59 protein-coding genes and 1 tRNA gene (2 of these 60 only partly in view) are annotated in these 54,717 nt (G+C 68.6%); 38 read left to right on the top strand and 22 right to left on the bottom strand.

Annotated elements, in window-relative coordinates:
• The 3 genes from C8P69_RS14690 to C8P69_RS14700 all read left to right on the top strand — a co-directional run.
• Positions 1-197 carry the end of a PA0069 family radical SAM protein gene (locus tag C8P69_RS14690; protein ID WP_425440762.1) on the top strand. 1,015 nt of this gene lie to the left of the window's left edge, so 197 of the gene's 1,212 nt are visible here — the last part of the coding sequence; its start codon lies off the left edge, out of view; the stop codon is at positions 195-197.
• Positions 198-233: 36 nt separating this feature from the next.
• Positions 234-677 carry a VOC family protein gene (locus C8P69_RS14695; RefSeq protein ID WP_108178185.1) on the top strand — a complete coding sequence of 148 codons (444 nt, stop codon included), beginning with the start codon at positions 234-236 and terminating at the stop codon, positions 675-677.
• A 158-nt stretch (positions 678-835) separates the two neighbouring features.
• Entirely contained in the window at positions 836-1,462 is a 627-nt protein-coding gene (locus C8P69_RS14700) for a ribonuclease HII (protein WP_108178186.1), read from the top strand.
• A gap of 217 nt (positions 1,463-1,679) precedes the next feature.
• On the opposite strand, the gene C8P69_RS14705 is transcribed toward C8P69_RS14700, so the two are convergent.
• A complete protein-coding gene (locus C8P69_RS14705) occupies positions 1,680-2,507 on the bottom strand; it encodes a uracil-DNA glycosylase (RefSeq protein WP_108178187.1) in 828 nt (275 codons plus the stop codon).
• A gap of 100 nt (positions 2,508-2,607) precedes the next feature.
• On the bottom strand, positions 2,608-3,240 hold the full coding sequence (locus C8P69_RS14710) for a transglutaminase-like cysteine peptidase (RefSeq protein ID WP_108178188.1): 633 nt from the start codon (positions 3,238-3,240) through the stop codon (positions 2,608-2,610).
• 277 nt (positions 3,241-3,517) lie between these two features.
• On the opposite strand from C8P69_RS14710, the gene C8P69_RS14715 reads away from it, so the two are divergent.
• Positions 3,518-5,194 (top strand): electron transfer flavoprotein-ubiquinone oxidoreductase, encoded by a 1,677-nt coding sequence (locus tag C8P69_RS14715; protein ID WP_245902059.1) that lies wholly within the window; start codon positions 3,518-3,520, stop codon positions 5,192-5,194.
• Positions 5,195-5,378: 184 nt separating this feature from the next.
• Here C8P69_RS14715 and C8P69_RS14725 read toward each other — a convergent pair whose 3' ends face one another.
• Positions 5,379-5,795, bottom strand: a complete 417-nt coding sequence (locus tag C8P69_RS14725; protein WP_108178190.1) for a hypothetical protein — start codon at positions 5,793-5,795, stop codon at positions 5,379-5,381.
• A gap of 133 nt (positions 5,796-5,928) precedes the next feature.
• Here C8P69_RS14725 and C8P69_RS14730 point away from each other — a divergent pair, with 133 nt between their 5' ends.
• The 6 genes from C8P69_RS14730 (at position 5,929) to glyS (ending at position 11,379) form a co-directional block, all read left to right on the top strand.
• Positions 5,929-6,657 carry a B3/B4 domain-containing protein gene (locus C8P69_RS14730; protein WP_108178191.1) on the top strand — a complete coding sequence of 243 codons (729 nt, stop codon included), beginning with the start codon at positions 5,929-5,931 and terminating at the stop codon, positions 6,655-6,657.
• A 130-nt stretch (positions 6,658-6,787) separates the two neighbouring features.
• Positions 6,788-7,540, top strand: a complete 753-nt coding sequence (locus C8P69_RS14735; protein WP_108178192.1) for a hypothetical protein — start codon at positions 6,788-6,790, stop codon at positions 7,538-7,540.
• Positions 7,541-7,621: 81 nt separating this feature from the next.
• Positions 7,622-7,783, top strand: a complete 162-nt coding sequence (locus C8P69_RS23910; RefSeq protein ID WP_170118253.1) for a hypothetical protein — start codon at positions 7,622-7,624, stop codon at positions 7,781-7,783.
• A 68-nt stretch (positions 7,784-7,851) separates the two neighbouring features.
• Positions 7,852-8,784 (top strand): glycine--tRNA ligase subunit alpha, encoded by a 933-nt coding sequence (locus C8P69_RS14740; protein ID WP_108178193.1) that lies wholly within the window; start codon positions 7,852-7,854, stop codon positions 8,782-8,784.
• Positions 8,781-9,272, top strand: a complete 492-nt coding sequence (locus C8P69_RS14745; RefSeq protein WP_108178194.1) for a DUF3828 domain-containing protein — start codon at positions 8,781-8,783, stop codon at positions 9,270-9,272. Before C8P69_RS14740 ends, C8P69_RS14745 begins: the two co-directional genes overlap by 4 nt.
• Position 9,273: 1 nt before the next feature.
• Complete coding sequence (gene glyS / locus C8P69_RS14750) at positions 9,274-11,379, top strand: glycine--tRNA ligase subunit beta (protein ID WP_108178195.1); 2,106 nt, start codon at positions 9,274-9,276, stop codon at positions 11,377-11,379.
• Positions 11,380-11,750: 371 nt separating this feature from the next.
• Here the strand turns inward: glyS and C8P69_RS14755 are convergent, their stop codons facing one another.
• Together C8P69_RS14755 and C8P69_RS14760 are read right to left on the bottom strand one after the other, a co-directional pair.
• Positions 11,751-12,518 carry a tRNA1(Val) (adenine(37)-N6)-methyltransferase gene (locus C8P69_RS14755; RefSeq protein WP_211353833.1) on the bottom strand — a complete coding sequence of 256 codons (768 nt, stop codon included), beginning with the start codon at positions 12,516-12,518 and terminating at the stop codon, positions 11,751-11,753.
• A 76-nt stretch (positions 12,519-12,594) separates the two neighbouring features.
• Positions 12,595-12,825: a putative signal transducing protein gene (locus tag C8P69_RS14760; protein WP_108178197.1), complete on the bottom strand. Its 231-nt coding sequence runs from the start codon at positions 12,823-12,825 to the stop codon at positions 12,595-12,597.
• Between the two features lie 194 nt (positions 12,826-13,019).
• On the opposite strand from C8P69_RS14760, the gene C8P69_RS14765 reads away from it, so the two are divergent.
• Together C8P69_RS14765 and queC are read left to right on the top strand one after the other, a co-directional pair.
• A complete protein-coding gene (locus tag C8P69_RS14765) occupies positions 13,020-14,027 on the top strand; it encodes a polyprenyl synthetase family protein (RefSeq protein ID WP_108178198.1) in 1,008 nt (335 codons plus the stop codon).
• 13 nt (positions 14,028-14,040) lie between these two features.
• On the top strand, positions 14,041-14,739 hold the full coding sequence (gene queC, locus C8P69_RS14770) for a 7-cyano-7-deazaguanine synthase QueC (protein WP_108178199.1): 699 nt from the start codon (positions 14,041-14,043) through the stop codon (positions 14,737-14,739).
• 246 nt (positions 14,740-14,985) lie between these two features.
• Here queC and C8P69_RS14775 read toward each other — a convergent pair whose 3' ends face one another.
• The gene (locus tag C8P69_RS14775; RefSeq protein WP_108178200.1) at positions 14,986-15,870 is read right to left on the bottom strand and encodes a 4-(cytidine 5'-diphospho)-2-C-methyl-D-erythritol kinase; all 885 of its coding nucleotides are present in this window, start codon (positions 15,868-15,870) and stop codon (positions 14,986-14,988) included.
• An 18-nt stretch (positions 15,871-15,888) separates the two neighbouring features.
• Entirely contained in the window at positions 15,889-17,679 is a 1,791-nt protein-coding gene (locus tag C8P69_RS14780) for a tetratricopeptide repeat protein (RefSeq protein ID WP_108178201.1), read from the bottom strand.
• 282 nt (positions 17,680-17,961) lie between these two features.
• On the opposite strand from C8P69_RS14780, the gene prmB reads away from it, so the two are divergent.
• Complete coding sequence (gene prmB / locus C8P69_RS14785) at positions 17,962-18,882, top strand: 50S ribosomal protein L3 N(5)-glutamine methyltransferase (protein ID WP_108178202.1); 921 nt, start codon at positions 17,962-17,964, stop codon at positions 18,880-18,882.
• A 199-nt stretch (positions 18,883-19,081) separates the two neighbouring features.
• On the opposite strand, the gene ettA is transcribed toward prmB, so the two are convergent.
• Positions 19,082-20,734, bottom strand: coding sequence for an energy-dependent translational throttle protein EttA (gene ettA, locus C8P69_RS14790; RefSeq protein ID WP_108178203.1), 1,653 nt, complete (start codon positions 20,732-20,734; stop codon positions 19,082-19,084).
• 212 nt (positions 20,735-20,946) lie between these two features.
• On the opposite strand from ettA, the gene C8P69_RS14795 reads away from it, so the two are divergent.
• Positions 20,947-21,321, top strand: a complete 375-nt coding sequence (locus C8P69_RS14795) for a hypothetical protein (RefSeq protein ID WP_108178204.1) — start codon at positions 20,947-20,949, stop codon at positions 21,319-21,321.
• Between the two features lie 187 nt (positions 21,322-21,508).
• Here C8P69_RS14795 and C8P69_RS14800 read toward each other — a convergent pair whose 3' ends face one another.
• The gene (locus C8P69_RS14800) at positions 21,509-22,489 is read right to left on the bottom strand and encodes an alpha/beta fold hydrolase (RefSeq protein ID WP_108178205.1); all 981 of its coding nucleotides are present in this window, start codon (positions 22,487-22,489) and stop codon (positions 21,509-21,511) included.
• Positions 22,490-22,573: 84 nt separating this feature from the next.
• Here C8P69_RS14800 and C8P69_RS14805 point away from each other — a divergent pair, with 84 nt between their 5' ends.
• The 16 genes from C8P69_RS14805 (at position 22,574) to C8P69_RS14880 (ending at position 38,037) form a co-directional block, all read left to right on the top strand.
• Complete coding sequence (locus tag C8P69_RS14805) at positions 22,574-22,894, top strand: plasmid stabilization protein (protein ID WP_108178206.1); 321 nt, start codon at positions 22,574-22,576, stop codon at positions 22,892-22,894.
• A gap of 82 nt (positions 22,895-22,976) precedes the next feature.
• Positions 22,977-23,648, top strand: a complete 672-nt coding sequence (locus C8P69_RS24460) for a TetR/AcrR family transcriptional regulator (protein WP_281260051.1) — start codon at positions 22,977-22,979, stop codon at positions 23,646-23,648.
• A gap of 10 nt (positions 23,649-23,658) precedes the next feature.
• Positions 23,659-24,435 (top strand): cyclase family protein, encoded by a 777-nt coding sequence (locus tag C8P69_RS14815; protein WP_108178207.1) that lies wholly within the window; start codon positions 23,659-23,661, stop codon positions 24,433-24,435.
• Between the two features lie 6 nt (positions 24,436-24,441).
• Complete coding sequence (locus C8P69_RS14820) at positions 24,442-25,434, top strand: fumarylacetoacetate hydrolase family protein (RefSeq protein WP_108178208.1); 993 nt, start codon at positions 24,442-24,444, stop codon at positions 25,432-25,434.
• Between the two features lie 371 nt (positions 25,435-25,805).
• Complete coding sequence (locus C8P69_RS14825; RefSeq protein WP_420541423.1) at positions 25,806-26,516, top strand: ABC transporter ATP-binding protein; 711 nt, start codon at positions 25,806-25,808, stop codon at positions 26,514-26,516.
• 2 nt (positions 26,517-26,518) lie between these two features.
• Positions 26,519-27,232 (top strand): ABC transporter ATP-binding protein, encoded by a 714-nt coding sequence (locus C8P69_RS14830; protein WP_108178210.1) that lies wholly within the window; start codon positions 26,519-26,521, stop codon positions 27,230-27,232.
• A gap of 18 nt (positions 27,233-27,250) precedes the next feature.
• On the top strand, positions 27,251-28,156 hold the full coding sequence (locus C8P69_RS14835; RefSeq protein ID WP_108178211.1) for a branched-chain amino acid ABC transporter permease: 906 nt from the start codon (positions 27,251-27,253) through the stop codon (positions 28,154-28,156).
• A 2-nt stretch (positions 28,157-28,158) separates the two neighbouring features.
• Positions 28,159-29,202: a branched-chain amino acid ABC transporter permease gene (locus C8P69_RS14840; protein ID WP_108178212.1), complete on the top strand. Its 1,044-nt coding sequence runs from the start codon at positions 28,159-28,161 to the stop codon at positions 29,200-29,202.
• A gap of 75 nt (positions 29,203-29,277) precedes the next feature.
• Complete coding sequence (locus C8P69_RS14845) at positions 29,278-30,507, top strand: ABC transporter substrate-binding protein (RefSeq protein WP_108178213.1); 1,230 nt, start codon at positions 29,278-29,280, stop codon at positions 30,505-30,507.
• 70 nt (positions 30,508-30,577) lie between these two features.
• A complete protein-coding gene (locus C8P69_RS14850) occupies positions 30,578-32,128 on the top strand; it encodes an AMP-binding protein (RefSeq protein WP_108178214.1) in 1,551 nt (516 codons plus the stop codon).
• A 73-nt stretch (positions 32,129-32,201) separates the two neighbouring features.
• Complete coding sequence (locus tag C8P69_RS14855) at positions 32,202-32,597, top strand: RidA family protein (RefSeq protein ID WP_108178215.1); 396 nt, start codon at positions 32,202-32,204, stop codon at positions 32,595-32,597.
• 271 nt (positions 32,598-32,868) lie between these two features.
• A complete protein-coding gene (locus tag C8P69_RS14860; protein ID WP_108178216.1) occupies positions 32,869-34,107 on the top strand; it encodes a metal-dependent hydrolase family protein in 1,239 nt (412 codons plus the stop codon).
• Positions 34,108-34,181: 74 nt separating this feature from the next.
• Positions 34,182-34,967, top strand: a complete 786-nt coding sequence (locus tag C8P69_RS14865; protein ID WP_245902060.1) for an ABC transporter permease — start codon at positions 34,182-34,184, stop codon at positions 34,965-34,967.
• 3 nt (positions 34,968-34,970) lie between these two features.
• Entirely contained in the window at positions 34,971-36,032 is a 1,062-nt protein-coding gene (locus tag C8P69_RS14870) for an ABC transporter ATP-binding protein (protein ID WP_108178218.1), read from the top strand.
• Positions 36,033-36,078: 46 nt separating this feature from the next.
• On the top strand, positions 36,079-37,143 hold the full coding sequence (locus C8P69_RS14875; RefSeq protein ID WP_170118254.1) for an ABC transporter substrate-binding protein: 1,065 nt from the start codon (positions 36,079-36,081) through the stop codon (positions 37,141-37,143).
• Positions 37,144-37,164: 21 nt separating this feature from the next.
• Positions 37,165-38,037, top strand: a complete 873-nt coding sequence (locus tag C8P69_RS14880; protein ID WP_108178220.1) for an ABC transporter permease — start codon at positions 37,165-37,167, stop codon at positions 38,035-38,037.
• Between the two features lie 15 nt (positions 38,038-38,052).
• On the opposite strand, the gene C8P69_RS14885 is transcribed toward C8P69_RS14880, so the two are convergent.
• The 7 genes from C8P69_RS14885 to C8P69_RS14915 all read right to left on the bottom strand — a co-directional run bounded on the left by C8P69_RS14885 (position 38,053) and on the right by C8P69_RS14915 (position 45,874).
• Positions 38,053-39,531, bottom strand: a complete 1,479-nt coding sequence (locus C8P69_RS14885) for a methyl-accepting chemotaxis protein (protein WP_108178221.1) — start codon at positions 39,529-39,531, stop codon at positions 38,053-38,055.
• A 219-nt stretch (positions 39,532-39,750) separates the two neighbouring features.
• A complete protein-coding gene (locus C8P69_RS14890; RefSeq protein ID WP_146167347.1) occupies positions 39,751-41,235 on the bottom strand; it encodes a bifunctional aminoglycoside phosphotransferase/ATP-binding protein in 1,485 nt (494 codons plus the stop codon).
• Between the two features lie 73 nt (positions 41,236-41,308).
• Positions 41,309-42,937, bottom strand: a complete 1,629-nt coding sequence (locus C8P69_RS14895; protein WP_146167348.1) for a hypothetical protein — start codon at positions 42,935-42,937, stop codon at positions 41,309-41,311.
• 25 nt (positions 42,938-42,962) lie between these two features.
• Positions 42,963-43,352 carry a GtrA family protein gene (locus tag C8P69_RS14900; protein ID WP_108178224.1) on the bottom strand — a complete coding sequence of 130 codons (390 nt, stop codon included), beginning with the start codon at positions 43,350-43,352 and terminating at the stop codon, positions 42,963-42,965.
• Positions 43,353-43,355: 3 nt separating this feature from the next.
• Complete coding sequence (locus C8P69_RS14905; RefSeq protein WP_108178225.1) at positions 43,356-44,396, bottom strand: glycosyltransferase family 2 protein; 1,041 nt, start codon at positions 44,394-44,396, stop codon at positions 43,356-43,358.
• A 169-nt stretch (positions 44,397-44,565) separates the two neighbouring features.
• Positions 44,566-45,729, bottom strand: a complete 1,164-nt coding sequence (locus C8P69_RS14910; protein WP_108178226.1) for a mandelate racemase/muconate lactonizing enzyme family protein — start codon at positions 45,727-45,729, stop codon at positions 44,566-44,568.
• 69 nt (positions 45,730-45,798) lie between these two features.
• Positions 45,799-45,874: transfer RNA gene (locus C8P69_RS14915), tRNA-Ile, on the bottom strand.
• Positions 45,875-46,003: 129 nt separating this feature from the next.
• Between C8P69_RS14915 and C8P69_RS14920 the strand changes: the two genes are divergently transcribed.
• Positions 46,004-46,759: an SIMPL domain-containing protein gene (locus C8P69_RS14920; protein ID WP_108178227.1), complete on the top strand. Its 756-nt coding sequence runs from the start codon at positions 46,004-46,006 to the stop codon at positions 46,757-46,759.
• Positions 46,760-46,763: 4 nt separating this feature from the next.
• On the opposite strand, the gene C8P69_RS14925 is transcribed toward C8P69_RS14920, so the two are convergent.
• Entirely contained in the window at positions 46,764-48,566 is a 1,803-nt protein-coding gene (locus C8P69_RS14925; protein WP_245902061.1) for an ABC transporter ATP-binding protein, read from the bottom strand.
• A gap of 138 nt (positions 48,567-48,704) precedes the next feature.
• On the opposite strand from C8P69_RS14925, the gene C8P69_RS14930 reads away from it, so the two are divergent.
• Positions 48,705-49,325, top strand: a complete 621-nt coding sequence (locus C8P69_RS14930) for a TIGR02466 family protein (protein ID WP_108178228.1) — start codon at positions 48,705-48,707, stop codon at positions 49,323-49,325.
• Here the strand turns inward: C8P69_RS14930 and C8P69_RS14935 are convergent.
• Positions 49,303-49,734: an acyl-CoA thioesterase gene (locus C8P69_RS14935; RefSeq protein WP_108178229.1), complete on the bottom strand. Its 432-nt coding sequence runs from the start codon at positions 49,732-49,734 to the stop codon at positions 49,303-49,305. The two genes, C8P69_RS14930 and C8P69_RS14935, sit on opposite strands and share 23 nt — an antisense overlap.
• 363 nt (positions 49,735-50,097) lie before the next feature.
• Between C8P69_RS14935 and C8P69_RS14940 the strand changes: the two genes are divergently transcribed.
• From C8P69_RS14940 to rpsU, 3 genes are all read left to right on the top strand, one after another.
• Positions 50,098-50,310 (top strand): cold-shock protein, encoded by a 213-nt coding sequence (locus C8P69_RS14940; RefSeq protein WP_108178230.1) that lies wholly within the window; start codon positions 50,098-50,100, stop codon positions 50,308-50,310.
• A 201-nt stretch (positions 50,311-50,511) separates the two neighbouring features.
• Positions 50,512-50,757, top strand: coding sequence for a hypothetical protein (locus C8P69_RS14945; protein ID WP_108178231.1), 246 nt, complete (start codon positions 50,512-50,514; stop codon positions 50,755-50,757).
• Between the two features lie 57 nt (positions 50,758-50,814).
• Positions 50,815-51,123: a 30S ribosomal protein S21 gene (rpsU, locus tag C8P69_RS14950; protein ID WP_108178232.1), complete on the top strand. Its 309-nt coding sequence runs from the start codon at positions 50,815-50,817 to the stop codon at positions 51,121-51,123.
• 77 nt (positions 51,124-51,200) lie between these two features.
• Here the strand turns inward: rpsU and C8P69_RS14955 are convergent, their stop codons facing one another.
• Complete coding sequence (locus C8P69_RS14955) at positions 51,201-51,494, bottom strand: HlyU family transcriptional regulator (RefSeq protein ID WP_108178233.1); 294 nt, start codon at positions 51,492-51,494, stop codon at positions 51,201-51,203.
• 208 nt (positions 51,495-51,702) lie between these two features.
• Here C8P69_RS14955 and C8P69_RS14960 point away from each other — a divergent pair, with 208 nt between their 5' ends.
• Positions 51,703-52,302, top strand: a complete 600-nt coding sequence (locus C8P69_RS14960; RefSeq protein ID WP_170118255.1) for an SH3 domain-containing protein — start codon at positions 51,703-51,705, stop codon at positions 52,300-52,302.
• Between the two features lie 80 nt (positions 52,303-52,382).
• Here the strand turns inward: C8P69_RS14960 and C8P69_RS14965 are convergent, their stop codons facing one another.
• Entirely contained in the window at positions 52,383-52,994 is a 612-nt protein-coding gene (locus C8P69_RS14965) for a LysE family translocator (protein WP_108178235.1), read from the bottom strand.
• Positions 52,995-53,111: 117 nt separating this feature from the next.
• Between C8P69_RS14965 and C8P69_RS14970 the strand changes: the two genes are divergently transcribed.
• Positions 53,112-53,507, top strand: coding sequence for an ArsR/SmtB family transcription factor (locus C8P69_RS14970; RefSeq protein WP_108178236.1), 396 nt, complete (start codon positions 53,112-53,114; stop codon positions 53,505-53,507).
• Positions 53,504-53,998 carry an SRPBCC family protein gene (locus tag C8P69_RS14975; RefSeq protein ID WP_108178237.1) on the top strand — a complete coding sequence of 165 codons (495 nt, stop codon included), beginning with the start codon at positions 53,504-53,506 and terminating at the stop codon, positions 53,996-53,998. Before C8P69_RS14970 ends, C8P69_RS14975 begins: the two co-directional genes overlap by 4 nt.
• A gap of 2 nt (positions 53,999-54,000) precedes the next feature.
• Here the strand turns inward: C8P69_RS14975 and C8P69_RS23555 are convergent, their stop codons facing one another.
• Positions 54,001-54,438, bottom strand: coding sequence for a hypothetical protein (locus C8P69_RS23555; protein WP_146167350.1), 438 nt, complete (start codon positions 54,436-54,438; stop codon positions 54,001-54,003).
• Between the two features lie 85 nt (positions 54,439-54,523).
• Positions 54,524-54,717, bottom strand: the 3' portion of a protein-coding gene (locus tag C8P69_RS14980) for a hypothetical protein (RefSeq protein ID WP_108178238.1). Its footprint extends 220 nt past the window's final position; only the last 194 of its 414 coding nucleotides appear in the window; its start codon lies off the right edge, out of view; its stop codon occupies positions 54,524-54,526.

The raw sequence follows: 54,717 nt of genomic DNA on the forward strand, positions 1-54,717 counted from the left end.
GCGGAAAGGACTATGACGCGACCTTCCACCTCCGGCAGAAGGGTACCGGCCCGTTCGCCTGGATGATCGGCCGGCGTTTCGAGATTGCCCGCGAGCGCCTCGGCTTCAACCGCCGCTCGCTGCGGCTGGAGACGCGCCACTTCACGCCGCCGCCGCGCAAGGGGCCGGCGGCTGCCGAGCAGCTCAGCCTGTTCTGACCATCGGGGCCGTCCCCGTCACTGCAAGGAGCCGTCATGGCCGCCATCGCCATCGTCACGCTGGGGGTCGCCGACGTCGCGCGGTCGACGGCCTTCTACGAGGCCATCGGCTTCCGGCGCTCAGTCGCACTGAGCCGCCCAAGCATCAGCTTCTTCGCCGCGGGCGGCACGGTGCTGGCGCTCTACGGGCATGGGGCGCTGGCCGAGGATGCGGGCCTTCCCGCCGAGCCCCGCGCGCCCTTCGGCGGTGTCACGCTGGCGCGCTGCCTCGCCTCCAAGGAGGCGGTGGACGCGGCTTTCGCCGCGGCACTCGCCGCTGGCGCGAGCACACTCAAGGCCCCGCATGACGCCTTCTGGGGCGGCTATTCCAGCTATGTCGCCGACCCCGACGGCCACCCGATCGAGATCGCCTGGAACCCCTTCATCCCCCTGCGACCCGACGGCTCGCTGGAGCTGCCGCCCGACCCGCCGGCCGCTTGAATCGCCACGTGAGCGGCTTGAATCGCCGCATCAACAGCCGGATTCTCGCTCTTCACGCCCGCCGCCAAGCCCCTGACTGGACTCATCTTTCACCCCGCCGGTTGAATCGGAACCGCAGCGGCGCTTGCCGGCTCGCAGGTCATCGGCGAGACAGGGGCATGGCCGTCCTGATTCCGACCTTCACCCTTGAGGCCCGTGCTCTCGCCCAGGGCTTCGCGCCGGTTGCCGGCGTTGACGAGGCGGGCCGCGGCCCGCTGGCCGGCCCGGTGGTCGCGGCGGCGGTGATCCTCGATCCACAGGCGATCCCCGAGGGCCTTGCCGATTCCAAGGTGCTGGACGAGCCGGCCCGCGAGGCGCTCTACGAGGCGGTAACGCGCTCGGCGCTGGCCTGCGCCATCGCCTCCTCCGGTCCCGCCCGGATCGATGCGACCGACATCCGCAAGGCGACCCTCCACGCCATGAGCCGGGCGGTGACGGCGCTGTCGATGCCGGCGCGCCATGTACTGGTCGATGGCCGTGACGTGCCGCCCCTGCCGCTCGGCGTGTCGGGCGAGGCCATCGTCGACGGCGACGCGCTGGTGCTCTCCATTGCCGCCGCCTCGATCCTCGCCAAGGTCCATCGCGACCGGCTGATGCGGCAGGTCCATGGCGCCTGTCCGCAATGGCGCTTCGACCAGCACAAGGGCTACGGCACCAAGGTCCACCGCGAGGCCCTGAAGGCCCACGGCCCCTCCCCGCACCACCGGATGACCTTCGGCTCGCTGAAGGCGATCAGGGAGGAGTGAGGAGCAACGGGGCCCCATCGATGGGCAGCGGACGGCCGTCGCTCTTGCGCAAACCTCTCGGCGTCATGCCCGGGCTCGGCCCGGGCATCCACGAATTCTCATGGGGCGGTGGTCAAGTCGTGGATACCCGGCACAAGGCCGGGCATGACGGAGGGGCGGCTATCGATCGGGGGGTTAAGGACAACCCTCGCCACGACGCGATGGGCGCCCCTTCCCCTCACATCCCCAGCGCCTTGCGGATGGTCAGCATGTCCCGCCAGGCCTGACGCTTGGCTATCGGGCTGCGCAGCAAATAGGCCGGGTGGAGCGTGGCGATGGCCTGGATCTCCCGCCCATCCTCCAGCGTGAAGGGCATGAGCCGCCCGCGCGCCTTCATGATGCCCTTGAGGCCGAGCAGCGTCTCCGTCGAGGGCGCGCCGACGCAGACCAAAAGGTCCGGCGCCTTGAGCGTGATCTGCCGGCGGATGAAGGGCTCGCAGATGGCGATCTCCTGCGGCGTCGGCGTGCGGTTGCCGGGCGGCCGCCAGGGAATGATGTTGGCGATATAGGCGTTGGTCGCGCGGTCGAGGCCGACGGAGGCCAGCATCCGGTCGAGCAACTGGCCCGAGCGCCCGACGAAGGGCTTGCCCTCGAGGTCCTCCTCGCGGCCGGGCGCCTCGCCGACGAACATGATGCGGGCATCGCGCGCGCCGTCCTCGAAGACGGTCTTCGAGGCGGTGGTCTTGAGGGCGCAGCCGTCGAAGGCCTCGACGATGGCCTTCAGCGCATCGAGGCTCATCGCGGCCCGTGCGGCATCGCGCGCGGCAGCCACCGCCGAATCGGGCGAGGGCGGCGCGCCCTCGGCGCTCACCGGACGCGGCCGGGCAACCGCCGGCGCCGCCATCTCCGCCGCGCGGGCGGCAGCCGCCTCGCGGCGGCGGGACAGCTCGGCATCGGCCTCGGCGAACCGGTCCACCGCCTCCTCGACAAGCGCCACGTCGATGCCCGCGTCGCGGTAGAAGACGAGCAGCGCCTCGATCTCATCAGGGGTAAGCGACAGGGTCATGGGGCCATCATAGGCGAAAGGCCGGAGCGCTGCGACCCGCTCCGGCCTTGCCTCTCCACCCGCTGCGACCGCCGGGGAGATGATGCTGGGCTGAAGAAACTCAGCGGCGCGGATTGGCGACCAGCTGCGGGCCGGCGGCGCCGCCATTCAGCGAAACCCACTGGTTCGGGTCGGTCTGCGATTGGCGCTTGATGAAGCGGTAGCCGGTCTCGTGCCAGAGCTTCACCTCGTTGGTGAAGTTGTCGAGGACGTAGTCGCCGCGATCGGTGACGACCGTCAGGATGGCATGGCCGTCGCCGTTGAGGTCGCGCACCACGGTGATGAGCATGGCCTCGCGCGGCACGCCGAGGGCGATGAGGCGGCGCTTCTTCTCCAGCACCAGGTCCTCGCAGTCGCCCTTCCCGTCCACCGGATAGGTCCAGTACTCCTCGACACCGAAGAGCTCGAGGTCGGTGACCTGCTGGATCTCGCGGTTCACCTGGACATTGATCCGGGCGAGCTGGGCGAAGGCGGCGGAGGTCAGCGTGACGCTGCGGGCGGCCGGCGAGCGCTGGGCGCAATCGACCGGATTCTCGTTGCAGAACTGCACCCAGCCGATGGGCGCCGAGGTGGCGGCGCCAGCGGCAAGCGAGGCGACGCGGCGCGGCTGTTGCGGCTGCTGAGCGGCAGCCTCGACGGCAATGCCGGCCATGCCGAAGGCAGCGATGAAAAACCAGGACGCAAAGCGAACCATGGGTGAAAACCCCTGAACCAACGATGACTGCCCTGCGACCCGGGGTCATTAATCTCCTGTTAATCTTTGCGGCACAAGAGGGGTTGTTAAGACATCGTTAACGGACCTTACCGAAGGGTTAACGCCTGCCGCGACGGGCGGCCGGACGTGCGGAAAGGGCCTGGCGGACGGCACCCCTCGGCCGCTCGACGCGTTGTCTTCGGCGGGAAGCCGTGCTTTAGAAACCTGCAAAACACCAAGGAAAGCCCTGCGCTTTCCGCAGTCACGAGGATGTTCGATGGCCGAAGCGATGGACCTGCCCGAGCGCGAGGGCATGGACTATGACGTCGTGATCGTCGGTGCCGGCCCGGCCGGCCTTGCCGCTGCCATCCGCCTTAAACAAATCGACGAAAATCTGTCCGTCGTGGTTGTGGAAAAGGGCTCCGAGGTCGGCGCCCACATCCTCTCCGGCGCCGTCATCGACCCCTCGGGCCTCGATGCGCTCCTCCCTGACTGGCGCGAGGACCCGGACCGCCCGCTGAAGCAGGAGGTCACCGACGACCGCTTCTACTTCCTCGGCCCCGCTGGCGGCATGCGCCTGCCGAATTTCGGCATGCCGAAGCTGATGAACAACCACGGCAACTTCATCGGCTCGCTGGGCAATGTCGCGAAGTGGCTCGGCGCCCGCGCCGAGGCGCTCGGCGTCGAGATCTATCCGGGCTTCGCCGCCGCCGAGGTGCTGTTCGACGACAAGGGCGCGGTCATCGGCGTCGCCACCGGCGACATGGGCATTGCCCGCGACGGCGAGATCACCGACCGCTTCACCCGCGGCATGGAGCTGCGCGGCCGCTACACCCTCTTCGCCGAGGGCGCCCGCGGCCACCTGACCAAGCAGCTCATCAAGCGCTTCAAGCTCGACGAGGGCCGCGAGCCCGGCAAGTACGGCATCGGCCTCAAGGAGGTCTGGCAGGTCAAGCCGGAGAACCACAAGCCGGGCCTCGTCCAGCATTCCTTTGGCTGGCCGCTGGACATGAAGACCGGCGGCGGCTCGTTCCTCTACCACGCCGAGGACAACCTCGTTTACGTCGGCTTCGTCGTCCACCTGAACTACGAGAACCCGACGCTCTCGCCCTTCGACGAGTTCCAGCGCTTCAAGCAGCACCCCATGGTCCGCCCGACTCTGGAGGGCGGCAAGCGCATCTCCTACGGCGCCCGCGCCATCACCGAGGGTGGCTGGCAGTCCGTGCCGAAGCTCGCCTTCCCCGGCGGCGCGCTGCTCGGCTGCGCGGCGGGCTTCGTCAACGTTCCCCGCATCAAGGGCTCGCACAACGCCGTCCATTCCGGGATGCTGGCGGCCGAGCACCTCGCCAAGGCGCTGGCCGAGGGCCGCTCGCATGACGAGCTCTCGGCCTACGAGGAGAGCTGGCGCTCCAGCGCCATAGGCAAGGACCTCTGGCCGGTGCGCAACGTCAAGCCGCTCTGGTCGAAGTTCGGCACGATCGGCGGCGTCATCCTCGGCGGCGTCGACATGTGGATCAACTCGATCTTCGGCGCCTCGCCCTTCGGCACGCTGAAGCACGGCAAGGCCGACTACGCGACGCTGAAGCCCATCGCCGAGGTGAAGCCGATCGTCTATCCGCGCCCGGACGGGGTGATCTCCTTCGACAAGCTGTCGAGCGTGTTCCTGTCGAACACCAATCACGAGGAGGACCAGCCGGTCCATCTCACGCTGAAGGACCCGGCGGTGCCGATCCGCGACAACCTGCCGATGTATGGCGAGCCGGCGCGGCTCTATTGCCCGGCGGGCGTCTACGAGGTGGTCTATGCCGATGCCGAGGCCAAGACCGACCCGAAATTCGTGATCAACGCGCAGAACTGCGTCCACTGCAAAACCTGCGACATCAAGGACCCCGCCCAGAACATCAACTGGGTGACGCCCGAGGGCGGCGGCGGCCCGAACTATCCGGGGATGTGAGGCGCGGCGCCTGTCCGCCACCTCCTGAACCGACCGAGGCTGTCTGCGTCCACCCTTCGGCGTCATGCCCGCCCTTGTGGCGGGCATCCACGACTTGACCACCGCATGACGAGAATTCGTGGATGCCCGGGCCAAGCCCGGGCATGACGGATCGGTCAGCGCATGACGTCCGATCGACGGAACTTCAGCCCCTCACCCGGTGCAGCGTCATTGTGTGGCCATTGCCGCAGCGCGACGAAATCCGGTCGCGGCTCTCCAGCGTCACCGCGCAGGACGTCTCCGACGTCTGGCTGCCATCGGCACAGCGGCCGCGGAAGGTCAGCCGCGAGGTGAAGCCGGTGAGGCGGCCGCGTCCCTCCGTGCCACAGCGGCCCGCCGCCTGCGTCTGGAACAGCTCGCGTGCCACGATGGTCGAACCGGTGACGCGGATCTCGACGCCGGCCCGCCCGCCGGGCTGCGCCGCCCAGAAGCCGGCGAAATCGGCGCCGCGCAGGCGCTGGCCCTGCTGGCCGCCCTGGCCCTGGGCCTGCGCCGCCGCTGGCAGGACGCCGCCGGCAAGCACCGCGAGGGCGAGGAGGGTGAGGGGCGCGCGCTTGGTCATGGCCTATCCTGTCGTCGCCGATCCTATCGACGGTCTTGCGGCGAATCCGTGACGCCAGCCTAGCGCGCCCGGCGCGTGGCGGCGACTTGCCCCCCGCCGGCCGGAGCGCTAGGCGAAAGCCGGGAGGGCCGCCATGTCGCTGAAGCAGACACCCGTCACGCTCACCATCGCCGAACTGACCGAAAGGTTCCCGGACTTTCGCGTGGCCGTGCTGGTCTGCGAGGGGCTCGCCATTCCCGCCAGCCGGCCGCCCGCCCTCGATGCCCTCATTGCCGAACGCGAGGCCGAGGCCCGCATGTCCTATGCCGGCACGGACCTCTCGGCCATTCCCGGCATCGCCGCCTGGAGGGCCGCCTACAAGGGCTTCGGCATCAAGAAGACGAGCTATCGCTGCTCGGTCGAGCGGCTGATGAAGAACGCCCTCGCCGAGCGGCCCCTGCCCGCCATCAATCCCTTCGTCGACGCCTACAACGCCGCCTCGCTGGCAGCCGTTGCCTGCGTCGGCGCCGACGATCTCGACAAGGCCGAGGGGCCCTTCGCCTTCCGCTTCGCCCGGCCCGACGACACGTTCATCGACATGGCGACCGAGGCCGGCGAGGACCCGAACGATCCACCGAAGGACGGCGAGGTGGTCTATGCCGGCGCCGGCCATGTTCTCTGCCGTCGCTGGAACTGGCGGCAGGACGCCCGCTCCATCATTACGCCGTCGACGCAGCGGGCCATCGTCACGGTCCAGACCAATGGCTGGGGCCATGTCGAGGCAGCGGCGGCCGACGCGGCCGACCTCATCACGCGCTTCTGCGGGGGCAGGGTCACGACAGCCATTGCGGATCAGGACCGGCCGACCGTCACCTTCGACTGAAACCGGGCCTCGTTGACCCTTCGTTACCCGTCACATCGGGTTTTTCGTCAAAGAAACCTCCCGCATTAAATCGCCCCTCACGGATGGTCAGGCAGGATGGCCGCAGTTTCCGTTTCCGCGGCGAGGAACCATGCCCGACAACGTGGCCATGAACTTCCGGAAGACCCGCGGTCGTCCCGCCGAAGAGGCGGCGCCCGCGAGCGGTCCGTCCCTCCTTCTGCTGGCCGGCGTGAGCCTTGCCGTGGGGGTCGCGGCTGTCAGCGTGATGGGAGGCTCGACCGCCCTCCCCGCCCTGCCGGCCATCGCCACGCCGTGGCGCAGCGCCCCGCCGCCGGTGGCCACCACCCCGGCCGAACCTGGCCCGCGCATCATGGCGGTGGTCCCGGGCGTGCGCGAGGTCTCGACCGCCGCGACCGGCATGACCCTCGTCAGCCCCGCTGCCATGGCCCAGGTCTATGCGCCGGTCGGCCCGGTCGTGCTGCGCCGTCCCGAGGGCTATGTCGAGATCGACGGTCCGCGCCTGCTGCCGCCGCCCATCGGCCCGCGCCGCGGCGGCAATGCCGTCTACGATCACGCTGCCGTCGTGGCGAACGAGCTCCGGACGCTCGCCTACACGCCCTGCGACCGCCACCTGCGCCACCTCGCGGCCGCCAACATCAATCTCTTTGTCGGCGGCTTCATGGCGCCGCGCACCCCGGTCAACACCGCCGCCCCCGCCGACGCCGCTTTCTGGCGCCGGGCCGAGGCCAGCATCATCCGCCGCGCCGTGGTGCCGCTGGCCGAAAAGGGCGCCCTGTCGGTGGAGGATTTCGGCCTCGACGCCTCGCCGCAGGCCCGCGGCCTGTTCGAGGGGCTGCCCACCAAGGTGATCACCTGCCGGTGAGGCTGGACAAAGCGCCGCGTTTTCGCCCCAATGCGGGCGTGTCATCCTGCGACGCAGCATTGAAGGCGAGCGGAGAGAATCATGCCTCCAGTCCTGATGGCGGCCGCGGTCGCGGGCATCGTGATCGCGACCTATGTGATGGTCCGCCGTTCGCTCCAGCTTCAGCCGAAGCCGGTGCGGGTCGACAAGCCCGTCCGTCGCCTGCGGCGCGATCCCGTGACCGGCGAATATCGCCCGTTCTGACGGCGGTTGACCCCCTCGCTACCGGTCTTTAAGGGACGACGCTCACCGTCCCGACAGGCCGCATCGCGATGTCCCGACCAGACCTTCCGCCGCACATGCGGCCCGATCGCTCGTTTCAGGGCCTGATCCTGGCGCTCCAGACCTTCTGGGCCGACAAGGGCTGCGTCATCCTGCAGCCCTACGACATGGAGGTCGGCGCCGGCACCTCCCATCCCGGCACCATGCTTCGCTCGCTCGGACCGAAGCCATGGAACGCGGCCTATGTGCAGCCCTCGCGGCGCCCGAAGGACGGCCGGTACGGCGAGAACCCGAACCGCCTCCAGCACTACTACCAGTTCCAGGTCATCCTGAAGCCGAACCCGCCGAACCTGCAGGAGCTCTATCTCGGCTCCCTGGAGGCGATCGGGCTGGATCCGAAGCTGCACGACATCCGCTTCGTCGAGGACGACTGGGAGAACCCGACGCTCGGCGCCTGGGGCCTCGGCTGGGAATGCTGGTGCGATGGCATGGAGGTCTCGCAGTTCACGTACTTCCAGCAGGTGGCCGGCATTGAATGCGCGCCGGTCTCCGGCGAACTGACCTACGGCCTCGAGCGCCTCGCCTGCTACCTGCAGAACGTCGAGAGCATCATGGAGCTGAACTTCAACGGCCGCGACGGCGCCGAGAAGGTCACCTACCGCGAGGTCTTCCTGCAGGCCGAGCAGGAATATTCCCGCTACAATTTCGAGCACGCCGACACGAGCGCCCTGTTCCGCCGCTTCGCCGAGGCCGAGGCCGAGTGCCGCTCGCTGCTGGCCAAGGGCGAAAGCGGCGAGCGTCACCTGATGGTGCAGCCCGCCTATGACCAGTGCCTGAAGGCCGGCCACGCCTTCAACCTCTTGGATGCCCGCGGCGTGATTTCGGTGACCGAGCGGCAGAGCTACATCCTGCGCGTCCGTGAACTGGCCAAGGCCTGCGGCACGGCCTGGCTGAAGACCGAAGCCGGTGGAGCCACGGCATGACCGCCATCACCCGCCGCATTCTCCTCGCGAGTGTCCTGGTCGCCGGATCGCCTGCCCTTGCGCAGCAGCCCCAGCGCCCGGCGCCGGCGCCAGCCGACCCTGTGGCGGCGCTGCGCGCCTTCTACGCCAAGCCCGGCCGCGCCTCGGTCAATCCGTTCCTAACCCCGCGTCTGCGCCGGCTCTACACCGAGCAGCAGGCCCGCTCGTGCCGGACCGGCGACGTGCTGCCCGGCCTCGACTTCGGCTTTGCCTGCGGCTGCCAGGACAGCGATGACGACTACCACACCCGCAACGTCTACCGGCTCGTGAGCCGCGACGAGCGGCGCGCCAAGGTGGCGGTGGCCGTGAAGGTCTTCGCCAGCGAGACCGAGGTTCGCACCATCACTTTCGATCTCGCCCTCGAGAACGGCCGCTGGCTGATCGACGACGTGGCAGGCTCGGACGAGCCGGCCTGGGTCCTGTCGCAGCTGTTGCAGATGCGTGAGTGACATGCCCGACCTGCTCCTCGAACTCCTCTCCGAAGAGATCCCGGCCCGCATGCAGGCGGATGCCGCCGCGCATCTGAAGAAGGCCGTCACCGACGCGCTGGTCGCAAGGGGCTGCCTCTATGAGGGCGCCCGCGTCCTCGTCACGCCGCGCCGCATCGCGCTCTCGGTCCATGGCCTGCCGCCGGCCTCGCCGGACGTCAAGGAAGAGCGCAAGGGCCCGCGCGTCGGCGCGCCCGAGGCCGCCATCCAGGGCTTCCTGAAGAGCGCCGGCCTCGCCTCCATCGACCAGGCCATCATCCAGTCCGACCCGAAGAAGGGCGACAGCTACATCGCCGTCATCGAGAAGCCGGGCCGCCCGACCCCCGACGTCATCGCCGAGATCGTGCCCGAGGTGATCCGCTCCTTCCCCTGGCCGAAATCGATGCGCTGGGGCGCCGCATCCACCTCGACCTCGTCGCTGCGCTGGGTGCGCCCGCTCCAGTCGATCCTCTGCACCTTCGGCCCCGAGACCGAGGAGCCGGCGGTGATCCCCTTCGCCGTGGACGGCATCGTCTCCGGCGACACCACCCGCGGCCACCGCTTCATGGCGCCGGCCACCATCCGCGCCCGGCGGATGGACGACTACCTGACGAGCCTCGACAAGGCCTTCGTCGTCGCCGACCCGGAGGAGCGCAAGCGCCGCATCCTCGCCGACGCGCGCAATCTCTGCTTCGCTCAGGGGTTCGAGCTGGTCGAGGACGAGGGGCTGCTGAACGAGGTCGCCGGCCTTGTCGAATGGCCCGTCGTGCTCATGGGCTCCTTCGAGGAGAGCTTCCTCGCCATTCCCGACGAGGTCATCCGCGCCACGATCCGCGCCAACCAGAAGTGCTTCGTGGTGCGCGACCCGAGGAACGGCCGCCTCGCCAACCGCTTCGTGCTCACCGCCAATATCGAGGCGAGCGATGGCGGCAAGGCCATCATCGCCGGCAACGAGCGCGTCATCCGTGCCCGCCTCTCCGACGCGCTCTATTTCTGGCAGACGGACCAGAAACCCCTCCCCGACTTCGAGAACGCAGCAGCCAAGCCGCTGGACCAGCGCATGGCGAAGCTGCGGGCCCTCAACGTCGTCTTCCACGAGAAGCTCGGCACGCAAGGGCAGCGCGTCGACCGCATCAAGGCGCTCGCCCGCCACATCGCGCCGCTGGTCGGCGCCGATCCGGATTTGGCCGAGCGCGCAGCGGAACTCGCCAAGGCCGACCTGATGACCGAGGTCGTCGGCGAATTTCCTGAAGTTCAGGGCCTGATGGGGCGGAAATATGCGCTGCTCCAGGGCGAGCACGAAAGCGTCGCCGCCGCCATCGAGGACCATTACAAGCCGCAGGGGCCGAGCGACCGCGTGCCGACCGACAAGGTCGCCGTGGCCGTGGCACTGGCCGACAAGCTGGATGTGCTGACCGGGTTCTGGCGCATCGACGAGAAGCCGACGGGCTCGAAGGATCCGTTCGCCCTGCGTCGTGCGGCCCTTGGTGTGATCCGCCTGCTGACGGACAACGGCCTGAAGTTCTCGCTCGGGCAGATCGGCGGCTTCTCGGCCGACCTCCTCTCCTTCTTCCACGACCGCCTGAAGGTCCTGCTGCGCGACCAGGGGCAGCGCCACGACCTCGTCGATGCCGTGCTGGCCTCCGGCGAGGGCAATGACGACCTTCTGCTCGTCGTCCGCCGCGTCGAGGCGCTCGCTGCCCTGCTCGGCACCGAGGACGGCAAGAACCTCCTCGCCGGCACCAAGCGCGCCATCAACATCCTGCGCATCGAGGAGAAGAAGGACGGCCGCGCCCATGACGGCGCGCCGGATGCCGCCCTCGTCGAGGCGAAGGGCTTGCCGGAGGAGAAGGCGCTGTTCGCCGAGCTGCAGTCCGCCTCGGCCCGGGCCCGCGACCATGTCGGCCGCGAGGACTATGCCGGCGCCATGAAGGCCCTCGCCGAGCTGCGCCCGGCGGTCGATGCCTTCTTCGACAAGGTGACGGTCAATGCCGACGACCCGGCGTTGCGCGAGAACCGCCTGCGCATCCTCGGCCAGCTCCGCGCCGCGACCGCGACGGTGGCGGACTTCTCGAAGATCGAGGGCTGAGTCCGCCGAGCAGTAGTCCTTCTCCCCCTGCGGGAGAAGGTGGCGCCGCATAGCGAGATGCGAACGCATCTCGCGTTCGCTCGATGCTATGCGCCGGATGAGGGGGCGGCGGAGCGGCTTCGGCCCCCTCACCCGCCCGCTGCCGCGGGCACCCTCTCCCACGAGGGGAGAGGGTTGCCGCATCGCTCGCCACAACCCTATCTCGAGCCAATCTCCATCACGCCCGCTAGAAGCATGGCCATGGCGGATTGCGGTTCGGGAGCCTGTTCCGAAGGGGCGCAGCTTGACCTCTCCCCGGCGGGGAGAGGTCGGCCGCAGGCCGGGAGAGGGGGCAAGGCCCGGAACCGACCAGCCCCGGAACCGACCGCCCCCTAGAGCGCCCGCCCGCCGCGCAGGACCGCCTCGGCCTCGACCGTCGGCGTGCCATAGCCGTCCTGCAGCACCAGGCCAGGCAGGATCGACACCGGCGCCCGCGAGCCCTTGGTGCCCGTGACGATGAGACGGATGGCCGGCGCGTCCGGCTTCGGATGGACCGGTCGCAGCGTGACGCCGCCGAACCGGCCCTTCATCGCCGCCAGCAGCGCCTCGGGGCGATCGGCGCGGTGGATCAGCGTCACCGTCCCGCCCGGCCGGAGCACGGCCACGGCGGTCCGCAGGAAGCCCGCCAGCACCTCGTCGCCACCGGTATGGGCGAGGCTGCGGCGCGCGCCGGGCGAGGCGCGGTGGCGCGGCGCATCGTGGAAGGGCGGATTGGTGATGACCCGGTCGATCTGGCCGACCAGCAGGCCCGCCTTGTCGCGCGACGTGCCACGGGCGAGCGCATCCATCACCACCACGCGGCTGCGATTGCCGAAGCCATTGGCGCTGGCATTGCGCTCAGCGAGGGCCGCGAGTTCCGGGTCGATCTCGACGAGGGTCAGGAAACATTGCGGCACGCGCGCCGCGAGGCAGAAGGCGGCGGTGCCGACACCGGCGCCAAGGTCGAGAATGCGGTCGCCCGGCACAGCCGGAACGGCAGCGGCGAGCAGCACCGCATCATGCCCGGCGCGGTGCCCGGTGCGCGGCTGGTGGATCTGCACGCGTCCACCCAGCACCGTATCGGCCGTGATGTCCAGCAGCGGGTCGCTGAGTGCGTTCATCTGCATAGTGTTGCATACAATACCGTGAGGATGAACACGTGACGTGCACGTCAAGCCGAAGGAATGAGCTTCGGCGTCACGGCGGACCGACCCTCAGCGTGTCGCCCCAGCCGGCCTCGACGATGGCCCGGCGCGCCCGCGGCGCATCTTCCGTGGCGACCAGAATGCGCATGGGAAATGCGGCGATCCGCGCCTCCAGCGCCGAGACATGGCGATCGGCGACGAGATAGTCGATGTCCTCTCCCGACAGCAGGGCCTCGACGGCGCTGACGAGCACCGGGTCGCCGGTGCGGATGATTTCCTCCAAGCGGTATCTCCTTCCGGCCTATGCCCTCCGCTGATGGGCGGCTGCCGCGACCTCTCGCCGCTGCCGCGCGCCTTTTCGTGACCGGCCGCAGCTTGAGAAGACCACGCCTCCGCCCTATTGTCCCGCCATCATTTCGCCCCTATCCCGGGGCGGCGACCCGCGCTCCCGCGCGGGCGGGTTTCGTGGAGCATGGCGTGGCAGTCGTCGTCCCCTTCGAGAAGGACAGGGCCTCGATCGAGGCATTGGTCGGGGCCACGAGGGCCGACATGGACCGGGTGAATGCGATGATCATCTCGCGCACCGGGTCCGAGGTCACCATGATCCCGGAGGTGGCGAACCACCTGATTTCCTCCGGCGGCAAGCGCCTGCGTCCCATGCTCACCCTCGCGACGGCCGCCCTCGCCGGCTACCAGGGCGAGGGCCACGTGAAGCTCGCCGCCGCCGTGGAGTTCATGCACACCGCGACGCTGCTGCACGACGACGTCGTCGATGAGAGCGACATGCGCCGCGGCAAGCCGGCCGCCCGCATGGTCTGGGGCAACGAGGCCTCGGTGCTGGTCGGCGACTTCCTGCTCGGCCAGGCCTTCAAGATGATGGTGGAGGTCGGCTCGCTCCGCGCCCTCGACATCCTGTCGACCGCCGCGGCCGTCATCGCCGAGGGCGAGGTGATGCAGCTCGCCGCCGCCAAGAACACCTCGACCACCGAGGATGAATATCTCGCCGTCATCCGCGGCAAGACCGCCGAGCTCTTCGCCGCGGCCTGCGAGGTCGGCCCGGTCATCGCCGAGCGCCCCAAGGCCGAGCAGGCGGCTGCCCGCGCCTATGGCATGAACCTCGGCATCGCCTTCCAGCTCGTCGACGACGCGCTCGACTATGGCGGCAAGTCGCAGAAGCTCGGCAAGAACACCGGCGACGATTTCCGCGAGGGCAAGATCACCCTGCCCGTCGTGCTGGCCTTCCGCCGCGGCTCCGAGCAGGAGCGCGCCTTCTGGAAGAAGGTGCTGGTCGATGGCGCGATCACGGATGGGGACCTGGAAACCGCCATCGGCTTCATGACCCGCCACGGCGCCCTCACCGATACGATCGAGCGCGCCCGCCATTACGGCGAGATGGCCAAGGACGCCCTCGCCCTCTTCCCCGACAGCGCCATGAAGGACGCCCTCGTCCAGGCCGTCGACTTCTGCATCGCCCGGGCCCACTGAGCCCGTGGCGACGATGGACGACAGCGGCGCCCTCGTCCTGTTCTCCGGAGGCCAGGATTCAGCGACCTGCCTCGCCTGGGCGCTGGACCGCTTCAACCATGTCGAGACGCTCGGCTTCGACTACGGCCAGCGCCATGCCGTCGAGCTGGAATGCCGCGCCACCGTGCGCGACGGGCTGGCGACGGTGAATGCCGACTGGGGCGTCCGCCTCGGTCCCGACCACACGCTGGGCCTTGCCGCCCTCGGCGAGGTCTCGGACACGGCGCTCACCCGCTCGGTCGAGATCGCCATGACCGACCAGGGCCTGCCCAACACCTTCGTGCCGGGCCGCAACCTCGTCTTCCTGACCTTCGCGGCGGCGCTCGCCTATCGGCGCGGCCTCAAGCACATCGTCGCCGGCATGTGCGAGACCGACTATTCCGGCTATCCGGACTGCCGCGACGACACGATCAAGGCGCTGCAGGTGGCCCTCAACCTCGGCATGGAGAGCCGGTTCGTGCTCCACACGCCGCTGATGTTCATCGACAAGGCGGAGACCTGGCGGCTGGCCGAGCGGCTGGGCGGCGAGCCACTGGTGGAGCTCATCCGCGCGGAGAGCCATTCCTGCTATCTCGGCGACCGCGAGCACCTCCATGACTGGGGCCATGGCTGCGGCACCTGCCCGGCCTGCCACCTGCGCGCCGCCGGCTGGCGGCGGTATCGCGGCGGGTGAGGCTGCCCGCCGTTCCGCACGCGCCGTTCCAGGCTCTCGACCAAGCCTCCACGGCTCGAACCGGGCATACCTGATCTTACGCAAACAGAGCCGCCGCACACCTCTCCCCGGCGGGGAGAGGTCGACGAGCGCAGCGAGGCGGGAGAGGGGGAGAGACCTCTCCGGACCAGCCAAGCCCCCTCTCCCGGCCTTCGGCCGACCTCTCCCCGCCGGGGAGAGGTGAAGGAGGCGGAGAGCCCCCGGCCCTCACCCCAGCATGGTCGGCTTCACCCACCAGCCCGGATGAACCGCTGCGATCGCCTTGCCCGCGCTCGCCGCCGCGCGGCAGGTGTCGAAGAGCCCGAACACCGTCGCGCCCGACCCGGACATGCGCGCAAAGCGGCAACCGGGATCGGCCCTGAGCGCCGCAAGGGCGGTTGCGACCTCTGGCGCCAGCGCCACCGCCGGCGCTTCGAGATCGTTGCGCGAAGCCGCGATGAGCGACAGCAGCCCGGCGCGCTTAGGCGCGGGGGATGCCTCCAACGCCGTCGCCGGATCGCCGTCCCGCTCCGTCCCAGCCGCAAGGCCCAGCGCGCGGAACACCGCCGGCGTCGACACCGCCACCCCGGGATTGACGAGGAGCGCCGGCAGGCGCGGCAGCGACAGTGGAGCCCCGAGGTCGTGACCCGTGCCGCGCATGAACCGCGGCCGGGGGTCGAGACAGACCGGCACGTCCGAGCCGGTGGCCCGCGCCGCCGCCATCACCCGCTCATCCCCGAGGGACAGGCCGCCCGCCCGCGCCAGCAGCCTCAGCGCCGCCGCCGCATCCGACGATCCGCCGCCAAGGCCGGCCGCCACGGGCAGCCGCTTCACCAGGGTGAAGGTGCCGCCGGGAACCGGCGCCGTCTCCGCGAGCGTGCGGGCAGCGCGCAGCACGAGGTTGTCGCTGTCAGGACCGGCGGCGGCCGCCGTCCGGCCGCGGACGACGAGGCGATAGCCCTCGCCCCCGGGCGTGAACCGCAGCTCGTCGCCGCTGCGGGCGAAGACCACGAGGCTTTCGAGGTCATGGTAGCCGTCGGGCCTGCGCCGGCGCACGACGAGGGTGAGGTTCACCTTCGCCGGCGCGCGGTCGACGCTCGCGACATCGGCCATGGCGGCAGGCCGCAGCCGTCAGTTCGGCTTCGGCGCCGGGGCGGCCTCGCCGGAGGCCCGGCTGGTCTCCTGCGGAATCTCGCGCAGGCCATTGGCGATCTTGTCGAGGATGCGCACGAGATCGTCGGGCTCGGGCTTGAGGTCGCGGGCATGGTTCCACTGGAACCGCGCCTCGAGCTCGCGGCCGACCTTCCAGTAGGCATCGCCCAGATGGTCGTTGATAACCGGATCCTCGGGCTTCAGCTCGATGGCGCGCTCCAGCTCCACCACGGCCTCCTCGAAGCGACCCATGCGGTAATAGGCCCAGCCGAGGCTGTCAACGATGTAGCCGTCCTCGGGCGTCAGCTCGACGGCCTTCTTCACGAGGTCGAGGCCCTGTTCGAGGTTCACGCCCTGGTCGACCCAGGAATAGCCGAGATAGTTCAGCACCTGCGCGCGGCCGCGGACATTGTTCTCCGGGATCAGCTCCAGCGCCTTCTTCAGGTCTGCCTCGGCCTTGGCCCACTGCTTGGTGCGCTCAAAGGCGATGCCGCGGAAGTAGAAATAGATCCAGTGCTGCGCGGTCGGCGTCGGGATCAGTGCCAGCGCCCTGGAATAGGTCTCGGCGGCCTCGGCGAAGAGCTTGCGGGCGCGCTGGATGTTGCCGAGCGCCTGGATCGCCTCGAGGTCCTGCGGGTTGCGGGCGATCAGCTCCGACAGGGACTGGCGGGCCTCGTCGGTGCGGTCGATCTGCTCGAGGTTCAGCGCCCGCTGGATCTGGGCGTTGCGATAGAGCGGCGAGCGCTCCGGCATGTCCTCGAAGGCGGTGATCGCCCGGCGCGGCAGCTTGAGGAACTCATAGAGATCGGCGAGCGACAGGATCGCCATCTCGTGCTGCGGCTCGAGATAGCGCGCGAGCTGGAGATAGATCAGCGCAAGGTCCTCGCCGCCCTGGCGCGACAGGGCCGAGCCGAGGCCGTAGAGGACCTCGGCCGCACCGGCCTGGCTGGTGCGGACGAGAACCGGCAGACCGCCGGGCTGGCCGACGCGCTCCTGCAGCTCGACGATGATCGGATGGTTCGGGATGACCTTGTCATAGGCCGCGAAGATGCGCCGCGCCTCATCGGCATTGCGGGCGCGCGAGGCCCATCGGCCATAGGCATCGACGATGCGCAGGATGGTCGGGTCCTGCTTGTAGGCCTCTTCCAGCCGCTGGCCGGCCTCGGCGCGCCGACCGGCGGCATCGAGGATCAGGCCGGCATGGAAATTCTTGAACAGCGCATACCAGTCGGCGCCGGTCAGCCGGTCGAGAGCGGCGACGCCCGCCTGCGGCTCGCCCGAGCCGAGATGGGTCCAGGCGATGAGCAGCGCCGAGGTGAGGTCGGCATTGGCGCGCGGGGCGGCGGTGAGATGCGTGCGCGCCGTCTGGAACTGCCGCGCCTTGATGGCGCGCATGGCCAGCGCCAGGCGGGCGAGGCGATGGGCGCGATCGACCTGGATCAGCCGCTCGGCGAGCGGCATGGCCTCGTCGGCATTGCCATCAGCGAGCGTGGTGATGAAGGCGCGCTCGAGGATCTCGTTGTTGCGCGGGTCCTGCCGCAGCGCGGCGCGCCAGTAGACCGAGGCGGTGGCCGTGTCGCGCACATTGGAGGCGAGGCGGGCGGCGAGCACATTGCCGTAGACCGACGAGCGCAGGGCGTCGCGGAAGGTCGGCGTCGGCCCGAGCGGCTCGAACGTCTGGTTGCGGGACTGGGCGAAGGCCGACGACACGGCGGCGAGCGCTAGGCCGGCGGCGAGCGCCACGACGCGAATCGGGGTCAGAATATTCACTCGTCGCTCTCTCGTGTCCCGATGGGAAAAGGGGGGCGCAGCATGCGTTTGCGCGCCGGACGGGCCTGCGGACCTTGGCCAGAATGCCTCCGAAACCGGTGATCCGCAAGGCGACCTTCGCCCCGGACTTGGGCGATGCCGTGGCCATCCTGCCCGTGCTTTGCGGCAGCGGCGGGGCTGGTCTCGCGCTTGTGATCGGCCCGTCGCGATGCTTGAACCCCGGGCACGAAGCCGCTAGCACCCGCTCGCGAGGCCACCGCCTCCGACCACGGACGGATTACCATGGCCCCGACGCCCGCCTCACCCGCCGACGACCTTCTCACCGTCCGCGACCTCCTGCGCTACGCCGTCTCGCGCTTCGGCGCGGCAAAGCTCGCCTATGGCCACGGCACGACGACCGCCTTGGACGAGGCCGCCTTCATGCTGCTCGAAGGCCTGTCGCTGCCCATCGATGACCTCGCGCCCTGGCTGGAGGCCCGCCTGACCCGCCCCGAGCGCGAGACGCTCCTCGGCCTGATCGAGGCCCGCGTCACCACCCGCAAGCCGGCGCCCTACCTGCTCGGCCGCGCCTATATCCAGGGCGTGCCCTTCCGGGTCGACGAACGGGTCATCATCCCGCGCTCCTATCTCGGCGAGATGATGATGACCGGCGCGCTGGCCGGCGACGGCGCGGGGCCGGTGCCCGACCCCTTCGCGGTGGAGCGCGTCCTCGACCTCTGCACCGGCTCGGGCTGCCTCGCCATTCTCGCCGCCATGGCCTTTCCCGAGGCGAGTGTCGATGCCGTGGACCTCTCCAGCGATGCGCTGGAGGTGGCGAAGCTCAACGTCGCCGACCACGAGATGGGCGAGCGCGTCAGGCTCCTTCAGGGCGACCTCTTCGCGCCGCTCAAGGGCCAGCGCTACGACCTCATCATCACCAACCCGCCCTATGTGGCGCAGGGCGAGGTCGACGCCTTCCCGGCGGAGTTCAAGGCCGAGCCGGTCATGGCCCATCTCGGCGGCGCCGACGGGCTGGACATCGTCCGCCGCATCCTGCGGACGGCCGGGGACCACCTCACGCCGGATGGCGGCCTGCTCTGCGAGATCGGCACGGGCCGCGACATCCTCGAGGAGGAGTTCGACCTGCCCTTCCTCTGGCTGGATTCGGAGGAGAGCGAGGGCGAGGTCTTCTGGCTGACGGCGAGGGACCTGGCGGGGCGCTGAGACCCGGAGAGAGGACTGGCCCCTCACCCTTCCCTCTCCCCGCCGGGGAGAGGGGGACTTTGACGCCCCGCTTCGCCTGACACGTTTCCGCCAGGCACGAGCGGTATCGATGGCCCGTTTCGCTGTTGCCCCCTCTCCCCGCTTGCGGGGAGAGGGAAGGGTGAGGGGCCAAGGCCGACCCTGTTCCCCTAACCTTCGATCAGCGCGCGAACTTCTTGTACTGGATGCGCTTCGGGATGGTGGAGTCGATGCCGAGGCGGCGCTTCTTGTCCTCCTCGTAGTCCGCGAAATTGCCCTCGAACCACTCCACATGGCTGTCGCCCTCGAAGGCGAGGATGTGGGTGGCGATGCGGTCGAGGAACATGCGGTCGTGGCTGATGATGACAGCGCAGCCGGCATAATCCTCGAGCGCCTCTTCCAGCGCGCGCAGGGTGTCGACGTCGAGGTCGTTGGTCGGCTCGTCGAGCAGCAGGACGTTGGCGCCGCGCTGCAGGATCTTGGCGAGGTGGACGCGGTTGCGCTCACCGCCGGAGAGCTGGCCGACCTTCTTCTGCTGGTCGCCGCCCTTGAAGTTGAAGGCGCCGCAATAGGCGCGGGCGTTGATCTCGCGCTTGCCGAGATAGAGGATCTCGTTGCCGCCGGAGATCTCCTCATAGACCGTCTTGTTGGCGTCGAGGCTGTCGCGCGACTGGTCGACATAGCCGAGCTTCACCGTCTCGCCGATCTCGATGGCGCCGGAATCCGGCTTCTCCTGGCCGGTGATCATGCGGAACAGCGTGGTCTTGCCGGCGCCGTTCGGGCCGATGACGCCGACAATGCCGCCTGGCGGCAGCTTGAACGACAGGTCGTCGATGAGCAGCTTGTCCTGGAAGCCCTTGGACAGGTTCTGGAACTCGATGACGTTGTTGCCGAGCCGCTCGGCGATCGGAATGATGATCTGCGCCGTCGTCGGGCCCTTCTCGGCCGCCGCCTTCACCAGATCCTCGTAGCGCTGGATGCGGGCCTTGTTCTTGGCCTGGCGCGCCTTGGGCGAGGCGCCCATCCACTCCGCCTCGCGGGCGAGCGTCTTGAGGCGCGTCTCCTCCTCGCGGCCCTCCTGCTGGAGGCGCTTCTGCTTCTGCTGCAGCCAGGAGGAATAGTTGCCCTCGTAGGGGATGCCCTTGCCGCGGTCGAGCTCCAAGATCCAGCCCGTGACATTGTCGAGGAAGTAGCGGTCGTGGGTGACGATCAGGATCGCGCCGGGATAGGTCCGCAGGTGCCCCTCGAGCCAGGCCGTGGTCTCGGCATCGAGGTGGTTGGTCGGCTCGTCGAGCAGCAGGACTTCCGGCTGGTCCAGCAGCAGCTTGCAGAGCGCCACGCGGCGCTTCTCGCCGCCCGACAGCTTCTCGACCGCCCAGTCATCCGGCGGGCAGCGCAGGGCGTCCATGGCCTGGTCGACCTGGCTGTCGAGATCCCACAGGCCCTTGGCCTCGATCTCGTCCTGCAGCTTCGCCATCTCGTCCGCGGTCTCGTCCGAATAGTTCATGGCGAGATCGTTGTAGCGGTCGAGGATCGCCTTCTTGGCGGCGACGCCGAGCATGACATTCTCGCGGACGTTCAGCGTGCTGTCGAGCTGCGGCTCCTGCGGCAGGTAGCCGACGCGCACGCCGTCCGCCGCCCAGGCCTCGCCGGTATATTCCTTGTCGACCCCGGCCATGATGCGCAGCAGGGTGGACTTACCCGCGCCGTTGATGCCGAGCACGCCGATCTTGGCGTCCGGGTAGAAGGAGAGATGGACGTTCTCCAGCACCTTCTTGCCGTTCGGATAGGCCTTGGTAAGGCCGGACATGTGATAGGCGAACTGGCGGGCCATGGCGTCGGGCGTCCTCGAAGGTCTCGGGCGCAAGGGGATGCGCCGCCGCGAGACGGAAGTCGGATGGGTGGCCGCGAGATAGCGGGCGCGGCACCGCCCCGCAAGCGCCCTGCGGCCTTTTCGTCCGCCATTTTTCGGTGACACGTGGGCGCAATGCAGCAAGATTACGCAGGTCGAGACGGCGGATTCCGCCGGCGCAAGGGAGGGACCCCATGAAGACCAGCATCATCACCACGCTCGCCGCTGCGGGCATCCTCGCCGCCGGCATGGCCGCCGCCGGCGCCCAGCAGCTCACCGGCCGCTACACGGTCATCGGCGACAACGGCAATGGCACGGGCTATCGCGGCGTCGCGGTGATCTCGGGCACCGCAGGCGGCAATTGCGGCATCCGCTGGGCCATTCCCAACACGCCGCCGACGCAAGGGTTCTGCATGCGCCAGGGCAACGTGCTCTCGGCCGCCTACAAGCTCGGCGAGGCCGTCGGCCTCGTGGTCTATCGCATCAACGACGACGGCACCCTCGACGGCACCTGGACCATTGCCGGCCAGGAAGGCGTCGGCCGCGAGCGGCTGGTCCCGGCACAGTAAGGCGCGCCGGTTCTTGACCTCTCCCCGGCGGGGAGAGGTCGCTCCAAGCGTTGCGAGGATCGGTTGAGGGGGAGCCTCTGAAGACCATGGAATGGCCCCCTCTCCCGGCCTGCGGCCGACCTCTCCCCGCCAGGGAGAGGTGAGGAGCGCGCCGCCGCAAAGGCAGGGGCACGCAGGCCCGCTTCGCCTAATCCAGCCCCTTGAGGAAGCCGAGGAGAAGGCCGCTCACCTCCTCCGCCCGCTCCTGCTGGATCCAGTGGCCAGCGCCTTCCAGCAGATGCACGCCGCGGCAGCCCGGCAAGGTCGTGGCATAGGCCTCGATCTGCGCCTTCGAGGCGGGGAAGTGCATCACCCCGTCCTGGGTTCCCGCGATGAACAGCGAGGGCTGACGGATCGGCTGGCCGCGCCAGGGCGCCGTGATATGGGCGTTGCGGCGCAGGTTCCGGTACCAGTTGAGCCCGCCGCGGAAGCCGGAATGGGCGAACTGCCCGGCCATGTAGGCCATGTGGCTGTCGGGCAGCCAGTCAGGCATGGCTGACGGCGGATCGGTGTTGGCGATGATGCCCCCCGGCGTCTTAAGCCGGATCATCGACTTGCGCTTGCCCTCGCGCCCGCCGAAACCGTCGCCATAGATGCGCTTCAGGCTGTCTTCCGGGTCGGCGTCGAGTTCGGCCTCGGCCACGCCCGGCACCTGGAAATACTGCATGTAGAAGTCACGGATGCCGAGCTTCTCCAGCGCCGTGAGCAGGTCCGTGTAGCCCGGCGGGGTCCAGGGCACGCTCATGCCGACCACGGCGCGGAACAGGTCCGGCCGCAGCAGCGCGCAATGCCAGGCGACGGGGGCGCCCCAGTCATGGCCGACGACGATCGCGATATCGGCCCCCAGCACCTTCAGCAGCTCGACCTGGTCGGCGACGAGGTCGAGGATCGAATAGCGCTCGATCTCGGCCGGCGCGTCGGTATGGCCATAGCCGCGCATGTCGGGGGCGACGGCCCGGTAGCCGGCCGCGGCCACCGCCCGCATCTGGTGCCGCCAGGACGCCCAGCCCTCGGGCCAGCCATGGCAGAACAACACGAGAGGCCCCTCGCCGATCTCGGCGATGCGCATGGTGATGCCATTCGCCTTGACCTGCCGGAGGCGGATCTCGGCCTCGTCTGCTGTCGTCATGGCGGGGGCTCCACTGCGGCGAAGGAACGGCGAGCCTGCCCCGCGGGTTGGCCTTTGCCCATTCCCCCGAACAGGAGTCCCCCCATGCCCCGCGGTGACAAGTCGGCCTATACCGGCAAGCAGAAGCGCAAGGCAGAGCATATCGAGGAGAGCTACCGCGAGCGCGGCGCCTCCGAGGACCGGGCCGAGGCCATTGCCTGGGCCACGGTCAACAAGGAGAGCGGCGGCGGCAACGCCTCAGGCTCGGGCCGCGGCAAGCCCGATACGAAGGTCGCGGCCAGGCGCGGCGGCAAGAAGGGTGGCAAGAAGGGCGGCGCGGCGAGCGCATCCCGCACCGCCGCCGAACGCTCCGCCTCAGCGAAGAAGGCCGCCGCGACCCGCAAGCGCAACGCCACCCAGCACTGAAGCCCATCGGCCGCTCGGCCGATCTTGAAGGCGCGCGGGCGGAGGTCTTCACTGATCGCCCGATCAGCCCTCAGGAGGCTCCGTGGCCGCAGCGCCAGCCGGTCCGTCGCGCACCTCGTCGCGGGAGGAGATCCTCAACGCGGCCGAGGAGGTCTTTGCCGCGCGGGGATATGCGGGTGCTTCGATGCGGGCGATTGCCGAGGCTGCCGGGGTCGCCCAGGCCCTGCTGCACTACCATTTCCGCACCAAGGAGGGCCTGTTCGAGGCCATGTTCCTGCGCCGCGCGGCGGCCATCAACCGCATCCGCATCGCGCGTCTCGACGCCATGCTGGCGCGGGGCAGGCCGAGCGTCGAGGACATCATCGAGGCGCTGCTGCGGCCCGCGGTCGAGACCGGCGACGAACCCAATCAGGGTGGACCGCGCTTCGCCGCCCTCATCCTCGAGCTCACCACCGCCGATGCCGACTGGCAGCGTGACCTCATGGCGCGCGCCTATGACGCCATGGCAGACCGCTTCATCGCGGCGCTGATGACCGCCCTGCCCGGCCTCGACCGGGCCTCCGCCACCTGGGGCTATCTCTTCGTCGTCGGCGCCGCCCTCAGCCAGATGCCGACGACCGGCCGCGCCCACCGCCTGTCGCGGGGGGCCGCGGATGATGCCGACAGCGACGCGATGATCGCCCGCGCCATCGTCTTCGCGGCGGCGGGCCTGCGCGCCCTCGCCGTTCCCACACCCGACGCCTTCGAGACCTGAGAGACCCGTCATGCCCCGCCGCATCATCGACCTGTCCGTGGCCCTACGCGCCGACATCGCTTCCGACCCGCCCTCGGCCCTGCCCTCCATCACCTATGTCGATCATCGCCAGTCCGTCGGGCAGATCCTGCCCTTCTTCCCCGGCCTGACGCAGGACGACCTGCCCGGCGGCGAGGGCTGGGCGGTGGAGCAGCTCAATGTCTCCACCCACAACGGCACGCATCTCGACGCGCCCTACCACTTCCACTCGACGACTGATGGCGGAAAGCCTGCCTGGACCATCGACGAGATGCCGCTCGACTGGTGCTTCCAGCGCGGCGTGAAGCTCGACTTCCGCCATTTCCACGATGGCTATGTGGCGACCCCGGCCGATGTCGAGGCGGAGCTGAAGCGCACCGGCGTGACCCTGCAGCCGCTCGACATCGTCGTGGTCAACACCGCCGCCGGCGCCCGCTACGGCGAGCCGGACTATGTCGGCCGCGGCTGCGGCATGGGCCGCGAGGCGACGCTCTATCTCACCGAGCGCGGCGTGAAGATCACCGGCACCGACGCCTGGAGCTGGGACGCGCCCTTCGTCCACACCGCCCGGAAATATGCGGAGACCGGCGACGCGAGCCTCATCTGGGAAGGCCATCGCGCCGGCATGGTGCGCGCTTATGGCCATATCGAGAAGATGACCAACCTCGATAAGCTTCCCGCCACCGGTTTCACCATCGCCTGCTTCCCCTTCAAGATCCACAAGGCCTCGGCCGGGTTCTGCCGGGCGGTCGCCATCTTCGAGGAGTGAACGTCCATGAAGCTCGTGACCTTCCTCGGCTCGCATGGCCGCGACCGGCTGGGCGCCATCATCGGGCCGCCCGGCGACGAGCATGTCCTCGACCTCGCCACCGCCGCCCATCGCGACCACGTCCCGGCCACCGCCTTCCGCTCCATGCTGGCGCTGATCGAGGCGGGGCCGCGCGCCCTCGACCAGGCGCGGACCCTTGCCGGGCGGCACCAGATCGACGAGGACATTGCCCGGCCGCTGGCGCGGGTGCGGCTGCGGGCGCCGATTCCCGTGCCGCCGCAGGTCCGCGACTTCTCGGTCTTCCCCCGCCACCTGCTCGATGCGCCGGTGGGCATGCGGCGCATCATCGCCCGGGCGAAAGGCGACGAGGCTGCGGCGCAGGCCCTGCAGCCCGCCGAGGAGGTCCCGCAGGTCTATCGCGACCGCCCCATCTACTATTTCACCAACCGCTTCTCGATCGTCGGGCCGGACACCGACGTGCTCTGGCCGTCCTATTCCAAGCTGATGGATTACGAACTGGAATTCGCCGCCGTGCTCTGGGGCGGCGGCGCCAACATCGCACCGGGCGAGGCCCACGCGCACATCTTCGGCTACACGATCTTCAACGATTTCTCGGCCCGCGACGCGCAGCTCGCGGAAATGGCGGGCATGCTCGGCCCCGCCAAGGGCAAGAGCTTCGACGCGGGCAATGCGCTCGGCCCCTACATCCTGACGGCCGACGAGATGCCAGACCCCTATGCGCTGAAGGCGACGGCCCAGGTGAACGGCGAGACCTGGACCGACAGCAGCACGAGGGGGATGCTCCACTCCTTCGAGGACATGATCGCCTATGTGTCGCGCGCCGAGACGCTGATGCCCGGCGAGGTCTTCGGCTCGGGCACGGTGAACGGCGGCTGCGGCCTCGAACACGACCGCTTCCTGAAGGGCGGCGACGTCGTGGAACTGAGCGTCGAGGGCCTCGGCACCCTGCGCAACCGCGTCCTCTCCTCCGCCGCGTGACACCATCCGGCCTCCGCCTTTCGGAAGAGGCGCGGGCGTGAGCCCGTGTCATCGTTTCGCCCTGCGGAACGAAATTTCACTGGTTTTCAACGGCTGAAGCGGGCCCAGGACCGGTTCGACCGGGGCGCGGGCGACTAAGGCCCCGGTTGGCAATGTGGCAAAACGACATTGCGGCGACCCGCCTTATCTGTTCACACTGCCGCCAACGATAACGGCCAGCCGAACAATCGGCAGCGCACAAGCGCCCGGCCTTCCAGGGAGGATACCGGCCAATGACATCCGTTGGCATTGCCGACGCGCATCCGGAATCCGCATCCGCGCCGCTTCTGGCGGTCCGAGGCATCTGCGTCCGCTTCGGCGGCATCATCGCCCTGAACGGCATATCCTTCGACGTCATGCCCGGTCATGTCGTCGGGCTCATCGGCCCCAATGGCGCCGGCAAGACCACGCTCTTCAACTGCCTGAGCCGCCTCTACATCCCGAACGAGGGCGACATCCTCTTCGAGGGCCGCTCGATCATGAATGCGCCGCGCCACGCCATCGCCGCCATCGGCATGGGGCGCACCTTCCAGAACGTCGCGCTGTTCGACCGCATGACCGTTCTCGACAACGTCAAGGTCGGCTGCCACAGCCAGAGCCGGGCGGGCTTCCTCGCCAGCGTCCTGCGCACCGGCGCGGTCACGGCGGAAGAAAAGATGATCGAGGACCGGGCGCGCGAACTCGTCGCCTTCATGGGCCTCGAATCCTTCGCCGCCATGCCGGCCGGCCCCCTGCCCTTCCCCATTCGCAAGCGTGTCGAGCTGGCCCGGGCGCTCGCCGCTCGCCCGAAGCTCCTCCTGCTCGACGAGCCGGCCGCCGGCCTCAACCACGACGAGATCGAGGTGCTGAAGGAGCAGATCCGCAGGGTCGTCGAGGTCCAGAAGGTCACGACGCTCCTGGTGGAGCATCACATGAGCCTCGTCATGTCGGTCTCCGACAAGGTGGTCGCCATCGACTTCGGCAAGAAGATCGCCGACGGGACGCCCGCGGAAGTGCAGCGCGACCCCGAGGTGATCCGCGCCTATCTCGGCACGGGGGCCTGACCATGGCGCCGCTGCTCGAAGTCTCCGGCCTCAAGGCCTATTACGGCGCAACCGAAGCCCTGCACGGCCTGTCTTTCGCCCTTGAGAAGGGCGGCATCACCACGCTGCTCGGCGCCAATGGCGCGGGCAAGACCACGACGCTGCGCGCCATCAGCGGCCTGGTGAAGCGCGACGGGCGCATCACCTTCGACGGCGAGGCCATCGATCGCGCCGCGACCGAGGACATTGCCCGCCGCGGCGTCGCCCATGTTCCGGAGGGCCGCGGCACCTTCACCGGCCTGTCGGTCGAGGAGAACCTCAAGATTGCCAGCTACGGGCGGCGCGACAAGTCGGGCGTCAAGCGCGACCTCGACCTCGTCTTCACGTACTTCCCGCGGCTGAAGGAGCGCCTCCACCAGCAGGCGGGCACCCTCTCGGGCGGCGAGCAGCAGATGCTCGCCATCTCCCGCGCGCTGATGCTCTCGCCGCGCCTGATGCTGCTGGACGAGCCCTCCTTCGGCCTCGCCCCGCTCATCGTCCAGGAGATCTTCCACATCATGCGGCGGATCAATGCCGAGGCCGGCGTCTCGATGCTGCTCGTCGAGCAGAACGCGGCGCTCGCCCTCGATCTCGCCGACACCGCCTATGTGCTGGAGACCGGCACCGTCGTGATGAGCGGGCCCGCGACCCAGCTCAAGAACGACGAGGGCATCCGCAAATCCTATCTCGGCTACTAGGCGAACGGGGACCGGCGCATGGAACAGCTGATCCAGCAGATCGCATCAGGCCTCGCATCGGGGGCCATCTACGCCCTCGTGGCGCTGGCCCTCGTCATGATCTTCACCGCCACCGACCACCTGAACTTCGCCCAGGGCGAGATGGCGATGTTCTCCACCTACATCTGCTGGCAGATGATCCAGTGGGGCGTGCCCTTCTGGCCGGCGCTGGCCTTCACCATCCTGTTCTCCTTCATCCTCGGCGTGATGATCGAGCGGATCATCCTGAGGCCGCTGCACAACGCCTCGGTGCTCTCCATCGTCGTCGTCTTCATTGGGCTGCTGGCCATCTTCCACTCCCTCGCCGGCGGCATCTGGAGCCACACGATCAAGAACTTCCCCTCGCCCTTCCCCAACGTGTCCTTCGCCGGGTCCGGCTATATCGGCGCCCACCAGATCGGCATGATCGCGGTCTCGCTCATCATGCTCTTCGGGCTCTGGGGCTTCTTCCGCTTCACGCCGCTGGGCCTTGCCATGCGGGCGGCGGCGCAGAACCCGGTCTCGGCCCGCCTCGTCGGCGTCAATGTCGACTGGATGCTGGCGCTCGGCTGGGGCCTAGCCGCCGCGGTCGGCGCGGTCGCCGGCGCCATGGTCGCCCCGGTCGTCTATCTCGAGCCCAACATGATGGCCTCGATCCTCCTCTACGGCTTTGCCGGGGCGCTGGTCGGCGGCATCTCCAACCCGGCCGGCGCCGTCTTCGGCGGATTCATGGTCGGGGTCTTGGAAAACCTCGTCGCCTATTTCGGCAACCTCACCGAGAAGACCTTCGGCATCTACATCGTCGGCAACGGCGAGAAGCTGACGGTCGCGCTGATCATCGTCATCGCCATCCTCACCCTGAAACCCGCCGGCCTGTTCGGCCGCACCACCGTGAAGAGGGTGTGAGCATGACCGCCGTGACCGCTCCGGGCGCCCCCACCGCCGATCCGGCCCGCAACATCACCCGCACCCTCGTCATCGGGCTGGTGCTGATGGCCGCCGCCCTGCCCTTCCTGGTGGGCAAGTCGGGCGTCATCTCCAACTTCACCTTCCTGCAGATGAGCCTGATGATCGTCTATGCGATCGCGGTGCTCGGCCTGAACCTGCTGACCGGCTTCAACGGCCAGATCTCGCTGGGCCACGGCGCTTTCTTCGCCGTCGGCGCCTATACCGCAGCCGTGCTGATCGAGACCTATGGCGTCAATTACTGGCTGACGCTTCCCGTCGCGGCCGTCCTCTGCTTCGTCATCGGCTATCTCTTCGGCCTACCGGCCCTGCGGCTCGAAGGGCACTATCTGGCGCTCGCCACCTTCGGCCTCGCCATCGCCGTGCCGCAGATGCTGAAATACAAGCACCTGGAGCCGATCACCAACGGCGTCATGGGCATCAACCTGATGAAGCCCGACGCGCCCTTCGGCCTGCCGCTTTCCTCCGACCAGTGGATGTTCCTGGTCGTGCTGATCGTCGCCGTGGCGATGTTCTGGGCGGCGCGCAACCTGCTGAACTCCCGGCCCGGCCGCGCCATGATCGCCATTCGCGACAACACGCTGGCCGCCGGCACGATGGGCATCGACACCTCACGCTACAAGGCAACGGTGTTCGGCATCTCGGCGCTCTATGTCGGCATAGCCGGCGCGCTCCACGCCATCATCTTCGAGTTCGTCTCGCCCGACAGTTTCCGCTTCGAGCTCTCCATCGCGATCCTCGTCGGCGCGGTGGTCGGCGGCGTCGCCTCGCTCCCCGGCGCCATCATCGGCGGCGTCTTCGTGCAGTTCATCGAGAAATATGCCGATGCGATGACGAAGAAGCTCACCCAGGCGATCCATCTGCCGCTCGAGCTGCAGCCCTGGACGCTCTACGGCATCACCCTCATCATCCTGATCTACGTCATGCCCGGCGGCATTGCCGGTGGCCTCGCCGCGCTCTGGGCGCGGTTCAGGCGGAGGGCCTGAGCCCGCCCCATCAGTGCATCACCCCATCACAAGCAGCCGGCCACAAGGCTGCCCCCACCCGACGGAGGAAACACCATGACTGAGATGAAGCGCAGAACAGTGATCGCAGGCCTCGGCGCCCTTGCCGTGACCCCGGTCTTCGCCCCCGCCATCGCCCAGAAGCGCTATGACGACGGCGCGAGCGACACCGAAATCAAGATCGGCAACATCATGCCCTATTCGGGCAATGCCTCGGCCTACGGCGTCATCGGCCGGACCTCCGAGGCGGTGATGAAGATGGTCAACGACGCCGGCGGCCTCAACGGCCGGAAGATCTCCTTCATCACCTATGACGACGGCTACTCGCCGCCCAAGGCGGTGGAAATGGTCCGCAAGCTGGTCGAGGAGGACAAGGTCCTGCTCGTCTTCAACCCGCTCGGCACGCCGTCCAACACGGCGATCCAGCGCTACCTCAACCAGCGCAAGGTGCCGCAGCTCTTCGTCGCCACCGGCGCCTCCAAGTGGGGCAACCCGCGCCAGTTCCCCTGGACCATGGGCTGGCAGCCCGACTACGCCACCGAGGGCGCGATCTACGCCAAGCACATCCTGGCGACGAAGCCCGACGCCAAGATCGGCGTGCTCATGCAGAACGACGACTACGGCAAGGACTACTTCAACGGCTTCAAGGCGGGCCTCGGCGCTGCCAACGAGCGCAAGATCGTCCAGCTCTCGACCTACGAGGTCACCGACCCGACCGTCGACAGCCAGATGATCCAGCTGAAGAATTCCGGCGCCGACGTGTTCTTCAACATCACCACGCCGAAGTTCGCGGCGCAGGCGATCAAGAAGGCGGCTGAGATCAGCTGGAAGCCGATCCACTATCTCAACAACGTCTCCTCCTCCTTCGGCTCGGTGCTCCAGCCGGCCGGCATCCAGAACTCGCAGGGGATCATGGTCGCGCTCTACCGCAAGGACGCGAACGATCCGCAATGGGCGAACTCGCCGGATGTCGTGGGATGGAAGGCCTTCATGGCCAAGTACATGCCGAATGCCGACATCCGCGACGACGGCCACAACTTCGGCTACTCGGTCGCCCACTCGCTGCTGCAGGTGCTGCGCCAGGCCGGCGACAACCTCACCCGCGAGAACGTCATGAAGGAAGCGGCGAACCTCAAGGGCTACGAGGCGCCGCTGCTGCTGCCCGGCATCAAGGTGAACACCTCTCCGACCGACTTCTACCCGATCCAGTCGGTCCAGCTCGCCCGCGTCGAAGGCGATACCTTCAAGCTGTTCGGCGACGTGCTTTCCAACGAGAGCACCTCCTGACGCTTGGACCTCGGCGGCGCGGGCCTCCCGCGCCGCCCCTTCCCGCCACCGCAGCCGGGCGCCGACAGCCATGTATCCGGGACACCACGCCAAGGCCCATCCGGACCGCGCCGCCTTTATCATGGCCGGCAGCGGCGAGACCGTCTCCTACCGGCAGTTCGAGGAGCGGGCCAATCGCCTCGCCCATCTCCTGCGGGCGCATGGCCTGAAGCGCCTCGACCACTACGCCATCTTCATGGAGAACAATGCCCGCTATCTCGAGGCCTGCGCGGCCGGCGAGCGGGCGGGGCTCTACTACACCTGCATCAACTCCTACCTGCTGGCGGATGAGCTCGCCTACATCCTCAACAACAGCGAGTCGAAGCTCCTCATCACCTCCCGCGCCAAGCGCGAGGTGGCCTTCCAGGCGCTGAAGCAGTGCCCGAACGTGACGCTCTGCCTCGTGGTCGATGGCGACCCGGCCGACGCCGCCCATCCCGATTTCGCGACCGCCGTGGCCAGGTACCCGGCGACACCGATTGCCGACGAGGCGCTCGGCACGCCGATGCTCTATTCCTCCGGCACGACCGGCCGGCCGAAGGGCATCCTGCGACCGCTGCCTGAGAACCCGCCGTCGGAGCCGCTGCCGCTCTATGTCTTCCTCGACAAGCTCTGGCGCTACCGCGAGGACATGATCTACCTCTCGCCGGCGCCGCTCTACCACTCGGCGCCCCAGGCGGCCGTGAGCCTCACCATCCGCCGCGGCGGCACGGTGGTGGTGATGGAGCATTTCGACCCCGAGGCCTATCTCGCCCTCATCGAGAAGCACCGGGTGACGCACAGCCAGCTCGTGCCGACCATGTTCTCGCGCATGCTGAAGCTGCCGCTGGAGGTGCGTGGGCGCTACGACCTCTCCTCGCTGGAAATCGCCGTCCATGCCGCCGCCCCCTGCCCGCCGCAGGTCAAGGAGGACATGATCGGCTGGTGGGGGCCGATCATCCACGAGTACTACGGGGCGACCGAGGCCATGGGCTTCACCGCCTGCGACAGCGCCGAATGGATGAGCCACCGCGGCACGGTCGGCCGGGTGCTGATGGGCGACCTCCACATCCTCGACGCCGAGATGCAGCCGGCGCCGAAGGGCGAGCCCGGCGAGATCTGGTTCAAGACCGCCAACCCCTTCGTCTATTTCAATGATCCCGAGCGCACCGCCGCCTCGCGCTCGCCCGATGGCACCATGTCGACGGTGGGGGACGTCGGCTATGTCGACGACGAGGGCTTCCTCTACCTCACCGACCGCTCGACCTTCATGATCATCTCCGGCGGGGTGAACATCTACCCGCAGGAATGCGAGAACCTGCTCATCACCCATCCCAAGGTCGCCGATGCCGCCGTCTTCGGCGTGCCGAACGAGGACCTGGGCGAGGAGGTGAAGGCGGTGGTGCAGCCCATGCCCGGCGTCGAACCCGGTCCGGCCCTGGCTGAGGAGCTCATCGCCTTCTGCCGCGCCCACCTGTCGGCGCAGAAGTGCCCGCGCTCCATCGACTTCATGGACCAGCTGCCGCGGCTGCCGACCGGCAAGCTCTACAAGAAGGGCCTGCGCGACCGCTACTGGGGCGACCGCAAGGTGCGCATCGTCTGACCGGCTGCCCTGCGGGACGCCGCCTTGCGATACCGTCGCGGGCGCGCTTGGCTCCGCCCCGCGAGGACAAGCCATGCAGCGCCAGATCATCGAGGTACCCGTCATTTCCGAGGCGATCCGCCGCCTCGGCGCACCGACCTCGGCGCTGGTGCGCGCCGGCGACCTGCTCTTCACCTGCGGCATGCCCCCGATCGACACGGTCACCGGCGACATCGTCTCCGGCGACATCGAGCGGCAGACGGAGGCTGCCATCGACGCGCTGGACGTCGTGCTCCGCTTCGGCGGCTCGTCGCTCGACCAGGTGGTGAAGGCGATCGTCTTCGTCACCGATCCCGCGCTCACGGGCGGGGTCAACGCCGTCTATCGCCGCCGCTTCGCCTCCGGCTTCCCCGCCCGCACCAGCGCCGCCATCAAGCCCTGGCCGCTCGCCTTCGACATCGAGATCGAATGCGTCGCCGCAATCCCCTGAGCGCCCTGCCCCGCCCCCAGGGCAAGCCGCCCACGGCACGCCGGACACTCCTGAAAGATACATACTTGACTGTTTGTTTTTTGGCCGCCACCGTCCCTGCCCGGAACCTCCGGCACGATCGCGACGGCGGGGATACCGCGGGTCTGTTGCACGGCGCGCGGCTTCCGTGGAACGATCGTGCCCGGCCGCGACCTGATCGAGAAAAAGACATCCTGTCCGCGCCGCCCGCCCTCATGGGGATGGACCGGAGCGCAAGCCTGAGGACACGACCATGAGCCTGACCCTGTTCCGCAATTTCCGGCTGCTCGATCCCGCCGTCGCCGACGAGCTGGTCGAGGGCTACGAGCTCCTCATCGAGGGCGACAAGGTCAAGGAGCTCTCGGACAAGCCGATCAAGGCCTCCAAGGCCACTGTCGTGAATTGCGGCAAGCGCACGATGATGCCGGGCCTGGTCGACTGCCACGTCCATGTCATCGCCACCATGGTCAATATCGGCCAGAACGCGCTGGTCCCCGACGCGCTCATCGCCTACCGCGCCGCCCGCATCATGAAGGGCATGCTCGACCGCGGCTTCACCACGGTTCGCGACCTCGGCGGCGCCACCTATCCCCTGGTCGAGGCGCAGGAGCAGGGCCTGATCGAGGCGCCCCGCCTCATCATCCCCGGCAAGGCGCTCTCCCAGACCGGCGGCCACGGCGACTCGCGCTCCCGCTACGACCGCCGCGATCCCGAAACCTGGACCCGCTCGCTCGGCTCGCTCGGCCGCCTCGCCGACGGCGTCGACGCCGTGCGCCAAGCCTGCCGCGAAGAGATCAAGCAGGGCGCGCATTTCATCAAGATCATGGCGAATGGCGGCGTCGCCTCGCCGAATGATCCGATCCACTTCCTCGGCTATTCCCGCGAGGAGATCCTCGCCGCCGTCGAGGAGGCCTCCAATGCCGGCACCTATGTAGCTGCCCACCTCTACACCGACGAGGCCATCCGCCGTGCCGTCGAATGCGGCGTCCACAGCCTCGAGCACTGCAACCTGATCCAGCCCAAGACGGCGAAGTTTGCTGCCGAAAAAGGCGCCATCGCCTGCCCGACGCTGGTCACCTACGAATATCTCGGCGTCGAGGGCCCTTCGCTCGGCCTCGACCCGATCTCGGTCGCCAAGGTCGACACGGTGCGCCTCGCCGGGATGAAGTCGCTGGAGATCATGCACAAGGCCAAGCTCACCATGGCCTATGGCTCGGACCTCCTGGGCGAGATGCATCGCCACCAGTCCGAGGAATTCGTCATCCGCGGCCGCGTCCTGCCCACCATTGAGGTGATCCGCTCGGCCACCATGCATGCCGCGACGCTCTGCAAGCGCGAGGGCAAGATCGGCACGCTGAAGGCCGGCGCCTATGCCGACGCCATCCTCGTCGACGGCAATCCGCTGAAGGACCTGTCGCTGCTGACCAACCAGGGCGCCCACATGGCCCTGATCATGCAGGGCGGCCGCATGCACAAGAACCAGCTCTCCTGAGCTGACGGCACGAGGACAAGGCGAGCCATGACGGGGCAGCGGGCATGATGGCGGACGGGAGGCTGGCGGGACGGGTGGCCCTCTACGGGGTCGCCTGGGCGACTCTCGGCTTCATCCTGCTGCCGCTCATCTTCGTCACCTGGCTCGCCTTCTTCGCCCAGGAAATCCCCTCCTTCCCGCCAGAGGGCTATTCCGTGAAGTGGTTCGGCGCCATCGCCGACAACCGCAACTTCATGACGGGTTTCGCCACCAGCCTGCAGGTGGCGGTGGCGGCGACCGTCATCGGCCTGCTCCTCGCGGTGCCGGCGAGCCTCATCCTCGCCCGCCGGCAATTCCTCGGCAGCGCGGCGCTGAACCAGCTGCTGCTGCTGCCGCTGGTCGTGCCGGGCGTCGTCATGGGCACCTCGATCTACGTCTTCCAGATCGAGACGGAGATCGCCACCGGCCTGCCGCTCCTCGGCTCGCTCGGCGGCCTCGTCGCCGGCCACACGCTGCTGGTCATTCCCTGGACCGTCCGCCTTGTCACCGCGAGCCTTACCAATCTCGACCGGGCGGCGGAGGAAGCCGCCCAGAGCCTCGGCGCGGACCAGTGGGCCACCTTCTTCCGCGTCACCCTGCCCGCCATCCGGCCGGGCGTCGTCGCGGGCGCGCTCTTCGGCTTCGTCACCTCCTTCGGCAATCTGGAGATGAGCCTGTTCCTGGTGGGGCCAGGCCGCATCACCCTGCCGATCGCCATCCTCCAGTATCTCGAATGGAAGATCGACCCGACGGTCGCCGCCGTGTCGGTCATCCAGATCCTCGTCATCGCGGTCGCCATGGTGATCACCGACCGCTACGTGAAGCTTGCCCGAGTCGTCTGATCCATGGCCTCCCTCACCCTCGACGGTCTGACCAAGAGCTACGGCGACAACACGGTCGTGCAATCCGTCTCGCTCGACGTGAAGGACGGCGAGTTCCTCGTGCTGCTCGGCCCCTCCGGCTGCGGCAAGACCACGACGCTGCGCATGATCGCCGGCTTCGTGCCGCCGAGCGGCGGGTCCATCCGCATCGGCGAGCGCGACATCACCCAGCTGCCTCCCTGGAAGCGCAATGCCGGCCTGGTCTTCCAGAGCTACGCGCTCTTCCCCCACATGACGGTCGCCGAGAACGTCGCCTTCGGCCTGGAGATGCGGAAGGTGGCGAAGGCCGAGATCGGCCCGCGCGTCGCCGAGGCGCTGCGCCTCGTCCGCCTCGAAGGCTATGGCGAGCGCTATCCGCGCCAGCTCTCCGGCGGACAGCAGCAGCGCGTGGCGCTCGCCCGCGCCCTGGTCATCCGCCCCGACGTCCTGCTCCTCGACGAGCCGCTGTCCAACCTCGACGCCAAGCTGCGCCTCGAGGTGAGGCTTGAGATCCGCGCGCTGCAGCAGCAGCTCGGCCTCACCACCGTCATGGTCACCCATGACCAGGAGGAGGCCCTCACCATGGCCGACCGCCTCGTCGTCATGTCGGAGGGCCGCGTGCGGCAGGTCGGCAGCCAGGCCGATCTCTACGAGCGCCCCGCCGACCTCTTCGTCGCCGATTTCGTCGGCCGGTCCACCATGATCGCCGGCACGGTCACCGGGCCGGGCGCCTTCCGCTCGGATGGCGGCCTGACGCTGCGCTGTGCCGGGGAGGCGCCGCAGGGCCCGGCGACGGTGGCCTTGCGCCCCGAGCGCCTGACCCTCGGCGCGGAAGCGGCCGGCCTCGACAACCACGCCGCCGGCACGGTCTCCTTCGTCTCCTATCTCGGCGCCATGCTCGACGTGCACGTGCGCCTCAACGACACCGACCATGTGGTCGCGCAGATTCCGAACCGGGCCGATGGCCGCATCCCCGCCGTGGGCGATGCGATCACCATCGGCTGGCCAGCCTCAGCCTGCCTCGTCTTTCCACGCGAGGCCGCATGACCCCGCGGCACCGCCGCCAACTGGGAATCCAGAAGGGAGAACTGACATGACGAAGTTCACGAAGGGAATCGACCGGCGCACGACGCTGAAGGGCATGGGCCTCGCCTCTGCCGGCGCGCTCCTGCCGGCGGGCCTCGGGCAGACGGCCTCCGCGCAGGCTGCCGGCCGCGTCGTCGTCGGCACGTGGGGCGGCGACTATGCCCGCCTCCTCACCAAGAATGTCGAGGACCCGTTCCTCAAGCCCAAGGGCTTCGAGGTGGTGCAGGATCAGGCCTCCGACGCCCCGCGCCGCGCCAAGATGGCCGCCGAGCGCCGCCTGCCCCGCGGCACGACCGACATCCAGGGCCTGTCGGCCGCCAACATGTTCGAGATGAACGCCGCGGGCCTCTCCGAGCCCATCGACTATTCGAAGCTCAAGAACGCCGGCAACATCATCCCGATCGCCAAGTACCCCTATGGCATCGGCCACATCATCTCGGGCAAGGTCGTCGTCTATAACCCGAAGCTCGTGACCCCCGCGCCGACCTCCTACAAGGACTGCTTCGACCCCAAGCACGGCTCGAAGATGGGCTTCATCGACATCCAGTATCAGTACGTGATGATGGCCGCCGGCCTCGCCGCTGCCGGCGACATGACGGCGCTGGAGAAGGCCAAGGAGGTGCTGCTCGCGGCCAAGCGCGCCGGCGCCCGCATCTACCCGACCAACGAGGCCTTCGCCCAGGCGCTGAAGACCGAGGAGATCACCATCGGCCTGATGTGGAAGGCGCGTGCCGTGCAGTGGCAGAACGCCGGCATCACCGTCGACTCCGTCGCCCCGAGCGAGGGCACCCTCGCCTACATTTCCGGCTTCATGATCCCGAAGAACGCGCCCAACAAGGCCGGCGCCTATGCCTACATGGACGCCATGCTGGAGAAGGGCGCGCAGGAGGCCTTCGCCGTCGACATGGGCTATGCGCCGACCGTCACCAATGCCCAGGTCGCGCCCGACCTCATGAAGCGCATCGGCTTCACCGAGGAAGAGAACAAGAAGATGCGCGACCTCGACTACGACTTCCTCGCCAAGAACGATGCGGCGATGAAGGAGTGGTGGGACAAGGTCTTCAAGGCCTGAGAGACGGAGATCCGGCTCGCCATGGCCACCCTCACCCAAAGACCGGTCGGCGAGCCGGGCGCGCTCACGGCGGCGGGGCTTCTCGTCCCCGCCAGCCTCTTCGTGGCGATCGGGCTCCTCGTGCCCATCGCCATCCTCTTCCGCTACAGCCTGAACGCCTTCGAGCCCGGCAAGCTGATGGTCGATGCCCTGACCATCGCCAATTACGTCAAGTTCTTCAGCGATCCCTTCTACCTGCAGGTGCTCTGGCGGACCATCCGCGTGGCGGTGGCCTGCACGGTGTTCTGCCTCCTTCTCGGCTTTCCGCTCGCCTATGTGCTGGCCCGGACCCAGTCGCGGTTCAAGAACCTGCTGGTCATGGCGATCGTTTTGCCGCTCTTCGTCGGCAATGCCGTGCGCGCCGCCGGCTGGATGGTGGCCTTCGGCTCCAAGGGCTTCGTCAATGCAAGCCTCATGGGCCTCGGCCTCACCTCCGCGCCCATCGAGATCATGTACACCGAGTTCGCCGTCGTGGTCGGCATCATCGCGGTGAACCTGCCCTTCATGGTGCTGACGCTGCAGAGCGTCATCGAAGGCATCGACCGCAATGTCGAGGAGGCGGCCTTCTCGCTCGGCGCGCCGCCTATGACCATGGCGATGCGCGTGCTCTTTCCCCTCGCCCTTCCCGGCATCCTTGCCGGCGTCATCCTCACCTTCATCCTGGCGATGAACGCCTATGCGACGCCGGTGTTGCTCGGCGGGCCGAAGTTCCAGACCATGGGTCCGCTGGTCTTCTCCACCTTCGCCCAGCAAAACAACTGGCCCTTCGGCGGCGCGGTCTCCTTCGTGCTGATGACCGCGACGCTGATCCTGACCGTCGCCTCGAGCCTGCTCATCCGCCGCCGCTACGCCTGAGCGGCGGCCGCACGATCAGCCGAAAGCGTCCGCCGAGCGGCGGACCTCCTGCGCGGCGCCGTCGATCTCCTCGGTCGCGCGCGCGATCGAGTTCATGCTCGATGACACCGCCGCGACGCCTTCGGCCGCCACCCTCATCGCCTCCGACATCTCGGTCGTCACCGCGCTCTGCTGCTCGACAGCCGCCGCAATGGCAGCCGAAATCGAGTTGATCGCGGTGATCGTGGCGGTGATCTCGTCGATGGCTGCCACCGCCTCGCGCGTCGAGGTCTGGACGGACCCGATTTGGGTCCCGATCTCCTCGGTGGCGCGGGCCGTCTGGTTGGCAAGGCTCTTCACCTCGGTGGCGACGACCGCGAAGCCCTTGCCCGCCTCGCCGGCCCGCGCCGCCTCGATGGTGGCGTTGAGGGCGAGCAGGTTGGTCTGCGCGGCGATCGTGTTGATGAGCTGGACGACGTCGCCGATCTTCTGCGCCGCCGAGGTGAGGCCCGACACGATCTCGTTGGTTCGGGCTGCCTCGTCGACGGCCCGGGTGGCGATGTCGCGGGCCTGCGAGACCTGCCGGCTTATCTCGCCGACGGAGGCCGAGATCTCCTCCGTGCCGGCAGCCACCGCCTGGACATTGCCGGAGGTCTGGGTCGATGCGGCCGCCGCGGCGGTCGCCTCGTGCATGGCGCTGTTGACGGAGGAGGCGATCGTCCCGAGGCCGGCGGCGATCTGCTTCTGGATGCCGGCGCGGCGCTGCTGCTCGGCGACCTGGGCCGTCACGTCGGTGGCGAACTTGACGACCTTGAAGGGCCGGCCGGCCATGTCGAGGATCGGATTGTAGGTGGCCTGGATCCAGACCTCGCGGCCGCCCTTGCCGAGGCGCCGATACTGGCCGGCCTGATACTCGCCGCGGCGCAGGGCGTCCCAGAAGGCGCGATAGGCGGCCGTGTTGCGCTCGGCGGGATCGACGAACAGGCTGTGATGCTGCCCTTTCACCTCATCGAGACGGTAGCCGAGAGCCTTCAGGAAGTTGTCGTTGGCATCCAGGACCGTGCCGTCGAGGGCAAAGGTGATGATGGCCTGGGACTGGTTGATCGCCGCAATCTGGCCGGACAGGTCCGCCTGGCGCAGCATCTCCGCGGTGATGTCCGTCGCGATCTTGATGACGCGGACAACCTTGCCGTTCGCACCGGTGACAGGATTGTAGCTCGCCCGGATCCAGACATCGCGGCCGCCCTTGCCGATGCGGCGGCATTCGGCCTGCTGGTAGCGGCCGGCGCGCAGCTCATCCCAGAACTTCCGGTATTCCGGCGAGTCCGCCTCGCCCGCCGGCATGAACATCCGGTGTTTCTGGCCGCGGATTTCCTCCAGCCGATAGCCCATGGCCTGCTGGAAGTTGTCGTTGGCGTCGAGGATCGTCGCATCGGGCGCGAAGGAGATGACGGCATGCGAGCGGCCGATGGCATCCAGCATCGCGCGGTCGTAACGCTTGAAGAGCTGCAGCATGAGGTGATCCAGTCTCGCGGAGTTCGGGGCTTTCCCACACCCATCTACCGTCAGAGGAATGTGGTTAAGCGGGCGTGAACGACACAACCCAAACGGGCGTGAGCGAGTAGCGTGGCGGAGAGATAAAAGCTTGAAAAGGTTCAGTTATCCTGCGCCACAGAAGCGGTTGTGCGTGGAATTGTCGCAACGCAATATCGTGGGATTTGCCCCCCACAACCCTCACGTCCGGTGGACAAGCTCGGCAAGGTCATCGAGCCGTTGTCCGGCATCCAGCCGTCGCCACGTGATCACGCCGAGGTCATAGGCCTGTTGGGCCGCCACGGTCTCCACAGTCGCATCCGACGGATCGCCCTGCCGGGCAGCGACACGCGCCGCCAGCCTGTCCGCCGGCAGGTCGAGCCACACCCCATCGAACGGCACGCCCGCCGCCGTTGCCACGGCTCCGATGGCCTCGCGCTCCGCGGGCCTGACATGGACGGCGTCCACCACCACCGCCACGCCGCTCGCGAGGAGCGCAGCGGCGCGCTGGCGCATCGCCCCGTAGACGGCGGTGGAGACCTCCGGCCGATAGGCCTCGGGACCGAGGCGCTCCAGCGCACCAACCCCGAACATCTGCTTGCGGATGCGGTCGCTGGAGAGGATGCGCGCACCCGGCAGCGCCCCGAGGCGCGGCGCCATCGCGCCCGCGAGGCTCGATTTGCCGGAGCCGCTGAGGCCCCCCACCGCAACGAGCCGCGGCGGCACCGGCGCCAGCGCCGAGCGGGCCAGCGAAAGATACTGATCCCCCTTGGCCTGGTCGCCCGCGGCGGCGGCCACATGGGCGCGCACGGCAGCGCGCACCGCCATCAGCAACGGCAGGACTGCAAGGCCGGCCTCATCGCCGGTTGCGTCACACCAGCGGTTCATCAGCCGGTTTGCCGCCACCGCCTGGCCGCGATGGGCGAGGTCCATCACGGCAAAGGCCACGTCGTAGAGGACATCGGTGGTGGCGAGGTCCTCGTCGAATTCCAGCGCGTCGAAGATGACCGGCTCGCCGTCGATCCGGCAGATATTGCTGAGGTGGAGGTCGCCATGGCACCGCCGCACCCGGCCGGATGCGGCGCGGCTGTCGAGAAGCCCGGCGTGACGGGCAAGCGCTGCGCGGAACACGGCGTCGAGCGCCTCGGCGCCGGTCGCGTCCAGTAGCCCGCTGTCCACGAAGGCGCGGCGGTTGACGGCGAGCACCCGGCCCATGCGCGCCGCGCCGGCAGCATCCGGACAGATCTCGGCCGCGGCATGGAGCCTGGCGATCGCGGTGGCGAGACCATCGACCAGAGCCCCCGAGAGCGGCCCTTCCTGCGCCAGCCGGTCGAGCAGGCCCGCCTCGTCGAAGGGATGCATCCAGACCACCGCATCGACCAGCGGCCCCTCCCCGTCGAAGGCGAGACCGTCTTCACCGCTGCGGGTGATGCGCCGCACGCCGCGATAGATCCGCCCCTGCGGATCGCTGCGCCGGTTGATCGCCAGTTCGCGCTCGCAGCAGGCGAGCCGACGCTCCGGACTGGAGAAGTCGAGATAGGCGGTCGTCAGCGGTTTCTTGAGCTTGAAGACGTCATGCCGGCCGATGATGACCTCGGAGGCATGGGTGGCGACGCGCCGCGCGCCCTCCCCCGCCATGGCCAGGAGAAAGCCGACCACCTGTTCATCGGCATAAGCTGGTCCCACAAGCCTCTCCTGCCATCGACGCGCCTGCCTAGCGCGGCGAAGGCGGCGGCACCATGACACGGATCATGTGACCTTACGGTTTGTCGATCCGGTAGAGGCGAGCGAAGGGTCTCACCGCCACCTCGCGGATGCCGGGAACATCGCCGATCTGCCGGCCGACATTGGGCAGGTCGGCATTGATCACCAGCAGGTAGTGGAACCTGCGGCGCCAGTCCGCGAGGTAGTGGAAGTCGATGAGCGCCTCCGGCGCGTCGAGTTCATCGAGATTGGGAGTGCCACCCTCGGGCACTGCCAGTTGGATCCACGGCGGCAGCACCTTGAGCGGCTGTTTGCCGGCGGCGGAGAAGACCGTCGGCACGAAGGCCTGGCGCCAGATGACCAGCAGGGTCGGCAGATGGCGGAAGATCGGCTCGCCATGGGCATAGCGGCCGAGCGGCGCGCGCGGATCGGAAACGGAGCCTGTGAACTGTTCGGCGACCAGGACGGCAGAGCCGGGCTCGATGGTGGCGGAGACCGCCCGAAGATCGCGCACCGCCGCCTGCTGGCCAGACCAGACCGTGCCGATGAAGGCGGCCCGGGCGATAACGGCGCCGAGCAGGAGGCAGCCGACCAGAACCTGTCCGCGCACTGTCGCGGGCAGTTGCGGACGCACGGAGGCCGCCCACATCAAACCCGCCATGGCCGGCAAACGCTTCTCGATCCAACCCGTTCCGAACAGGGTCGATGGGACAAAATGGCAAAGGACGAAGAGCGTGACGGCAAGCCAGAACAGCCCGAAATGCATCTGCAGCCGGCCGCGCAGGAGCGCAAAGACCGGCAGAGACATGATGGCGAAGACGGTCAGCAGGTCCGGGACGAGGTCGTAGGTCTTCAGCGGTGTGAGCATGATCGACAGATGCTCCAGAACCGTCGGCGGCGGAAACTGCAGCATCGTCGCTTTGAATTGGGCTCCCGCGCCCGGCACGACATGCGCTCCGGGCAGGCGCGGGGCAAAGAGCGCCAGGGCCACGACCGGCAGGACACAAGCGGCGGTGGCGTAGACAAGGCGTCTGACGATGAGGCGTCGCGCGATCGGCTGCTCCACCGGTGGGCGCCGCCGGCCGACATCGAGCCCAACGAGCAGCAGCAGGAAGAACATTAGCCCGAAGACGTGGACGACCATCAGCCCGGTCGCCATCGCCGCCCGCGCCGCGAAGCGTCTCCAGCGGGACAGGCCCGTCAGGCGCGTGTCGAGAGCCGCGGCGAACAAGGCGCAGCCAAGACCGAGCTGGAAGCTCAGCAGCCCGCCCACGACGATGAAGTTCCAGGCGAGCAGGAACAGCCCGACATGCCAGATATGGGGCCCGCCGAAGAGGGCCCGGTTGAGAACGATCAGCCCCGCCGGGACAATCAGCAGGGACAGGGCGACGAGCGCCGGCCCCAGGGCGTCGAAGGGCAGGACCTGCCCGAGCACCATGCCGAGATGGTCGAGGCCGAGATTGGTCCAGGCGAGGCTCCAGTCGGGCTGGTACATCGCGGCGACCGGTGTCCCCTTCGCATAGCCGAGGAGCACCCACAGCCGCGCCAGATGGTTCGGGACATCCCAGAGATAGGGCATCGGCGCCACGGCCAACGGCGCGACCACGGCGATGGCGGCAAGGCCCACAAGGGCAGCAATGAGCCGGCGCGGCGGGTGAAACCCCACGGATGGGCGGGACGACATGGCGGGGATCACCTTCCGAGGGACATCAGCGTGCCGTCCCGAAGACGCGCCGCATCAGCAGGAACGAGGCGACGGTGGTGATGCCGATCGCCACGACCTTGCCGACGATGGGCCAGCCGGTGAGGCGGTGGACCAGCCAGAAGGTCACCGTGCCGATGCTGAACTGCACGGCAAGCACGCCGATGAAGGGGACCACCGTCCGCCACCGGGCAATGTCCGCGAAACGGCGGCCGAAGGTCAGCAGCCCGTTCATCAGGAAGCTGTTCAGCCCGCCGGCGGCAAAGCCGATGACATGGGCGAGGAGCGGTGGCACGCCCACCCCCATGGCCAGAAGGAAGACGATCACGTCGATCAGCGAATTGACGACGCCGACGCCGAGGAAGGCCGCGATCCTGCCAAAGGCCTGTGGCAGCACCGGTCAGGCCCGCGGCGGAACGGCCGGGACGGCGAGCCCGGGGAGGGCGATCGCGGCCCCGGAAGGCGACACCAGCGGAGCGGGACCATCGTCGATCCGGGCAGAGATGACCGCGTCGACGATGTAGTGGGGGCGGTGCTTCGACTCGATCACCAGCCGGCCGAGATATTCGCCGATGATGCCGAGAACGACGAGCTGCACCGCCGAGAAGGTCGTCACCGCGATGAACAGGCTGGTCCAGCCATCCACCACATGGCCGCGAGCCCATTGCACGGCGCTGTAGCCCATCAGCATGAGCGCCAGGCCCGCGGCGGCGAAGCCCAGCCAGCTCGCCAGCCGCAACGGCTTGATCGAGAAGGAGGTCAGGGCGTCGAGGGCGAAGCGCAGCATCTTCGCCAGCGGATATTTGGTCTCGCCGGCAAAGCGCGCCTCCCGCACATAGTCGATCGGCTCCTGCCGGCCGCCCAGCCAGCTGACGAGCCCGCGGGTGAAACGATGCTGCTCGGGCAGCGCCAGCAGCAGATCGACGACCCGTCGCGTCATGAGCCTGAAATCGCCCGCATCGACCGGGATGTCGACGGAGGAGAGCTGGCGCAGCAGCCGGTAGAACAGGGCGGCGGAGCCGCGCTTGAAGGCGGTCTCGCCCACCCGCTCCACCCGCCGGCCATAGACGACGTCGGCGCCGCCATTCATCTGGCACATCATCGGGCCGATGAGTTCCGGGGGGTCCTGCAGGTCGGCGTCGATGAGCAGCACCCGCGCGCCGCGGGCCGCCCTCAGACCTGCCAGGACCGCCATCTGGTGGCCGAAATTGCGCCTCAGCCGGATGGCGATGATCCGCGGATCATGGGCCGCCGCCGCCGCCATGATGGGCCAGGTGCCGTCGGTCGACCCGTCATCGACGAGGACGATCTCGAAATTGCCGCCCGTGGCCGTCTCGGCCGCAGCGGTCATGCGCACCAGGAACGCGCTGACGCCCTCGGCCTCGTTGAAACAGGGGGCGACGACCGACAAGACCGGCGCCGTTGCGTCCCGATCGACCATGCCCCGCCCCTCACGCACCACGCGGCCGCACTGACAGTGCGGCTGAGCCATCCTCCCGCAGAGGAAGACGGCGGCGTTGAAAATACACGGGAAGTCGAAAGGCTACAACCGGGAAGCGTGGCTCTGCGTCACCGCGCGTGGTGGCGGCGGCATCACCACGAGCCGATGGCTAAACCGCCAGATCTCGCATGACCTGGATGAGGTCACTCTTGCCCTCGAAGCCGATGCCCGGCAGGTCCGGCATGACGATATGGCCATCCTCGACGCGGACGCTGTCAGGGAAGCCGCCATAGGGCTGGAAGAGGTCCGGATAGCTCTCGTTGCCACCGAGGCCGAGGCCGGCGGCGATGTTAAGCGACATCTGGTGGCCGCCATGGGGGATGCAGCGGGCCGGCGACCAGCCCTGCTGCGCCAGCACGTCGAGGGTGCGCAGATACTCGACGAGCCCATAGGAGAGCGCGCAGTCGAACTGCAGCCAGTCGCGATCGGGCCGCATGCCGCCATAGCGCAGGAGGTTCCGCGCATCCTGGTGGGAGAAGAGGTTCTCGCCCGTCGCCATGGGGCCGGGATAGAACTCCGCCAGCGCCGCCTGCAGCGCATAGTCAAGCGGATCGCCCGCCTCCTCGTACCAGAACAGCGGATAGTCGCGGAGCATCTTGGCATAGGCGATGGCGGTCTCGAGGTCGAAGCGGCCATTGGCGTCGACGGCGAGGCGCGCCTTGGACCCGATCTCGGTCAGCACCGTCTCGATGCGCCGGCGGTCCTCGGCGAGCGTCGCGCCGCCGATCTTCATCTTCACGACCGTGTAGCCGCGGTCGAGATAGCTCCTCATCTCCGCCCGCAGCGCCGTGTCATCCTTGCCGGGATAGTAATAGCCGCCGGCCGCATAGACGAAGACTCGTCGGTCGGCCTCGCGGCCCTTCATCTCCGCCAGCAGGCGGAACAGCGGCTTGCCCGCGATCTTGGCGACCGCGTCCCACACCGCCATGTCGAGCGTGCCGACGGCGACCGACCGTTCGCCATGGCCGCCCGGCTTCTCGTTGACCATCATCGCCGCCCAGACCCGGTGCGGATCGAGATTGTCGCCGGCCTCGTTCAGAAGGCTCTTCGGCTCGGCCTCGAGGATGCGGCCGCGGAAACGCTCGCGGATGAGCCCGCCCTGGCCGTAGCGGCCATTGGAATTGAAGCCGTAGCCGACGACCCGCCGGCCGTCGCGCACCACGTCGGTCACCACCGCGACCAGGCTCGCGGTCATCTTGGTGAAGTCGATATAGGCGTTGCGGATGGGCGAGGCGATCGGCTTGGTGACCTCGACGACGTCGACGATGCGCATGGGATGTCCTGGCGGCGGATGGGGCTCGGCCGAGGGATAGAGCGTCGGGCAGTGCGAGGCCAGCGGATTTGGTGGGCCCGGAGGGACTCGAACCCCCAACCAAGCGGTTATGAGCCGCCGGCTCTAACCATTGAGCTACAGGCCCACCGTGCCGGCGGTGACGCGCGGCGTGCCGCGAAAAGGCCGCAAGGAAACCCTTGGGGCGGCACGAACAGGTGATGGCATTTGGCCTTGTCGGCGTCAATCGCCGCGCCGCTGCAACCTGGGGGATAGGATGACCACCACCGACCGCCTGACGACCCGCGCCCTTGCGCCCGCTCTGCCCCGCCGTGCGCTGGCCGGTCTCGCGCTCGCCGCCGGACTTGGCCTGTCCGCCCTCCCCGCCCTCGCGCAGGTCGCCCAGCCCCGCCAGATCGCCGTGCAGGGCGAGGGCCAGGCCTCGGCGGCCCCGACCGAGGCCTTCATCGCCGGCGGCACGCAGATCCAGGCCCGCACCGCCCGCGAGGCCATGGACGGCAATGCCCGCGCCATGCGCCAGGTGCAGGAGGCGCTGCGCCAGGCCGGCATCGCCGACCGGGACGTCGCGAGTTCCGGCCTCAGCCTCCAGCCGCAGTTGGAGTATCCGAGCGGCGGGAGGCCGCGCGTCACCGGCTATGTCGCGGGACACCGGCTGCGGGTCCGGGTGCGTGACCTCGCCACCCTCGGCGACGTGCTCGACAAGATGGTGGCGGCGGGGGCCAACCAGATCGACGGGCTGCAGCTGAGCGTGCCGGACTGGTCCGCCAAGGTGGACGAGGCCCGCGAGGCGGCCATCGTCGATGCGCGCCGCAAGGCCGAGGTTCTGGCCAAGTCCGCCGGCGCCCGGCTCGGCAAGGTCCTGTCGATCACCGAAAGCGGCGGGGCCTTGCCGCCGCCGGTCATGCGCTCGCGCGCCTCGGGCGTCTCGGCCGCCTATGAATCGACGCCGATCGCCACGGGCGACCAGACCTTCCGCCTGTCGGTGTCGATCGCCTGGGAGCTGGTGGACTGACCGCCTATTCGGCCGCCGCGTCCGGCGCGCCGAACTGGATGGCGACGTAATGCGCGTAGAGCCCGTTGCGGGCGATGAGATCGGCATGGGTGCCGGTCTCGACCACGCGTCCCGCCTCGATCACGATGATCCGGTCGGCGCGCATCACCGTCGACAGGCGGTGGGCGATGACGATGGAGGTGCGCCCGTCGAGGAGCTGGTCGAGGGCGCGCTGCACCTCGAACTCGCTTTCGGAATCGAGCGCCGAGGTCGCCTCGTCGAGCAGCATGATCGGCGCATTCTTCAGGATCGCGCGGGCAATGGCGACGCGCTGGCGCTGGCCGCCGGACAGGCCCTGCCCGTGCTCGCCGATCAGCGTCTCGTAGCCCTCGGGCAGGCCGGTGATGAAGTCATGGGCGTGGGCGGCCCGGGCCGCGGCGATGATCTCGTCCTCGGTGGCGCCGGGACGGCCGACGGCGATGTTCTCGCGCACCGTGCCCTGGAACAGGAAGACGTCCTGGCTGACGAAAGCCATGGCGCCGCGCAGCGAGGCGACGGTGACATCGCGCACGTCCTGGCCATCGACGGTGATGGCGCCGGCCTCGACGTCGAAGAAGCGCTGCACGAGGGAGATGATGGTGGACTTGCCGCCGCCCGAAGGACCGACCAGCGCCGTGGTCTTGCCGCCGGCGGCGATGAAGGACAGGTCCCGCACCACCGGCTCGCCGGACTGGTAGCCGAAGGTGACCTTGTCGAAGGCGACGGTGCCGGCCCCCACGGCGAGCTGGGTGGCGTCGGGCTTTTCCTTCAGCGTCGACTCGGTGTCGAGGAGTTCGTACATCAGGCGGACGCCGACAAGGCCTTTCTCGACCTCGACGCCGAGCCGCGCGAGGCGCTTCGCCGGGTCATAGGCCAGCAGCAGCGCCGTGACGAAGGCGAAGAAGGCGCCGGCATCCACGCCCTGGTGGATGACGCGCCACGCGCCGTAGACGATGGCGGCCGAGATGGCGAGGCCGCCGAGGGTCTCCATCAGCGGTGCGGTGCGGGCGCCGAGGGTCGCGATCTTGTCGGCGCGCTGGCGCACCGCGTCGATCGTCTCCTCCATGCGCGCCTGCATCCGGTCCTCCATGCCGAAGGACTTGACGATGCGGACGCCCTGCACCGTCTCCTGCACGACATTGACCATGGAGGAGAGCGAGGTGAACTCGCTCTGGGCAAGGCGCCGCACCCGGCGGCGCAGGCGGTTCACGCCGAGCACCGCGAAGGGCATGACGAGCCCGGAGACGACGAACATCAGCGGGTCGGAATAGATCATCACGCCGATGAGGCCGATGACGGTCAGGAGGTCGCGCCCGACCGTCGTGACGATGTTCTGCAGCACGTCGCGCGCCGCCTGGGCATTGTGGGTCACGCGGGTGACGAGATCGGCCGAGACATGCTGCTGGTAGAAGTCGACGCCCTGTCCGAGCAGGTGGCGGAAGATGCGCGCCTGCTGGGCCGCGACGATGGCATTGCCGATCCGCGCCAGGATGATGTTGGACAGATAGGCCGCGACGCCCTTGATCAGGAAGACGGTGAAGACGGTGACGCCGAACCAGACGGCCAGCGTGAAGTCGCGATTCTGGAACACGCCGTTGATGAGGTCGCGCATGATCCAGGCGGACATGGCGGTACAGCCGGCGACGATCGCCATGCAGACGAAGGCGAGCGCATAGCGCGACGCATAGGTGCTGATGCTCTCGGAGACCAGGCGCTTGAGGGTCTGGCCACGCTGGGCATCGAGCTTGGAGAGGAGGCCGGGCAGCCGCATGAAGCCGTGGGTGCTCACCGAGGATACAAAGTCGCCGCATAACAGGTTTCGGCAGCCCGACCAAGGCGAAGGGCCCCATACCACGCGTCAAACTTGGACTAGGCCACCTGCGCAGGCGCTTGCGGGCGGCCGCCGGGCGGTGCCATGACAGGGGCCATGGCCACGATCGACACGCTCTTCGTCACCCGCCTCTACCGCGCCGCCCTTGGCCCGGAGGACGCCCCGCTCCTCGCGGAGATCGAGGCATCCTGCCGCTCGCTGGCCGTGGACGATGCCGCCGGCATCCGCTGGTGCGCCCGCAACGGCTATCCGGGCTATACCAGCTACGCCTCGCTGAACGACCTGCCCTGGCGCTTCCCCGCCTTCAAGGCGCTTGCCCGCCGGCTCGACCGCCATGTCGCGGATTTCGCCAAGGACCTCGCCCTCGATCTCGGCCGCCGCAAGCTGGCGCTCGATTCGCTCTGGGTGAACGTGCTGCCAGAGGGCGGCGCCCATGCCTCCCACATCCACCCGCACAGCGTCGTCTCCGGCACGCTCTACGTCGCCATGCCGAAAGGCGCCGCGGCGCTGAAGCTCGAGGACCCGCGCCACGCCCAGATGATGGCCCATCCGCCGCGCAAGGCGAATGCGCCGCGCGAGCTGCAGCCGCATGTGTCGGTGGCGACCGCACCCGGCGACATCCTGTTGTGGGAGAGCTTCGTGCGCCACGAAGTGCCGGTGAACCGGAGCCCCGAGGAGCGGATCTCGGTGAGCTTCAACTACCGCTGGGGGCCGTGACGGCCTCGGGCAGCGGCGGCACCGGCCGCGGCTTGCCCTCCTCGTCGATGGCGACGAAGGCGAAGGTCGCCTGGGTCACCAGTTCGCGCAGGGTCGAGCGGAAGCGCTGCGCCCAGGCCTCCACATGGATCTTCATGGAGGTGCGGCCGACGTGGAAGACCTCCGTATAGACCTCCAGCACGTCGCCGACGCCCATGGGGCGGATGAAGGTCATCGCCTCCACCGCCACGGTGACGACGCGGCCCTGCGCCCGCTCCACCCCGGCAATGCCGCCCGCCTGGTCCATGCGGGCCATGACCCAGCCGCCGAAAATGTCGCCATTGGCATTGGTATCGGCCGGCATGGCGCTGATCCGCACCGTGAGCTGGCCGCGCGGTCGGGAAGGCGCGGGCCGGGGGCTGGAGGTCATGGCTGATTCCGCTCTCGTGTCCTTCGACGATTTGACGCAGGTCCGGCGGGTCGTGGCAATCGGCCCCGCGAACGGCCCCGGAGCCGCACCCGCGGCGCGCCCCTCAGCGGGAAGTCCAGATTTTCCGGGTGTATCGGCAGTTTTTCCGCTAGTTCGCAGCATCCGTCCGGGCACCGGGAAATTTATTGTCTTGCAATTGGCAGACAAAGGGCCTATCTCTGATCGACGTTTCGGCCGTTCTTTTTTGGCCCCGCGCCCTCCAATTCGGCGCACCGCTGACAAAAATCATCGAAACCGTACCAACGAACTTCTCGTGCCTGACGCGAGCGGTCCACTTCATCGCGCTTTGCGAAAGGACATCCCATGCAGACCGGAACCGTGAAATGGTTCAACTCCCAGAAGGGCTTCGGCTTCATTCAGCCTGATGGCGGTGGTTCGGACGTTTTCGTCCACATCAGCGCCGTCGAGCGTGCCGGCCTCTACGGCCTCAACGAGGGCCAGAAGATCTCCTTTGAGATCGTCGCCGATCGCCGTTCCGGCAAGTCGGCGGCCGACAACCTGCGCGCGGTCGAGTGACCGCGGGGCCGATGGGCCCTGCTCGCGAGCCACGGATGTAATGGTGGCGACCGAGGACCATCGGGAGACCCGGGCGACGGGGCGGCACTGCCGCGCGTCGTCCGGACCTTGCGCAGGCGCCGGGCTTTTGTGCCCGACGCGCCTGCGTGATGACCGCGACGGGCACCGAGGTCCGCAGGCGGCAAGCCTTGAAGGACCGCCATGACCGTCGATGCACCGCGCCTGTTCATGTTCAAGTCGGGAGCCAACGACCAGCTCTTCGGCTTTGCGTCTGACCATACCGGCGCCAAGCTGCCGGAGAAGTTCGGCCCCTGGTCGAGCATCGGCGTGATCCGCGGCGACCAGCGCCCGCCTCACGGCCTCAAGCGCGACGCCATCGAGGATGGCATCGCCCAGAACGGATTCCAGCTCTGGCGGAAGAAGGACGCGGCGGCCAAGACGGCCTGACGTTCCACCGCCCGAAGCCCGTGCCGCTGCGGCGGCCCCACCGACAAGGGAGACGACATGCAGGTTCTCGTCCGTGACAACAATGTTGATCAGGCCCTCCGGGTCCTGAAGAAGAAGATGCAGCGCGAAGGCATCTTCCGCGAGATGAAGCAGCGCCGGAACTTCGAGAAGCCGTCCGAGCGCAAGAACCGCGAGAAGGCGGAAGCCATCCGCCGCGCCCGCAAGGCCGCCCGCAAGCAGGCCCAGCGTGACGGTCTCATCCCGGCTGCCAAGCCGAAGCCGCGCCCCGAGCGCAAGCCGCGTCCGGGTGGCGCCCCGGGTTCCGCGCCGCTCGCGGCTGCCCCGACCACCGGCACGCCGCGCTGATCACGGCGCACGATCCCGCCCATGGCGGACCAGACGACCGAAAGGGCCCCCACGGGCCCTTTTTTGTTGGCCGATCCTCAGCGGAACAGCCGCTCGCCCTGCTCGTCGACGATCTGGCGGCCCTTCGACAACGAGAAGGTCACCGCGTCCTCGTGGCTGGCATGGCGGTCGGCGCGAATGAACTTGTGTTCCTTCATCTCGCCGCCGACCTCCTTGGTGATGGTGCCGGCCGTCTGGAACTGGCCCTCGTTGCGGAACGGCGCGGCGGTGATGAGGAAGCCCTTGTGCTCCAGCGTCGCCCCGGCCGGCGGGGCGGCATCGGCCTCGGGACCGGACTTCCCCCAGCCGAACAGCGATTTGAAAAAGGACATGGCGTTTCCTCCGGGCACGGTCGCGCCACCCTTAGACCGCCACGCCCTCTGCGGAAAGCACCGGATGCGCCTGCGGCATTCGTGCGACATTGTGGAACCACACCCCGGTGTGGTGGGTTCATCGACGGTTCATGGCATGACCGTCACAGTCACGTTGCGTAACCGCGACCATCCCTTCCGGGAGAGGTCGCGAGGGAGGAGATCCGCGATGATCTGGGGTTTGAAGCAATGGACGGGATGGGCGGGAGCCTTGCTCGTCGCCGGCGGCCTGTCGACCGCCGCAATGGCCGAGCCGGCGGTGACCACCGCAACGGCGAACCTGCGCGCCGGCCCCGGCGCCCAGTTCGGCCGCATCGCCACCCTCCCCCCGGGGGCCGTGGTCAACCTGATCGGTTGCCGCGTCAGCTGGTGCGAGGTCACCTATCGCGGCCTGCGCGGCTTCGTATCGGCAAGCCTGATCGATGACGACGTGGACGTGCCGCCGCCGCCCCGAGTCTATGTTCCGCCGCCGGTTTACGTCCCGCCACCGGTCTATGTGCGGCCGTACGATCCACCCTACCGTCCCGACTATCGTCCCTATCGGCCGGACTACCGTCCCGACTACCGCCCGCCCTACCGTCCTGATCGGCCGGACTGGCGCCCGCCCGTCCGTCCTGACGAGACCTATGGCCGTCCCGCCTGGCGTCCGCCGGTTCAGCCTGATCGGCCGGCCTATCGACCGGACCGCGTTCCGGATCGCCCGTGGGTCGGGCGCGACGGCTTCGAGCGTGCCCCGCGCAGCCCGCAGGGCAACTCGACCGATCCATGACATGCCGGCATAGGCCGGACACTTCAGAGGGCGCGCCTTGGGCGCGCCCTTTTGCATGAGGCGACGAAAAAGCGTCGGTCTCAGCGCTCCTGGAAGGCGAGACGCGCGCCGAGCGCGACGAAGGCGGCGGCAAAGGTCCGCCGCATCCACGCCATAACCGCCGGCCGGCTGATCACCCTGTCGCGCATGGCCGCGGCAAACAGGCCATAGATCACGAAGACGACGAAGGTCATGGCCATGAACACACCTGAGAGCTCCAGCATCCTCAGGAGCGGCGTGGGTTCGGCCGGCGCGATGAACTGCGGCAGGAAGGCCACGAAGAAGATCGACAGCTTGGGGTTCAGCACGTTGATGACAACGCCATCGACCAGCACCCGCATGTTCGACCTCGGCGCCGCCGATGTGTCGACGCTCAGCGCCCCGTTTTCCTTCAGCGTCTGCCAGGCCATCCACAGGAGGTAGGCGACGCCGGCATATTTCACGACGGCGAAGGCCACCGCGCTGGTGTGGAGCAGCGCCGCGAGGCCCAGCATGGCCGCCGCCAGGTGGGGCACGATGCCGAGCGTGCAGGCGAAGGCGGCAAGGACGCTCGCCCGGCTGCCGCGCGAAAGGCCGGCGGCCAGCGTGTAGACCACGCCCGTGCCGGGCGAGGCGACGATGATCAGCGTCGTCAGCAGGAACTCGATCGTCATGATCCATCTCCGGTGCGCGGCCATGAGGCCCTCCCGCCCGCCGCGAGGCAAGCCCCCTGAGACAGATCACAACACTTAGGTATTGACCTAGGTATTGAGGCTCGCTAGCCTCCTTGCATGACCAGCGCCCACCACCGCCTCGACGACACGTTCCGCGCCCTTGCCGACCCGACCCGCCGGGCCGTGGTGGAGGCGCTGGGGCGCGGCCCCGCTGCCGTCAGCGACCTCGCCCGGCCCTTCTCCATGGCCCTGCCGAGCTTCCTCCAGCACCTGAAGCTGCTGGAGGAGTGCGGGCTGGTCGAAACCGAGAAGCAGGGCCGCGTGCGCACCTGCCGCCTGAAGCCGGAACCGCTCGCCGCCCTCGATCATTGGCTGGAGGCGCAGCGCAACCTCTGGACCCGCCGCCTCGACCAGCTCGACGCGCTCCTCGTCACCATGGCCGAGGAGACGCCCTCACCGCCCTCCCCCCAAGACCCAACCGACCAACCAACAGTGCAGAAGGAAACGCCATGACCACCGCTCCGATCCCGACGCCCTTCACCGTCTTCGATCCCGCCCTCGACCTCGAGCTGCGCCGCGAGGTGCCGGTGAAGCCGGAGCTCGCCTGGCGCGCCTGGACCGAGCCGGAGCTCATCGTGAAGTGGTTCACGCCGGCCCCCTGGCGCACCACGCTCTGCGAGATCGATGTCCGCCCCGGCGGCAAGTTCCGCACGGTGATGGAGGGCCCGAATGGGGAAAGGAACGACAGCACGGGCTGCGTTCTGCACGTCATCCCCGGCCGCCTCCTCGTCTTCACCGACGCGCTCGGCCCGGGCTTCCGCCCCACCGGCAGCGCCTTCATGGCCGCCTCGGTGGAGATCACCCCGACGGCCGGCGGCACGCTCTATGTCGCCCGCGCCCTCCACAAGGACCCCGAGGCGAAGCAGCAGCACGAGGCCATGGGCTTCCACACCGGCTGGGGCACGGCGCTGGACCAGTTGGTCGCGATGGTCAGGGGGATGTGAGGTCAGCGGGCGGCGAGGAGGTCGGCAATCCGCGGATCGTCGTCCCAGATGGCGTCGACAATCGTGAAGGCGTGGTTTGCAACGGGATAGCCAATGACCTGCTCACGCGACAGGGCGAGCGATGCCAGGCTTTTGAAGTTGTCGCCCTTTGGACCGGCGTCCACCACCATGAAACTTGCTTCCTCGCTTCGCCTGAACAGCATGCTGATCAGAAACCGGTTCTGAGGCGTGGTCCCGTCGCCCCAATCGCCGATGACCAAGTCGATCCCGGCATCATGGTCGGGATCGCCGATGGTCCATCGGCAATAGTAGATGGCGACCGCACCGCCATTATCATGGTGAATTTCGCCCCAGATGGTGCGCGACAGCCGACCGCAGCAAGGACAGTCGAACGTGGACTGGCCGGTTGCACTGGCATGAACAGGTCGCGTCCCAGCCATGGCATCCTCCTGCGAGAACGCCTGATTTCAACACACCACACGACAGACACAACCGGAGGGCGAATCCCGATGGACCGGGTTGCCCTCACCCCTTCCGCTCGTCGTCGTCCGTGTCGGCGTGAAAGACGTGCAGCACGTGCTGGACGATGGGCGAGAGCACCACGCCCGTCGCCAGCACGATGACCAGCCCGGAGAAGATGGCGTAGGTGCCGGCGAAGAGCTTGCCGCCGTCGGTCTTGAGCTCGGTCACCGGGCCCATGCCGGAGAGGATCATCGCGG

Source organism: Phreatobacter oligotrophus (genome assembly GCF_003046185.1).
Lineage (GTDB): Bacteria > Pseudomonadota > Alphaproteobacteria > Rhizobiales > Phreatobacteraceae > Phreatobacter > Phreatobacter oligotrophus.

Excerpts from the sequence above, each read along its gene's own strand:
- C8P69_RS14695 (WP_108178185.1), top strand. The coding sequence starts at position 234 with ATGGCCGCCATCGCCATCGTCACGCTGGGGGTCGCCGACGTCGCGCGG.
- C8P69_RS14700 (WP_108178186.1), top strand. The coding sequence starts at position 836 with ATGGCCGTCCTGATTCCGACCTTCACCCTTGAGGCCCGTGCTCTCGCC.
- C8P69_RS14705 (WP_108178187.1), bottom strand. The coding sequence starts at position 2,507 with ATGACCCTGTCGCTTACCCCTGATGAGATCGAGGCGCTGCTCGTCTTC.
- C8P69_RS14710 (WP_108178188.1), bottom strand. The coding sequence starts at position 3,240 with ATGGTTCGCTTTGCGTCCTGGTTTTTCATCGCTGCCTTCGGCATGGCC.
- C8P69_RS14715 (WP_245902059.1), top strand. The coding sequence starts at position 3,518 with ATGGCCGAAGCGATGGACCTGCCCGAGCGCGAGGGCATGGACTATGAC.
- C8P69_RS14725 (WP_108178190.1), bottom strand. The coding sequence starts at position 5,795 with ATGACCAAGCGCGCGCCCCTCACCCTCCTCGCCCTCGCGGTGCTTGCC.
- C8P69_RS14730 (WP_108178191.1), top strand. The coding sequence starts at position 5,929 with ATGTCGCTGAAGCAGACACCCGTCACGCTCACCATCGCCGAACTGACC.
- C8P69_RS14735 (WP_108178192.1), top strand. The coding sequence starts at position 6,788 with ATGCCCGACAACGTGGCCATGAACTTCCGGAAGACCCGCGGTCGTCCC.
- C8P69_RS23910 (WP_170118253.1), top strand. The coding sequence starts at position 7,622 with ATGCCTCCAGTCCTGATGGCGGCCGCGGTCGCGGGCATCGTGATCGCG.
- C8P69_RS14740 (WP_108178193.1), top strand. The coding sequence starts at position 7,852 with ATGTCCCGACCAGACCTTCCGCCGCACATGCGGCCCGATCGCTCGTTT.
- C8P69_RS14745 (WP_108178194.1), top strand. The coding sequence starts at position 8,781 with ATGACCGCCATCACCCGCCGCATTCTCCTCGCGAGTGTCCTGGTCGCC.
- glyS (WP_108178195.1), top strand. The coding sequence starts at position 9,274 with ATGCCCGACCTGCTCCTCGAACTCCTCTCCGAAGAGATCCCGGCCCGC.
- C8P69_RS14755 (WP_211353833.1), bottom strand. The coding sequence starts at position 12,518 with ATGAACGCACTCAGCGACCCGCTGCTGGACATCACGGCCGATACGGTG.
- queC (WP_108178199.1), top strand. The coding sequence starts at position 14,041 with ATGGACGACAGCGGCGCCCTCGTCCTGTTCTCCGGAGGCCAGGATTCA.
- C8P69_RS14775 (WP_108178200.1), bottom strand. The coding sequence starts at position 15,870 with ATGGCCGATGTCGCGAGCGTCGACCGCGCGCCGGCGAAGGTGAACCTC.
- prmB (WP_108178202.1), top strand. The coding sequence starts at position 17,962 with ATGGCCCCGACGCCCGCCTCACCCGCCGACGACCTTCTCACCGTCCGC.
- ettA (WP_108178203.1), bottom strand. The coding sequence starts at position 20,734 with ATGGCCCGCCAGTTCGCCTATCACATGTCCGGCCTTACCAAGGCCTAT.
- C8P69_RS14795 (WP_108178204.1), top strand. The coding sequence starts at position 20,947 with ATGAAGACCAGCATCATCACCACGCTCGCCGCTGCGGGCATCCTCGCC.
- C8P69_RS14800 (WP_108178205.1), bottom strand. The coding sequence starts at position 22,489 with ATGACGACAGCAGACGAGGCCGAGATCCGCCTCCGGCAGGTCAAGGCG.
- C8P69_RS14805 (WP_108178206.1), top strand. The coding sequence starts at position 22,574 with ATGCCCCGCGGTGACAAGTCGGCCTATACCGGCAAGCAGAAGCGCAAG.
- C8P69_RS14815 (WP_108178207.1), top strand. The coding sequence starts at position 23,659 with ATGCCCCGCCGCATCATCGACCTGTCCGTGGCCCTACGCGCCGACATC.
- C8P69_RS14820 (WP_108178208.1), top strand. The coding sequence starts at position 24,442 with ATGAAGCTCGTGACCTTCCTCGGCTCGCATGGCCGCGACCGGCTGGGC.
- C8P69_RS14830 (WP_108178210.1), top strand. The coding sequence starts at position 26,519 with ATGGCGCCGCTGCTCGAAGTCTCCGGCCTCAAGGCCTATTACGGCGCA.
- C8P69_RS14835 (WP_108178211.1), top strand. The coding sequence starts at position 27,251 with ATGGAACAGCTGATCCAGCAGATCGCATCAGGCCTCGCATCGGGGGCC.
- C8P69_RS14840 (WP_108178212.1), top strand. The coding sequence starts at position 28,159 with ATGACCGCCGTGACCGCTCCGGGCGCCCCCACCGCCGATCCGGCCCGC.
- C8P69_RS14845 (WP_108178213.1), top strand. The coding sequence starts at position 29,278 with ATGACTGAGATGAAGCGCAGAACAGTGATCGCAGGCCTCGGCGCCCTT.
- C8P69_RS14850 (WP_108178214.1), top strand. The coding sequence starts at position 30,578 with ATGTATCCGGGACACCACGCCAAGGCCCATCCGGACCGCGCCGCCTTT.
- C8P69_RS14855 (WP_108178215.1), top strand. The coding sequence starts at position 32,202 with ATGCAGCGCCAGATCATCGAGGTACCCGTCATTTCCGAGGCGATCCGC.
- C8P69_RS14860 (WP_108178216.1), top strand. The coding sequence starts at position 32,869 with ATGAGCCTGACCCTGTTCCGCAATTTCCGGCTGCTCGATCCCGCCGTC.
- C8P69_RS14870 (WP_108178218.1), top strand. The coding sequence starts at position 34,971 with ATGGCCTCCCTCACCCTCGACGGTCTGACCAAGAGCTACGGCGACAAC.
- C8P69_RS14875 (WP_170118254.1), top strand. The coding sequence starts at position 36,079 with ATGACGAAGTTCACGAAGGGAATCGACCGGCGCACGACGCTGAAGGGC.
- C8P69_RS14880 (WP_108178220.1), top strand. The coding sequence starts at position 37,165 with ATGGCCACCCTCACCCAAAGACCGGTCGGCGAGCCGGGCGCGCTCACG.
- C8P69_RS14885 (WP_108178221.1), bottom strand. The coding sequence starts at position 39,531 with ATGCTGCAGCTCTTCAAGCGTTACGACCGCGCGATGCTGGATGCCATC.
- C8P69_RS14895 (WP_146167348.1), bottom strand. The coding sequence starts at position 42,937 with ATGTCGTCCCGCCCATCCGTGGGGTTTCACCCGCCGCGCCGGCTCATT.
- C8P69_RS14905 (WP_108178225.1), bottom strand. The coding sequence starts at position 44,396 with ATGGTCGATCGGGACGCAACGGCGCCGGTCTTGTCGGTCGTCGCCCCC.
- C8P69_RS14910 (WP_108178226.1), bottom strand. The coding sequence starts at position 45,729 with ATGCGCATCGTCGACGTCGTCGAGGTCACCAAGCCGATCGCCTCGCCC.
- C8P69_RS14920 (WP_108178227.1), top strand. The coding sequence starts at position 46,004 with ATGACCACCACCGACCGCCTGACGACCCGCGCCCTTGCGCCCGCTCTG.
- C8P69_RS14930 (WP_108178228.1), top strand. The coding sequence starts at position 48,705 with ATGGCCACGATCGACACGCTCTTCGTCACCCGCCTCTACCGCGCCGCC.
- C8P69_RS14935 (WP_108178229.1), bottom strand. The coding sequence starts at position 49,734 with ATGACCTCCAGCCCCCGGCCCGCGCCTTCCCGACCGCGCGGCCAGCTC.
- C8P69_RS14940 (WP_108178230.1), top strand. The coding sequence starts at position 50,098 with ATGCAGACCGGAACCGTGAAATGGTTCAACTCCCAGAAGGGCTTCGGC.
- C8P69_RS14945 (WP_108178231.1), top strand. The coding sequence starts at position 50,512 with ATGACCGTCGATGCACCGCGCCTGTTCATGTTCAAGTCGGGAGCCAAC.
- rpsU (WP_108178232.1), top strand. The coding sequence starts at position 50,815 with ATGCAGGTTCTCGTCCGTGACAACAATGTTGATCAGGCCCTCCGGGTC.
- C8P69_RS14955 (WP_108178233.1), bottom strand. The coding sequence starts at position 51,494 with ATGTCCTTTTTCAAATCGCTGTTCGGCTGGGGGAAGTCCGGTCCCGAG.
- C8P69_RS14960 (WP_170118255.1), top strand. The coding sequence starts at position 51,703 with ATGATCTGGGGTTTGAAGCAATGGACGGGATGGGCGGGAGCCTTGCTC.
- C8P69_RS14965 (WP_108178235.1), bottom strand. The coding sequence starts at position 52,994 with ATGACGATCGAGTTCCTGCTGACGACGCTGATCATCGTCGCCTCGCCC.
- C8P69_RS14970 (WP_108178236.1), top strand. The coding sequence starts at position 53,112 with ATGACCAGCGCCCACCACCGCCTCGACGACACGTTCCGCGCCCTTGCC.
- C8P69_RS14975 (WP_108178237.1), top strand. The coding sequence starts at position 53,504 with ATGACCACCGCTCCGATCCCGACGCCCTTCACCGTCTTCGATCCCGCC.
- C8P69_RS23555 (WP_146167350.1), bottom strand. The coding sequence starts at position 54,438 with ATGGCTGGGACGCGACCTGTTCATGCCAGTGCAACCGGCCAGTCCACG.